This is a genomic window from Streptomyces sp. NPDC033136, assembly GCF_055578235.1.
On record NZ_JBVIPD010000024.1, the window covers coordinates 57,672 to 115,342 of the forward strand.

Annotated in this window: 46 protein-coding genes and 3 pseudogenes (2 of these 49 cut by a window edge); 17 read left to right on the forward strand and 32 right to left on the reverse strand. The window is 70.8% G+C overall.

The window, feature by feature from the left end:
- Nucleotides 1–1,588: the 5' portion of a DUF4192 domain-containing protein gene (locus ACZ5TL_RS32430; RefSeq protein ID WP_468594313.1), read on the reverse strand. It extends 50 nt beyond the left edge of the window; the window shows 1,588 of its 1,638 coding nt (coding positions 1–1,588); it begins with the start codon at nt 1,586–1,588; its stop codon lies off the left edge, out of view.
- A 143-nt stretch (nt 1,589–1,731) separates the two neighbouring features.
- On the opposite strand from ACZ5TL_RS32430, the gene ACZ5TL_RS32435 reads away from it, so the two are divergent.
- Nucleotides 1,732–3,897: a RecQ family ATP-dependent DNA helicase gene (locus ACZ5TL_RS32435; RefSeq protein WP_468594314.1), complete on the forward strand. Its 2,166-nt coding sequence runs from the start codon at nt 1,732–1,734 to the stop codon at nt 3,895–3,897.
- A 331-nt stretch (nt 3,898–4,228) separates the two neighbouring features.
- Complete coding sequence (locus ACZ5TL_RS32440; RefSeq protein WP_468594315.1) at nt 4,229–4,840, forward strand: hypothetical protein; 612 nt, start codon at nt 4,229–4,231, stop codon at nt 4,838–4,840.
- Between the two features lie 277 nt (nt 4,841–5,117).
- On the opposite strand, the gene ACZ5TL_RS32445 is transcribed toward ACZ5TL_RS32440, so the two are convergent.
- The 6 genes and pseudogenes from ACZ5TL_RS32445 to ACZ5TL_RS32470 form a co-directional block, all read right to left on the reverse strand.
- Nucleotides 5,118–5,747 carry a hypothetical protein gene (locus ACZ5TL_RS32445; RefSeq protein ID WP_468594316.1) on the reverse strand — a complete coding sequence of 210 codons (630 nt, stop codon included), beginning with the start codon at nt 5,745–5,747 and terminating at the stop codon, nt 5,118–5,120.
- A gap of 66 nt (nt 5,748–5,813) precedes the next feature.
- Nucleotides 5,814–6,515, reverse strand: a complete 702-nt coding sequence (locus ACZ5TL_RS32450) for a ribonuclease HII (RefSeq protein WP_468594317.1) — start codon at nt 6,513–6,515, stop codon at nt 5,814–5,816.
- A gap of 82 nt (nt 6,516–6,597) precedes the next feature.
- A pseudogene (locus ACZ5TL_RS32455) lies at nt 6,598–6,926 on the reverse strand (TetR-like C-terminal domain-containing protein); the annotation flags it as partial.
- A 300-nt stretch (nt 6,927–7,226) separates the two neighbouring features.
- On the reverse strand, nt 7,227–8,132 hold the full coding sequence (locus ACZ5TL_RS32460) for an ADP-ribosylglycohydrolase family protein (protein ID WP_468594319.1): 906 nt from the start codon (nt 8,130–8,132) through the stop codon (nt 7,227–7,229).
- 12 nt (nt 8,133–8,144) lie between these two features.
- On the reverse strand, nt 8,145–8,804 hold the full coding sequence (locus ACZ5TL_RS32465) for a histidine phosphatase family protein (protein ID WP_468594320.1): 660 nt from the start codon (nt 8,802–8,804) through the stop codon (nt 8,145–8,147).
- Nucleotides 8,805–8,960: 156 nt separating this feature from the next.
- Nucleotides 8,961–9,566, reverse strand: a complete 606-nt coding sequence (locus ACZ5TL_RS32470) for a YdbC family protein (protein ID WP_468594322.1) — start codon at nt 9,564–9,566, stop codon at nt 8,961–8,963.
- A gap of 154 nt (nt 9,567–9,720) precedes the next feature.
- Between ACZ5TL_RS32470 and ACZ5TL_RS32475 the strand changes: the two genes are divergently transcribed.
- Nucleotides 9,721–10,254 carry a TerD family protein gene (locus ACZ5TL_RS32475; RefSeq protein WP_468594391.1) on the forward strand — a complete coding sequence of 178 codons (534 nt, stop codon included), beginning with the start codon at nt 9,721–9,723 and terminating at the stop codon, nt 10,252–10,254.
- Nucleotides 10,255–10,629: 375 nt separating this feature from the next.
- Here the strand turns inward: ACZ5TL_RS32475 and ACZ5TL_RS32480 are convergent, their stop codons facing one another.
- Both ACZ5TL_RS32480 and nrdR read right to left on the reverse strand, forming a co-directional pair.
- Nucleotides 10,630–13,521 carry a vitamin B12-dependent ribonucleotide reductase gene (locus ACZ5TL_RS32480; protein WP_468594323.1) on the reverse strand — a complete coding sequence of 964 codons (2,892 nt, stop codon included), beginning with the start codon at nt 13,519–13,521 and terminating at the stop codon, nt 10,630–10,632.
- A 164-nt stretch (nt 13,522–13,685) separates the two neighbouring features.
- Entirely contained in the window at nt 13,686–14,246 is a 561-nt protein-coding gene (gene nrdR / locus ACZ5TL_RS32485) for a transcriptional regulator NrdR (protein WP_468594324.1), read from the reverse strand.
- 618 nt (nt 14,247–14,864) lie between these two features.
- Between nrdR and lexA the strand changes: the two genes are divergently transcribed.
- Nucleotides 14,865–15,644, forward strand: coding sequence for a transcriptional repressor LexA (gene lexA / locus ACZ5TL_RS32490; RefSeq protein ID WP_046257039.1), 780 nt, complete (start codon nt 14,865–14,867; stop codon nt 15,642–15,644).
- Between the two features lie 153 nt (nt 15,645–15,797).
- On the opposite strand, the gene ACZ5TL_RS32495 is transcribed toward lexA, so the two are convergent.
- The 4 genes from ACZ5TL_RS32495 to ACZ5TL_RS32510 all read right to left on the reverse strand — a co-directional run bounded on the left by ACZ5TL_RS32495 (nt 15,798) and on the right by ACZ5TL_RS32510 (nt 22,857).
- Nucleotides 15,798–17,777 (reverse strand): ATP-dependent DNA helicase, encoded by a 1,980-nt coding sequence (locus ACZ5TL_RS32495; protein WP_468594326.1) that lies wholly within the window; start codon nt 17,775–17,777, stop codon nt 15,798–15,800.
- A 308-nt stretch (nt 17,778–18,085) separates the two neighbouring features.
- Nucleotides 18,086–19,027: a GNAT family N-acetyltransferase gene (locus ACZ5TL_RS32500; protein WP_468594327.1), complete on the reverse strand. Its 942-nt coding sequence runs from the start codon at nt 19,025–19,027 to the stop codon at nt 18,086–18,088.
- A gap of 78 nt (nt 19,028–19,105) precedes the next feature.
- Nucleotides 19,106–21,106, reverse strand: coding sequence for an IucA/IucC family protein (locus ACZ5TL_RS32505; RefSeq protein WP_468594328.1), 2,001 nt, complete (start codon nt 21,104–21,106; stop codon nt 19,106–19,108).
- 176 nt (nt 21,107–21,282) lie between these two features.
- The gene (locus ACZ5TL_RS32510; RefSeq protein ID WP_468594329.1) at nt 21,283–22,857 is read right to left on the reverse strand and encodes an aminotransferase class III-fold pyridoxal phosphate-dependent enzyme; all 1,575 of its coding nucleotides are present in this window, start codon (nt 22,855–22,857) and stop codon (nt 21,283–21,285) included.
- A 330-nt stretch (nt 22,858–23,187) separates the two neighbouring features.
- On the opposite strand from ACZ5TL_RS32510, the gene ACZ5TL_RS32515 reads away from it, so the two are divergent.
- The gene (locus ACZ5TL_RS32515) at nt 23,188–24,423 is read left to right on the forward strand and encodes a trypsin-like serine peptidase (protein WP_468594331.1); all 1,236 of its coding nucleotides are present in this window, start codon (nt 23,188–23,190) and stop codon (nt 24,421–24,423) included.
- 141 nt (nt 24,424–24,564) lie between these two features.
- On the opposite strand, the gene hflX is transcribed toward ACZ5TL_RS32515, so the two are convergent.
- From hflX to miaA, 6 genes are all read right to left on the reverse strand, one after another.
- Nucleotides 24,565–26,058, reverse strand: a complete 1,494-nt coding sequence (hflX, locus tag ACZ5TL_RS32520) for a GTPase HflX (RefSeq protein ID WP_468594332.1) — start codon at nt 26,056–26,058, stop codon at nt 24,565–24,567.
- Nucleotides 26,059–26,215: 157 nt separating this feature from the next.
- Complete coding sequence (locus ACZ5TL_RS32525; protein WP_468594334.1) at nt 26,216–27,805, reverse strand: M1 family metallopeptidase; 1,590 nt, start codon at nt 27,803–27,805, stop codon at nt 26,216–26,218.
- Nucleotides 27,806–27,915: 110 nt separating this feature from the next.
- Nucleotides 27,916–30,099, reverse strand: coding sequence for a RelA/SpoT family protein (locus ACZ5TL_RS32530; protein WP_468594335.1), 2,184 nt, complete (start codon nt 30,097–30,099; stop codon nt 27,916–27,918).
- Between the two features lie 359 nt (nt 30,100–30,458).
- Nucleotides 30,459–31,331, reverse strand: a complete 873-nt coding sequence (gene dapF / locus ACZ5TL_RS32535; protein WP_468594336.1) for a diaminopimelate epimerase — start codon at nt 31,329–31,331, stop codon at nt 30,459–30,461.
- Nucleotides 31,332–31,529: 198 nt separating this feature from the next.
- A complete protein-coding gene (locus tag ACZ5TL_RS32540) occupies nt 31,530–32,042 on the reverse strand; it encodes a hypothetical protein (RefSeq protein ID WP_468594392.1) in 513 nt (170 codons plus the stop codon).
- Between the two features lie 108 nt (nt 32,043–32,150).
- Nucleotides 32,151–33,089 carry a tRNA (adenosine(37)-N6)-dimethylallyltransferase MiaA gene (miaA, locus tag ACZ5TL_RS32545; protein ID WP_468594337.1) on the reverse strand — a complete coding sequence of 313 codons (939 nt, stop codon included), beginning with the start codon at nt 33,087–33,089 and terminating at the stop codon, nt 32,151–32,153.
- Between the two features lie 182 nt (nt 33,090–33,271).
- Between miaA and ACZ5TL_RS32550 the strand changes: the two genes are divergently transcribed.
- Both ACZ5TL_RS32550 and ACZ5TL_RS32555 read left to right on the forward strand, forming a co-directional pair.
- On the forward strand, nt 33,272–33,556 hold the full coding sequence (locus tag ACZ5TL_RS32550) for a hypothetical protein (protein WP_468594338.1): 285 nt from the start codon (nt 33,272–33,274) through the stop codon (nt 33,554–33,556).
- Between the two features lie 26 nt (nt 33,557–33,582).
- Entirely contained in the window at nt 33,583–34,008 is a 426-nt protein-coding gene (locus ACZ5TL_RS32555; protein WP_468594340.1) for an antitoxin, read from the forward strand.
- A gap of 106 nt (nt 34,009–34,114) precedes the next feature.
- Here the strand turns inward: ACZ5TL_RS32555 and ACZ5TL_RS32560 are convergent, their stop codons facing one another.
- The 3 genes and pseudogenes from ACZ5TL_RS32560 to ACZ5TL_RS32570 all read right to left on the reverse strand — a co-directional run.
- Nucleotides 34,115–34,846: a class III extradiol dioxygenase subunit B-like domain-containing protein gene (locus ACZ5TL_RS32560; RefSeq protein WP_468594341.1), complete on the reverse strand. Its 732-nt coding sequence runs from the start codon at nt 34,844–34,846 to the stop codon at nt 34,115–34,117.
- Between the two features lie 198 nt (nt 34,847–35,044).
- Entirely contained in the window at nt 35,045–36,559 is a 1,515-nt protein-coding gene (gene miaB / locus ACZ5TL_RS32565) for a tRNA (N6-isopentenyl adenosine(37)-C2)-methylthiotransferase MiaB (RefSeq protein WP_468594343.1), read from the reverse strand.
- A gap of 64 nt (nt 36,560–36,623) precedes the next feature.
- Nucleotides 36,624–36,839, reverse strand: a pseudogene (locus ACZ5TL_RS32570) (hypothetical protein); the annotation flags it as partial.
- Between the two features lie 486 nt (nt 36,840–37,325).
- Between ACZ5TL_RS32570 and ACZ5TL_RS32575 the strand changes: the two are divergent.
- Nucleotides 37,326–37,811, forward strand: a complete 486-nt coding sequence (locus ACZ5TL_RS32575) for a cation:proton antiporter regulatory subunit (RefSeq protein ID WP_468594344.1) — start codon at nt 37,326–37,328, stop codon at nt 37,809–37,811.
- Nucleotides 37,812–37,815: 4 nt separating this feature from the next.
- A complete protein-coding gene (locus ACZ5TL_RS32580) occupies nt 37,816–39,033 on the forward strand; it encodes a cation:proton antiporter (RefSeq protein WP_468594346.1) in 1,218 nt (405 codons plus the stop codon).
- A 300-nt stretch (nt 39,034–39,333) separates the two neighbouring features.
- Here ACZ5TL_RS32580 and ACZ5TL_RS32585 read toward each other — a convergent pair whose 3' ends face one another.
- A complete protein-coding gene (locus ACZ5TL_RS32585; protein ID WP_468594348.1) occupies nt 39,334–39,741 on the reverse strand; it encodes a pyrophosphohydrolase domain-containing protein in 408 nt (135 codons plus the stop codon).
- Nucleotides 39,742–39,838: 97 nt separating this feature from the next.
- Here ACZ5TL_RS32585 and ACZ5TL_RS32590 point away from each other — a divergent pair, with 97 nt between their 5' ends.
- Nucleotides 39,839–40,840 (forward strand): TAXI family TRAP transporter solute-binding subunit, encoded by a 1,002-nt coding sequence (locus tag ACZ5TL_RS32590; RefSeq protein WP_468594349.1) that lies wholly within the window; start codon nt 39,839–39,841, stop codon nt 40,838–40,840.
- On the opposite strand, the gene ACZ5TL_RS32595 is transcribed toward ACZ5TL_RS32590, so the two are convergent.
- On the reverse strand, nt 40,830–42,236 hold the full coding sequence (locus ACZ5TL_RS32595; protein ID WP_468594351.1) for a sensor histidine kinase: 1,407 nt from the start codon (nt 42,234–42,236) through the stop codon (nt 40,830–40,832). The genes ACZ5TL_RS32590 and ACZ5TL_RS32595 overlap by 11 nt on opposite strands.
- A 9-nt stretch (nt 42,237–42,245) precedes the next feature.
- Complete coding sequence (locus ACZ5TL_RS32600) at nt 42,246–42,932, reverse strand: response regulator transcription factor (protein WP_306930534.1); 687 nt, start codon at nt 42,930–42,932, stop codon at nt 42,246–42,248.
- A gap of 290 nt (nt 42,933–43,222) precedes the next feature.
- Between ACZ5TL_RS32600 and ACZ5TL_RS32605 the strand changes: the two genes are divergently transcribed.
- From ACZ5TL_RS32605 to ACZ5TL_RS32625, 5 genes are all read left to right on the forward strand, one after another.
- On the forward strand, nt 43,223–43,999 hold the full coding sequence (locus tag ACZ5TL_RS32605) for an amino acid ABC transporter ATP-binding protein (RefSeq protein ID WP_468594353.1): 777 nt from the start codon (nt 43,223–43,225) through the stop codon (nt 43,997–43,999).
- A 75-nt stretch (nt 44,000–44,074) separates the two neighbouring features.
- The gene (locus tag ACZ5TL_RS32610) at nt 44,075–44,920 is read left to right on the forward strand and encodes a glutamate ABC transporter substrate-binding protein (protein ID WP_468594354.1); all 846 of its coding nucleotides are present in this window, start codon (nt 44,075–44,077) and stop codon (nt 44,918–44,920) included.
- A gap of 128 nt (nt 44,921–45,048) precedes the next feature.
- Nucleotides 45,049–45,726 carry an amino acid ABC transporter permease gene (locus ACZ5TL_RS32615; protein WP_468594356.1) on the forward strand — a complete coding sequence of 226 codons (678 nt, stop codon included), beginning with the start codon at nt 45,049–45,051 and terminating at the stop codon, nt 45,724–45,726.
- Nucleotides 45,723–46,631 carry an amino acid ABC transporter permease gene (locus ACZ5TL_RS32620; protein WP_468594357.1) on the forward strand — a complete coding sequence of 303 codons (909 nt, stop codon included), beginning with the start codon at nt 45,723–45,725 and terminating at the stop codon, nt 46,629–46,631. The genes ACZ5TL_RS32615 and ACZ5TL_RS32620 overlap by 4 nt, the downstream gene beginning before the upstream one ends.
- Before the next feature lie 282 nt (nt 46,632–46,913).
- On the forward strand, nt 46,914–48,521 hold the full coding sequence (locus tag ACZ5TL_RS32625; RefSeq protein ID WP_468594394.1) for an FAD-dependent monooxygenase: 1,608 nt from the start codon (nt 46,914–46,916) through the stop codon (nt 48,519–48,521).
- A 224-nt stretch (nt 48,522–48,745) separates the two neighbouring features.
- Here the strand turns inward: ACZ5TL_RS32625 and recX are convergent, their stop codons facing one another.
- The 4 genes from recX to ACZ5TL_RS32645 all read right to left on the reverse strand — a co-directional run bounded on the left by recX (nt 48,746) and on the right by ACZ5TL_RS32645 (nt 52,662).
- The gene (recX, locus tag ACZ5TL_RS32630) at nt 48,746–49,555 is read right to left on the reverse strand and encodes a recombination regulator RecX (protein ID WP_468594358.1); all 810 of its coding nucleotides are present in this window, start codon (nt 49,553–49,555) and stop codon (nt 48,746–48,748) included.
- Nucleotides 49,556–49,558: 3 nt separating this feature from the next.
- A complete protein-coding gene (gene recA, locus ACZ5TL_RS32635) occupies nt 49,559–50,683 on the reverse strand; it encodes a recombinase RecA (RefSeq protein ID WP_468594359.1) in 1,125 nt (374 codons plus the stop codon).
- 399 nt (nt 50,684–51,082) lie between these two features.
- Nucleotides 51,083–52,375 (reverse strand): AI-2E family transporter, encoded by a 1,293-nt coding sequence (locus ACZ5TL_RS32640; protein ID WP_468594361.1) that lies wholly within the window; start codon nt 52,373–52,375, stop codon nt 51,083–51,085.
- 92 nt (nt 52,376–52,467) lie between these two features.
- Nucleotides 52,468–52,662, reverse strand: coding sequence for a DUF3046 domain-containing protein (locus ACZ5TL_RS32645; protein WP_468594362.1), 195 nt, complete (start codon nt 52,660–52,662; stop codon nt 52,468–52,470).
- A gap of 80 nt (nt 52,663–52,742) precedes the next feature.
- Here ACZ5TL_RS32645 and ACZ5TL_RS32650 point away from each other — a divergent pair, with 80 nt between their 5' ends.
- Entirely contained in the window at nt 52,743–53,687 is a 945-nt protein-coding gene (locus ACZ5TL_RS32650) for a hypothetical protein (RefSeq protein WP_468594364.1), read from the forward strand.
- On the opposite strand, the gene ACZ5TL_RS32655 is transcribed toward ACZ5TL_RS32650, so the two are convergent.
- From ACZ5TL_RS32655 to ACZ5TL_RS32665, 3 genes and pseudogenes are all read right to left on the reverse strand, one after another.
- Nucleotides 53,688–53,996, reverse strand: coding sequence for an AzlD domain-containing protein (locus ACZ5TL_RS32655; RefSeq protein WP_468594365.1), 309 nt, complete (start codon nt 53,994–53,996; stop codon nt 53,688–53,690). It lies immediately after the preceding gene.
- A complete protein-coding gene (locus ACZ5TL_RS32660) occupies nt 53,993–54,715 on the reverse strand; it encodes an AzlC family ABC transporter permease (protein WP_468594366.1) in 723 nt (240 codons plus the stop codon). Before ACZ5TL_RS32660 ends, ACZ5TL_RS32655 begins: the two co-directional genes overlap by 4 nt.
- Nucleotides 54,716–54,741: 26 nt before the next feature.
- Nucleotides 54,742–55,569 (reverse strand): annotated as a pseudogene (locus tag ACZ5TL_RS32665) (AraC family transcriptional regulator); the annotation flags it as partial.
- A 90-nt stretch (nt 55,570–55,659) separates the two neighbouring features.
- Between ACZ5TL_RS32665 and ACZ5TL_RS32670 the strand changes: the two are divergent.
- Nucleotides 55,660–57,671 carry the 5' end (the start) of an ATP-dependent helicase gene (locus tag ACZ5TL_RS32670; RefSeq protein WP_468594368.1) on the forward strand. It continues 2,908 nt past the right edge of the window, so 2,012 of the gene's 4,920 nt are visible here — the first part of the coding sequence; its start codon is at nt 55,660–55,662; the stop codon falls past the right edge of the window.

Sequence of the window (57,671 nt, forward strand, 5' to 3'; positions counted from 1 at the left end):
AGGGCATCGTCGCCTTTTTCGACGCACGCGCACGCGCGCTGCCGGTCCGCGCAGCCTCCGGACGCGCGGCACCCGCCGCCGTCGCACGGCCGGGGCGCGTGCCGGCTTCCCCGGCCCGGACAGGGCGTGGGATGCCTGCCGGCGTGCGCCGACGGGGACTGCATGCGCCCGGGTCACGGTTGTCCGCGGGGGTACGGCCAGAGGCCGGGTCGGCTGCGGGACGGGGGCGCCGTCGACGCCGTGCGGATCCCTCCACCGGCGCAAGCCTGGGCTCGGCTGTCTCACCTCCCACAGACTCGGCGTGCGCTTCCCCAGCGTCGGACACCCCGCGCCCGCGGCCCTCGCGCTCCGCTCGCAGGCAGCTGCGGATGGACTCCGGGTCGAGGCCTTCATTGCAGGCCTGGTGCAGGAGACGGGCGAAGAGGTAGTCGGGATCCGCGCCCAGGGCCATGGCGAGGGCTTCCCGGGCCTCCAGTTCGTCGCCGGTGGACCACGCGACCCATCCGGCGAGGGTGAGCGGCGCGGCGGCATGTTCGCCATAGGGCCCGACGCAGCGGCGGGCAAGTGACCGCCAGAGACGAAGTGCGCGGCCGGCCTCGTCACCCTCCATCCACTCGGCCGCGCGGTCCCGGGTCGCACGGTCCTGGAGACCGAGGATCAACCGGGCCGCCTCCTCGTGCCCGAGCAGTTCGTCATCGCGGAGATCCGCCAGGAGCGTGCCGGAGACGGGCTGTGCCTCGGCGAAGCGGACCAGGATCGTCCCGGCCAGTGCCAACGTCTCGCCGGCCACGGCCGCACGGTCCACGTCGTCCAGGATCCTCGGGACCAGCGCCATGCTGGCGGTGTCCAGAGCCGCCTCCTGCTCGAGGGCGGCGGCGTTCTCCCAGGGCAGCAGCCGGGACCGCAGCTCCCGCAGGCTGCCACGCACCTGGATTCCGGCGTACGCGGCCGCGGCGGCCAGCACCGAGGTGCCGGGCAAACCCATGGGAGCGCCGTCGGGCGAGCAGCACGCCGCGTTGTCACAGCAGTACGACCAGTAGCGGCCCTCCGAGATGCACAGCGCCTCGACGACCACCACGTCCAGGGCACCGCACTCGACACGCAGCCTCTGGGCCAGAGGCCTCAGCCGCTCCATGACCTGCCGGCCGGTCTGGCCCCTCTCCGGTTCCTGGCACAGGAAGGCGACCATCGACTCGGGCCGGGCCCCTCGGCGCTCGCTGCCTGTCACCAGGCCGTGGGCGAGTTGCCGGGCTGCGGACGGCCAGTCGTCCGCGTTCGCGGGGATACCGAGCCGGGCCCGGCCCCCGAACCGTCCGCGACCGTCCCTGTCGTGGAGGGCGACCAGGACGATGCTGTCCTCGGGGCGGTAGCCGAGCAGATACGGCAAGGCGTCGGCCAGTTCGGCCGGGGTGCGCAGGGTGACCTGGTGCTCGCCGCCGTGGCCGTCGTACGCGGGGTTGGCGACGTGCGCCCCGGCCCCGTCGCTCCCCCGCTTCACATGTCCACTTTGCGCGTGCCCGCCATGCGCTTCATGCCCGGTGATGTCGCCGTTTTCGGAGGATCCAGTCGCTTCGCTGTGATTCGTCATGCGGAGACGATCTCGCGGAATCCAAACCTCCGCTTGCCCCTGTGGATAAGTCCGATCAGGGACACGTCACTCCACGGCCGGCGCGATGCCCGCCGACCCGGTCACCGCTCCCGCTGTCAGTGCCGTCCTGTTGTATGGAACGCATGGAGCACATGAGCAACGCGGATCTCAGGGCGGCGGCCGACGCCGTCCTCGCCCGTCTGGTCGGGGACGTCTCGGGAGGGGCCCGGCTGCGCGAGGACCAGTGGCGGGCGATCGAGGCGCTGGTCGCCGACCGACGCCGTGCCCTGGTCGTCCAGCGCACGGGCTGGGGCAAGTCCGCGGTGTACTTCGTGGCGACCTCGCTGCTGCGGGCACAGGGCGGCGGCCCGACCGTGATCGTGTCCCCGCTGCTCGCGCTGATGCGGAACCAGGTCGAGGCGGCAGCCCGGGCGGGCATTCACGCCCGGACCATCAACTCCTCCAACACCGAGGAGTGGGAGGCCGTTCAAGCCGAGATCGCCGCGGGTGAGGTCGACGTCCTGCTGGTGAGTCCCGAGCGGCTCAACAACCCGGATTTCCGGGATCAGGTGCTGCCCCGTCTCTCGGCCGCGACCGGGCTCCTGGTGGTGGACGAGGCCCACTGCATCTCCGACTGGGGCCACGACTTCCGGCCGGACTACCGACGGCTGCGCACGATGCTCGCCGACCTTCCGCCGGGTGTGCCGGTGCTCGCGACCACCGCCACCGCCAACGCGCGCGTGACGGCCGATGTCGCGGAGCAACTCGGCACCGGCGGCAGCTCCGACGCCCTCGTGCTGCGGGGTGCGCTGCACCGGGACAGCCTGAGCCTGAGCGTGCTGCGGCTGCCGGACGCCGCGCACCGGATGGCCTGGCTCGCCGAGCACCTCGACGACCTGCCCGGTTCCGGGATCATCTACACGCTCACCGTGGCCGCCGCCGAGGAGGTCACCGCCTTCCTCCGGCAGTGCGGGCACACGGTCGCGTCGTACACGGGCAAGACGGAGAACGCCGATCGTCAGCAGGCCGAGGAGGACCTGCTCGGCAACAAGGTCAAGGCGCTGGTCGCCACCTCCGCGCTCGGCATGGGCTTCGACAAGCCCGACCTGGGTTTCGTGGTGCACCTGGGCTCGCCCTCCTCCCCCATCGCCTACTACCAGCAGGTGGGCCGCGCCGGACGCGGCGTGGAGCACGCCGAGGTGCTGCTACTCCCGGGCAAGGAGGACGAGGCCATCTGGAAGTACTTCGCTTCGCTCGCCTTCCCCTCGGAAGACCTGGTGCACCGCACGCTCGACCTCCTCGCGCACGCGGAGAAGCCCCTGTCGCTGCCCGCCCTGGAGCCCCTGGTGGAGCTGCGCCGCTCGCGCCTGGAGACCATGCTCAAGGTTCTCGACGTGGACGGGGCGGTCAAGCGGGTCAAGGGCGGCTGGATCGCGACCGGGCAGCCCTGGACGTACGACGCCGAGCGGTACGCCTGGGTGGCACGCCAGCGCGAGGCCGAGCAGCAGGCCATGCGCGCGTACGCGTCCACGGCGGACTGCCGGATGGAGTTCCTGCAGCGCCAACTGGACGACGAGGCCGCCAAGCCGTGCGGGCGCTGCGACAACTGCGCGGGGCCGCGCTTCATCGCCGACATGTCCGAGAAGGCACTCGATGCCGCACGTGTGGACCTCGGCCGGGCCGGTGTCGAGGTGGAACCCCGGCGGATGTGGCCCACCGGGCTGCCGGCCATCGGGGTGGACCTCAAGGGGCGTATCCCTGCCGGTGAACAGGCCGCACCGGGACGAGCGTTGGGCCGCCTGTCGGACATCGGCTGGGGCAACCGGCTGCGCCCCATGTTCGTGCCCCGAGCCCCTGACGGACCCGTGCCGGACGACGTGGCGAAGGCCGTGGTGGGCGTGCTGGCCGACTGGGCCAAGGGCCCCGGGGGGTGGGCCGCGGGCGCGCCGGACGCCCAGCCGCGCCCGGTCGGCGTCGTCACCGTCGCCTCCCGTACACGACCCCGGCTGATCCACTCCCTGGGAACGCGCATCGCGGAGGTCGGCCGGCTGCCGCTGCTGGGCGCCGTCGAGTACACCGGCGACGCGCACCCAGGCTCCCGGAGCAACAGCGCCCAGCGACTGAAGGCGCTCGACGGCGCCCTGACCGTGCCGTCCGCCCTGGCGTCCGCCCTGGGCGAGGCCCAAGGCCCGGTCCTCCTCGTGGACGATTACACGGAGACCGGATGGACGCTCGCGGTCGCCGCCCGGATGCTCCGTCGCGCCGGCGCTCAGGGGGTGTTGCCACTGGTCCTGGCCGTACAGGGCTGACGACCGGCTGTCGCCCGTGCACCGCCAGGCGCCGGCCACCAGCCCCCTCGCGCACACCTCTGGACGCCACACACCCCCGTGGCGTACGAACGTGTCGTGCTCGAACGCCCCATGGGTGGCCCGGTGACGCACAGGGTGGGGATATTAGCCGCGCATCATCTGATAACGGTCGGCTGCCCCAATTGCTCGTTGCCGCATTCAAGTTCGACAGGAAGAATTGAGGTCCGCTCCCGCACGGCCCGTCCGCCGCTCCGGCAGGGCTTCGCTGCGGTGCGCGCTCCCAGGAACCCGACCCCGCCCGCAGTGTGGGCGCGTAGCCGAAGGGAGGACCGTGACCTTCGGATTCGCTCCGGCCTCGGCAGCGGCGTCGACATCCGCCGCTTCCGCCAACCGCTTGCTCGAACCCGCGGAATGGGCCGCCGCCGGGATCCCCCTGCTGCGTAACCCCCGCGAGGTCGTCAGCGGACTGCACGCCCGGCACCATCCGCAGCCGGCAACCGCCGTCGTCGCCGTGCTCGACCCGGACGAGCGGCTGCGGGCGAGCGCCTCGTTCGTCCGCCGCCCGGCCCCGGCCGACGGGTGGATGTCCCGCAACGTGCTGCTCGCCCAGCTGCGCCGGGTCATCCCGCACGATCTGCGGCGCCGGGCACCGGTGCGCACCGCGGTACTGCTCTACTGCCGTGAGGGCGACGCGCGTTGGACGGAGGAGGACGGCGCGTGGATGTGGGGGCTGCGCGACGCCTGCACCCTGCACGGGCTGCGCTGCGGGGCGTACATCACGCTGACCGGTGACGGCTGGCAGGTCCTCGGTGAGGGCCGCGGCGGACGCCGCCCCCACTCGGGCTCGGCGCCGGAGCCGTTCGCCACGTCCGAGGCGCCGCCCCCCATACCGCGCACCGGCGGCGCCGCCTCCGAGATACTGCGCCGGGCAGCAGCACGCTGAGCCCCCGGGCAGCCCCTTCCGCACGGATCCGGGGCAGAACTCCGTCGCACGGCAGACGACTATTCCCACGACCGACGCCGGAACGAGCACTCCGCCCCAGGCAAAGCCCACGCACCGTCACGTCGCCCAACTCCTCGGGCAGGCCGAACCAATCGCTGTCCCCGGACCGGGAAGAGGTCACGCACAGCCGCCGGCACACCGAACCAACCGCCGTGCCGAACCGCCGAAGCGGCACCTGAAGTCACCTCAGCGCCCGGCCGGACGCTACGGCACCGGCTCAGACGCCCGCGCCCAGCACCGAGTTGATCCGCTGCGGGTCGCCACAGACGATCAGCAGGGCGTCCGCCCGGGCGGGCGCCAGGGACAGAGCACTCACGGCCGCGTCCTCGGGACCGCCGTTGACGGCGACCACGACCACCGGACGCGACGCGGCGCGGGCCGCGACGGTGACGTCCGCGTAGAAGACGTCGTCACCCGCGTCGTGCTGGGCCCAGTAGGACGCTTCACCGAAGGACAGCTCGTGGGCGGCCCACGGGTGCTGCTCACCGGTCGTGATCACCAGCACGTCGCCTGGGGCACGACCGGAGTCCAGCAGCAGGTCCACGGCCTCCTCGGCGGCGTCGAGCGCGCCCTCGACGGAAGCGGGGATCAGCTGGATCTGCGGGGCGGCCGGAACAGTCGCACCGGCGGCGGGGCCCGGCGGAGCGGGCTTGGCGGCCACGTCACGCGGCGTACGCTGCACCGGCGGCGTGGGCCGGACAGGTCCGGGACGACCGGGACGCGACGGAGCCGCGGGACGGGGGCCGGGTACGGGGCGAGGGGTCGGCGCGGTACGGCCGCTGGCCGGTGTGGCGCGGGGACCCTGGGCACTCTCGTGAATCTGAGGCTCCTCGGGAATGAGAGGCATGAGTTGATGTTTATCAAACGCTAGTACGGCCCGCGTCGGCGGGTGGCACATGCGTGCGAACGACAGTCAGAAATCGAAGCCGAGCTGACCCTCGATTTCCGGAACGCTTCCGTCCGCCCAGCTGCGGGCCTTCTTGAGGTGCCGCCACTGGGGCAGCGCATCAAGATACGCCCACGACAACCGGTGGTAGGGGGTGGGGCCCCGTTCCGCCAGTGCGGCCTTGTGCACGGGTGAGGGATACCCGGCGTTGTCCGCAAAACCGAAGTCTGCATGGTCGATACCCAGTTCGGCCATCATTTTGTCGCGCTGGACCTTGGCGATCACCGAGGCCGCGGCGACCGCCACGCACGACTGGTCGCCCTTGATCACCGTACGGACCCGCCAGGGGGCACCGAGATAGTCGTGCTTGCCGTCGAGGATGACCGCGTCGGGCCGGACCGGCAGGGCATCCAGCGCACGCCCCGCTGCGAGCCGTAGTGCGGCCGTCATCCCCAGAGCGTCTATCTCCTCCGGGGAGGCGTGCCCCAGGGCGTACGACGTGGTCCACTTCCGCAGTTCCTCGGAGAGTTCGGTGCGCCGCTTGATGGTGAGCAGCTTGGAGTCGGTGAGGCCCTCGGGCGGCCGGCGCAGTCCGGTGATCGCCGCGCAGACGGTGACGGGGCCGGCCCACGCGCCGCGCCCCACCTCGTCGACCCCTGCAACGATCTTCGCTCCGGTCGTGGCTCGAAGGGAGCGCTCGACGGTGTGAGTAGGCGGTTCGTACGGCATGGCGCACCTAGGTTACGCCGCCCGGAACCGCCCGCGACACCCCGGTCCGCCCCGACGGAGGCCCGGTACTCACGGCCTCCCGTCAGGCGCCGCCCGGCCGTAGCGACGCAACCGTCAACTGGTCGATCAGTTCCCCCATTTCATGATCCTGCCATTCGCAGCCGCACATCTTGGATCGGCACATCGCCATCGCCGGGACGGCATCGAAGACATCGCCGTTAGCAGCATCGGAGCGCACCTCGCCCCGCCCGTACCGCGACCGATGACTTCCCGCACCATCCTGATGACCGGCTCCACGACCCCATCGAAAAGCACGGCGTAGAAGCGCTCCGCCTGCGTCCTGTCGCAGTCGTGAATCAGCGAGCGAAGCACGGAACCCGCGCGGGAGAACATGGCGCTGACTGCTCTCCGTGAACGTGCCGATCGGCGTCCTGTAGCCGCACTCACACCGCTCCACACCAGCACTTCGGTCCGGTTCGCGACCGGTTCCCTTCCGGCGCGGCGTGCGACAGCGCCCCACCAGTGGTGCAGAACCGCGAGCAGTCCCCCCATGGTCACCCCCACTTGCTCCCCGGCCTCCGGCGTCTGCGCGCCCTGACAGCTCGCACAGCCGATGTCACGACAACGCGCGACCGGTTACATAGAGTTCCCGGCGCATACGGAGAGTTCACGGAAGGCGCTGAGAGGCCCGACGCCAGAAGCCTGAAGCCCTCAGGCCGACGCGGGAACCCAGTCCGGGAGTGGCTCCGTCCGCTCCACCCACGCGGTGGGCGGCGTCCCCGCCTTCCCCGAGGCGATCACACCGCCGACGATGGCGCAGGTGGTGTCGACGTCCCCGCCGGCCTGGGCGGTCGTCCAGAACGCCCGCTCGAAGTCACCGAGGCTTCGCGCTGCGGACCAGAGAGCGAAGGGCACGGTGTCATGGGCGGTCGTCCGCCGCCCGCACCCCAGTACCGCCGCGACCGTGGCCGCGTCGCCGTAGTCGAGCATGTCCCGGGCCCGGCGCAGCCCCGCGCTCACCGCGCTCTTCGGCACCAGGTCGATGACCCCGTCGAGGAGGGCTTCGGCGCCGGGCGGCCCGCCGGGGGAGGCGGCGAAGGCGGCAGCCGCGGCGACCGCCATGGCGCCGACAACGGCCTCGCGGTGCTGATGGGTGACGTAGGCGGAGATCTCCGCCTGGTGGGTCGCCTGCTCCGGGTCGTCCGCGTACCAGGCGCCCAGCGGCGCGATCCGCATCGCGGCACCGTTGCCCCAGGATCCCTGCCCGTTGAAGAGCGCGGCGGACAGCTCGCGCCAGTCACCTCCCTCCCTGACGAGCCGCAGCAGGCGGTTGACCGCGGGGCCGTAGCCCCGGTCGAAGTCGTGGTGCTCGGCGAAGGAGCGGACCAGGGCGTCCTGGTCGATGCGGTGGTGGGCGGCGAGGACGGCGACGACGGAACCGGCCATCTCCGTGTCGTCGGTCCACTGCCACGGCCCGGACGGCACCTCACGGCGCTTGAGCAGCGGGTAGTGCACCGGGACGAAGTACTGGGAGCCCAGAGCGTCCCCGACCGACAGTCCGCGCAGGCCGGCCAGGGCGTGGTCCAGGCGCACATCGGGGGAGGAGTCAGCGGTCATCGCCCTGCCACTCTATCCGGAGATCCCGTACGGCTCGGGATCTCGCCAGCGTTCGAACGGCCGGTCAAGCGTGTACTTGCCGTCGTCTCCCAGAACGAGCATCCGCACCTCGCCGTTCCCCGGGTTCGACAGTGACTCGAACTCCGCGACCGTCCAGTGGAACCACCGCATGCAGAACAGCCGCATGGCCAGACCGTGGGTGACGATCAGGACGTTCGGCGGGTGGCCGGGGTCCTCGAAACTGCGGAACAGGCTCTCCAGGAAGCCGCCGACCCGGTCGTAGACATCGGCGCCGGACTCGCCCTGCGCGAAGCGGTAGAAGAAGTGGCCGTAGGCGTCCCTGTAGGTCTTCTGGAGGCGGACCTCGTCCCGGTCCTGCCAGTTGCCCCAGTCCTGCTCGCGCAGCCGGGGCTCCTCGCGCACGCGTATGAGCCCGGGGTCCAGATGGAAGGCACGGAGCGTTTCGTGGGTACGCCGATACGGGGAGACGTAGACACTGACGCGTTCGCCGCCGAACAGCTCGCGCAGCCGTGCCCCCGTCGACTCCGCCTGCCGCCGGCCCCGCTCGGTGAGGGCCAGGGCGTGGTCGGGCTCACGCTCGTATACGGAGTCATCAACATTGCCCGTTGACTCGCCGTGCCGGACAAGGACGATGCGCCGTGGTCGTGCCATGCCAAAACCCTAGATCGGGCGAGAGCGCGTCGAGCACTCAAGCCGCACCCTTACAGCGTAGGTCACACAGATCCTGCACCACCGGCCACACTTATCGCACACACGTCCGATTCGAATCATGCCGTCCGGGACGGCCCGAGCCCCGTCCGTGCGGGCTCATACGGTCCAACTTGGCTCCATGTCCACGACATCCCCGGTGAGCGCCGCCACGTCTGCCTCCGTCTGGGCCCTCAGGGCGAGCCGCTCCACACGTTCGGTGCGGTACTTGCCGTGCTCGGCGGCAGACCGCCACATCGACAGCACCATGTACTCGTTCCCGGGCGCCTCGCCGAACAGCCCGCGCACCATGCCGGGCGAGCCGGCCATCGCCGGGTTCCAGACCTTCTCCTGCATCAGCACGAAGTGCTCGGCCCGCTCCTCGTGAATACGGCAGAGCGCCACCCGCAGCAGGTCGGCGTCCGTGAAGCGCGGTTCGAAGCCGGTCTTCACGTCGAAGCGGTAGTCGAACAACCTGACCTGTGCGTCCTTGAAGGTGCCCGACTGGGTTGACGCGAGCCGGTCGTGGGACCTCGCCATGAAGGAGTCGTAGAAGGCGCGGCTCTCCCAGAAGGCGAAGATGTGCGCCACGTCCTGCCGCCCCCGGCTCCAGCCACCCCCCTGCCCGCGAAACCCCGGCTCCCCCAGAAGCCCCGCCCACTTCCGCTGCCCCCGCTCGAAACCGCGGCGGTCCACCACAGTGCAGCGAATCCACTTGACCAGCACCGCGCCATCGTAAGGCCAGGGAGCGTGGCGTCGGTCACTCTCGGCTGGACCGCTCCCCCACGCGCGCACCCGTACGCGTGGCAGGATGGACAAGCAGTCACAGGCGCCCGGCAGTTGGGGCGAACGGGCGGATCGTACGGGGAAGGGGATTCTGGTGGACGGGCTCAGCAAGGGGCTTCGCAAGGTCGAGATCGCGGTGCGGTGGGACCCCAGTCCGGCGGGGCAGCCGTCCACCGACCTGGACCTAGTCGCCGCGACCTATCTCGCGGACGCTCCGCACGGCGATCCCGCCTATGTGGTGCACTTCGACAGCCGCTCCCCCGACGGCACCATCTATCTCAACCGGGACAGCAAGGACGGCCAGGGCTTCGGCTACGACGAGGTCATGACGCTGGAACTCGACCGGCTCGACGGCCGCTACGCGCGCGTGGTGGTCGGTGTCGTCATCCAGCAGCGCCCGGCGGAGCGCACGTTCGTCAGTGTGGTCAACCCCGGTCTGCGGATCCGCGAGGGATACACCGTCCTGGCCGAGGACGACTTCGGCGGTGTCCTGGGTGCCACAGCCAGCACGGTCGCCGAGTTCGTCCGGGACGGCTCCGGCCCGTGGGAATTCCGCCCCGGACTCCGTGGCTTCGAGGGTGACCCCGTGGACTTCACCAGGACGATGGGGGCGGCGCACCGGCCGTGAGCCCGGTGTGCCCGGACGGCCGGGACTGTGCGGCCTTGCTGCGACCCGGCCTGCCCACCTGAGGGAAGGCGCGCCCGCGCACCCCCGCCGAATGCCCCTTGGCCTGGGCGCGCCACCGCACCGCACCGGCTTTCGCCGGAGCCTGCGCGACCACCTGCGCGACACGGCCGGGGCTACGCGAACGCCTTCCAGACCCGGCACCGCCTGGGCCCTTGGTACGAGGTGACGCACGGCTTGGACACCAGCGACCGGGCCACCGTCCGTTCGGGGGCGGACGGGGTGCTGGACAGACTCACCGACAACCCGGCGTGTGACGACGAGAGGGGCACCGGCCGGAAGGCGGTGCCCCTCTGTCATTCGCTCAGACCCTCGGCGTCAGCTGCAGCCGCTGGTCGAGCCGCAGCCCTCGCAGATGTAGCAGGAACCGGCGCGCTGCATCTTCGTACCGCAGGAGAAGCACAGCGGGGCGTCGGCCTGGATACCCAGCTGCATCTCCACCAGTTCAGCGCTGGTGTGGGCCTGCTGCGGGGCGGGCTTGACCGCCTCTTCGTGCTTCGGCGCGGAGACGGCCTTCAGCTCCTGGGCGCGCGGCGCCGACTGGGCCAGGCCCTCGACGTCGACCTCGTCATCGTTCGGCTCATACGAACCGGTCTCCAGGTGACGCTGACGCTCCTCGGCGGAGTGGATACCGAGCGCGGAACGCGTCTCGAAGGGCAGGAAGTCCAGCGCCAGGCGGCGGAAGATGTAGTCGACGATCGACTGCGCCATCCGCACGTCCGGGTCGTCCGTCATACCGGCCGGCTCGAAGCGCATGTTCGTGAACTTCGAGACGTACGTCTCCAGCGGCACGCCGTACTGGAGGCCGACGGAGACCGCGATGGAGAAGGCGTCCATCATGCCCGCGAGGGTCGAGCCCTGCTTGGACATCTTCAGGAAGACCTCACCGAGACCGTCGTCCGGGTAGGAGTTGGCGGTCATGTAGCCCTCGGCGCCGCCGACGGTGAAGGACGTGGTGATGCCGGGACGTCCCTTCGGGAGGCGCTTGCGGACCGGGCGGTACTCGACGACCTTCTCGACCGCGGTACGGATCGTCTCCTCGGTCTTCTCGGTGATCTCGGCCTTCTCCTTCTCCTTGGTCTTGGCGGAGAGGGGCTGGCCCACCTTGCAGTTGTCGCGGTAGATCGCGAGTGCCTTGACGCCCAGCTTCCACGCCTCGAAGTAGATCTCCTCGACCTCCTCGACGGTCGCCGTCTCCGGCATGTTGACCGTCTTGGAGATGGCGCCGGAGATCCACGGCTGGATCGCGGCCATCATGCGGACGTGGCCCATCGGGGAGATGGCCCGCTCGCCCATGGCGCAGTCGAACACCTCGTAGTGCTCGGGCTTGAGGCCCGGGGCGTCGATCACGTTGCCGTGCTCGGCGATGTGGGCGACGATCGCCTCGATCTGCTCTTCCAGGTAGCCCATGCGGCGCAGGGCCTGCGGGACGGTGCCGTTGACGATCTGCATCGAGCCGCCGCCGACCAGCTTCTTGAACTTGACCAGCGCGAGGTCGGGCTCGACACCGGTGGTGTCGCAGGACATCGCGAGGCCGATGGTGCCGGTCGGGGCGAGCACGGACGCCTGGGAGTTACGGAAACCGTTCTTCTCACCGAGGCGCAGCACGTCCTGCCACGACTCGCTGGCAGCGGCCCACACCGGCGTGTCCAGGTCGTCCATGCGGACGGCCTTGTCGTTGGCGTCCGAGTGCTGCTTCATGACGCGCTTGTGGGCGTCGGCGTTGCGGGCGTAGCCGTCGTACGGGCCGACGACCGCGGCGAGTTCGGCGGAGCGGCGGTACGCCGTGCCGGTCATCAGGGAGGTGATGGCACCGGCCAGGGAGCGGCCGCCGTCGGAGTCGTAGGCGTGACCGGTGGCCATCAGCAGGGCACCGAGGTTGGCGTAGCCGATGCCGAGCTGGCGGAACGCGCGCGTGTTCTCGCCGATCTTCTGGGTCGGGAAGTCCGCGAAGCAGATCGAGATGTCCATCGCGGTGATGACCAGCTCGACGACCTTCTGGAAACGCTCGGCCTCGAAGGACTGGTTGCCCTTGCCGTCGTCCTTCAGGAACTTCATCAGGTTCAGCGAGGCCAGGTTGCAGGACGTGTTGTCCAGGTGCATGTACTCGCTGCACGGGTTCGACGCGGTGATCCGGCCGGACTCGGGGCAGGTGTGCCAGGTGTTGATGGTGTCGTCGTACTGGATGCCGGGGTCGGCGCAGGCCCAGGCGGCCTCGGCGATCTTGCGGAAGAGCGACTTGGCGTCGACCTCCTCGATGACCTCGCCGGTCATCCGGCCCCGCAGGCCGAACTGGCCGCCCTGCTCGACGGCCGTCATGAACTCGTCGTTCACGCGGACCGAGTTGTTGGCGTTCTGGTACTGGACGGACGCGATGTCGTCGCCGCCCAGGTCCATGTCGAAGCCCGCGTCGCGCAGGACACGGATCTTCTCCTCTTCCTTGACCTTGGTCTCGATGAAGTCCTCGATGTCCGGGTGGTCCACGTCGAGGACGACCATCTTGGCGGCGCGGCGGGTGGCGCCACCGGACTTGATCGTTCCTGCGGAGGCATCTGCACCGCGCATGAAGGAGACCGGACCGGAGGCGTTGCCGCCGGAGGACAGCAGCTCCTTGGAGGAACGGATCCGGGAGAGGTTCAGGCCGGCACCGGAGCCGCCCTTGAAGATCATGCCCTCTTCCTTGTACCAGTCGAGGATCGACTCCATGGAGTCGTCGACGGACAGGATGAAGCAGGCGGAGACCTGCTGGGGCTGCTTGGTGCCGACGTTGAACCAGACAGGGCTGTTGAAGCTGAAGATCTGGTGCAGGAGGGCGTACGCCAGCTCGTGCTCGAAGATCTCGGCGTCGGCGGGCGAGGCGAAGTACTTGTGGTCCTCTCCGGCCTTCCGGTACGTCTTCACGATGCGGTCGATCAGCTGTTTCAGGCCGGTCTCGCGCTGCGGAGTGCCCACGGCACCGCGGAAGTACTTGCTGGTGACGATGTTGACCGCGTTCACCGACCAGAAGTCGGGGAACTCGACGCCGCGCTGCTCGAAGTTGACCGAGCCGTCGCGCCAGTTGGTCATGACGACGTCACGGCGCTCCCAGGCCACCTCGTCGTAGGGGTGGACCCCAGGGGTGGTGTGGACGCGTTCGATACGCAGGCCCTTGCTCGCCTTGGCGCTCTTGGCGCGGGAACTCCGTGCCGGACCGCTCGCCGTCTCTGTCATGCCGCCTCCCTGTACGGGCGAAAACGCCCTGAAGTGCCCCGTTGTTCCCGTGGCACGGTGTTCTGTCTGGTGTTGCGGACACCCACTCACATCGCCCGCAACAGGTCTTCTCATCGCCGCCGCCCGGCCGGGCCCGGAGCTGCCTCCCGGGTCCGGCTCGCCGGTCAGTCGGAGGCGGCTGCGGGCTCGGGGACCTGTGGCGTCCCTCCGGGCCCGCGGCCGTCTCCCTGGCTCCCCGCACCCGTGTCCTCGCGGTCTCCGTCGTCCGCGTCGGGGCGCCCCGTCTCCACTCTGAGCTCCGCGATGGCCGCCTCGAAGTCGTCGAGCGAGTCGAAGGCCCGGTAGACGGACGCGAATCGCAGGTAGGCGACGAGATCGAGCTCCTGCAACGGGCCGAGTATGGCCAGCCCCACGTCGTGGGTGGTGAGCTCGGCGCTTCCGGTGGCCCGCACCGCTTCCTCGACCCGCTGGCCGAGCTGGGCGAGCGCGTCCTCGGTGACGGGCCGTCCCTGACACGCCTTGCGCACACCATTGATGACCTTGGTGCGGCTGAAGGGTTCGGTGACTCCGGACCGCTTGACCACCATGAGCGAGCACGTCTCCACGGTCGTGAAACGACGGGAGCAGTCAGGGCACTGGCGGCGCCTGCGGATCGACGTGCCGTCGTCGGTCGTACGGCTGTCGACGACACGGCTGTCGGGGTGCCTGCAGAAGGGGCAGTGCATGATTCCCAACCCTCCTCACAGCAGACTCAATAGCCTCGTCGGACCTCTTGCGCCCCACGAAGCAGCCCCAAGCATAGGCGATGGCCATGGGGCCGAAGACCCGGGGGACCACAACTTCTGGGCTGCTCCCGCAATCCAACCACTAGATGTGGGGATTGGCTCATACATCCAGGCTGTGCGCGCGTGTCGCGCGCGTAGGCGCAGATGGCGGGCAGCAGGCCGACTCACGCCGCCCCGTACACCCTCATCGACACGCCGTTCACGGCTTCGCCGCGACACGGCCGCACCCGGTCACGCGGAGCCGTATCACTGCGGCACATGCGGAGATACCGTGGGCGCCGCGAGGAGGGGAGGTGGGACTCCCGCACAGATGAGGGCTGGTCCCGGGGCAGGAGAATGCCGGATGGCAGACTGGGGCAGCAGTCCACGAGGCGATCACCCCGGCGGTGAAGAGTACAGCAACGGGCCCTTTTGCCCGCCAGGTGACGCGGCCGCCAATACACCCGGACACATGATCGCGTCCGCTGATTCGCGATTTTTCACTCGAACGTGTGTTTGGCGCAACCTTTCGAAAGCAACTACCGTTGTCCAGCAGGGAGACCATCGAGAGGGGCCGACGTGACCACCACCGCAGACAGTGCCACCATCACTGCCCAGGACCGCTCCCAGGGCCGCCTGGAGCCGGTGCATGCGATGAACGAAGCCACGAACCCTGAGGGGCACAAGCGCTCCCTGCCGGGGCGACCTCCGGGCATCCGGGCGGACAGCTCCGGACTCACGGACCGCCAGCGCCGCGTGATCGAGGTCATCAGGGACTCGGTGCAGCGGCGCGGCTACCCGCCGTCGATGCGGGAGATCGGCCAGGCCGTCGGCCTCTCCAGCACGTCCTCCGTGGCACACCAGCTGATGGCACTGGAGCGCAAGGGCTTCCTCCGTCGCGATCCGCACCGCCCCCGCGCGTACGAGGTGCGAGGCTCGGACCAGGCGGCCTCGGCGCAGCCCACCGACACGGCGGGCAAGCCGGCCGCGTCGTACGTCCCGCTGGTCGGCCGCATCGCCGCCGGTGGCCCGATCCTCGCCGAAGAGTCCGTCGAGGACGTCTTTCCCCTCCCCCGCCAGCTCGTCGGCGACGGTGAGCTGTTCGTCCTGAAGGTCGTCGGTGACTCGATGATCGAGGCCGCGATCTGCGACGGCGACTGGGTCACCGTCCGACGCCAGCCTGTCGCCGAGAACGGTGACATCGTGGCCGCCATGCTCGACGGCGAAGCCACCGTCAAGCGCTTCAAGCGCGAGGACGGCCATGTGTGGCTGCTGCCGCACAACGCGGCCTATGAGCCGATCCCCGGCGACGACGCGACCATCCTCGGCAAGGTCGTGGCCGTACTGCGTCGCGTGTGACACCGCGCACCGCGACGGGCGGGCCCATTCGCCTCGCCCTCTGACCGGGCCCCGGAACCTCTGCGCCGGTTCCGGGGTCCTGCGCTGTCCGGGGCCGGGAGCCGGCCAACACTCCGGGCCGGGCTGAGGCCGCGCCTCAGCCCGCCCCCGCGCCTATACGTCGTCCGCCGCCTGCTTCGCCGCCGCGTCGATCGCCGCCAGCGACTTCCGCACCTGGTTGCGGTCCGTCGTGAACCAGAAGTCGGGCAGTGACGCCTTCAGGTAGCTCCCGTACCGGGCCGTCGCCAGGCGCTGGTCCAGCACAGCGACCACACCGCGATCGCCCGACGCCCGTACGAGACGGCCGGCGCCCTGGGCCATGAGGAGCGCGGCGTGGGTGGCGGCGACCGCCATGAAGCCGTTGCCGCCGGCGTCCTCCACGGCCTTCTGGCGGGCGCTCATCAGGGGGTCGTCGGGGCGCGGGAAGGGAATCTTGTCCATGACGACCAGTTGACAACTGGGACCGGGGACGTCCACGCCCTGCCAGAGCGACAGAGTGCCGAAGAGGCAGGTCTTCGGGTCGGCCGCGAAGTTCTTGATGAGCTCGCCGAGCGTCTCCTCACCCTGGAGGAGGATCGGGAACTCGGGGATCCGGGAACGCAGCTCCTCAGCGGCCAGCTGAGCCCCGCGCATCGATGAGAACAGGCCCAGGGTGCGGCCGCCCGCCGCCTGGATCAGCTCCGTGAGCTCGTCGAGCATGTCCGCGCGATCGCCGTCCCGTGCGGGGCGCGCCAGGTGTTTGGCGACGTACAGGATGCCCTGCTTGCGGTAGTCGAAGGGCGAGCCGACGTCGATGCCCTTCCATTTCGGGAGGTCATCGCCCTCGGTGCCCTCCGGGGCGAGACCCAGGGAGGCGCCGACGCCGTTGAAGTCGCCGCCCAGCTTCAGCGTCGCGGACGTCAGGACCACGGAGCGGTCCGCGAAGAGCTTCTCCCGCAGCAGCCCCGACACGGACATCGGGGCAACGCGCAGGGAGGCGCCGAAACGGTCGTGACGCTCGTACCAGACCACGTCCCATTCGGAGCCGTTCGTGATCCGCTCCGCCACGTCGTGCACATTCTCGACGGAGGCCAAGGCCTGTTTACGGACGGCGTCCTCGTCCTGGACGGACTTGTCGCGGGTCGTGCCGATCGCGGAGATGACCGTGCGGCAGGCGTCGCGCAGCGCCATGAGCGCGTACCCGAGGTCCTCGGGAATCTCTTCCAGACGGCCCGGCAGCGCCAGCTCCATCAGCCGTTCAAAACCCTCGGCGGCGGTCTGCAACTGGTCCGCGGCCTTCTCGTTGACGAGTTTCGCGGCACGGCGCACCGCGCGGTTGACCTGACCGGGGGTGAGCTCGCCGGTGGCGACGCCCGTGACGCGGGAGACGAGTTCGTGCGCCTCATCGACGATCAGCACCTCGTGCTGCGGGAGGACCGGGGCGCCCTCGATGGCGTCGATGGCGAGCAGCGCGTGGTTGGTGACGACGACCTCGGCGAGCTTGGCCCGCTCGCGGGCCATCTCGGCGAAGCACTCGGCACCGTACGCGCACTTCGAGGCACCCAGGCACTCCCTCGACGACACCGACACCTGCGCCCAGGCCCGGTCCGAGATGCCGGGCGTGAGGTCATCCCGGTCGCCCGTCTCGGTCTCGTCGGCCCAGTCCCGTACTCGCAGCAGGTCCTGGCCGAGCTTGCTGGTGGGCGCGGCCGCCTCGAACTGGTCGAAGAGGCCCTCCTCCTCGTCCTGCGGGACGCCCTCGTGCAGGCGGTGCAGGCACAGGTAGTTCGACCGGCCCTTGAGCATCGCGAACTCCGGGCGGCGGCGCAGCAGGGGGTGCAGCGACTCGACCGTTCTCGGCAGGTCGCGCTCGACCAGCTGGCGCTGCAGGGCCAGGGTGGCGGTCGCGACGACCACCCGCTCTCCCTGCGCGAGCGCGGGCACCAGGTAGCCCAGCGATTTTCCGGTGCCGGTGCCGGCCTGCACCAGCAGGTGGGAGCCGTCGTCGATCGCTTCCTCGACGGCTTCGGCCATGGCCACCTGACCTGGGCGCTCCGTACCGCCGACGGCAGTGACGGCAGCATGCAGGAGTTCGGGGAGTGAGGGCTTCGTCATAGCGCGACCACCCTACGGCCCGACACTGACAAACGGGTGATCAAGGCCGGGGCGAGAACGGCTTCGGGGGACAGGATCAAGACCTTGCGCTCCTCGGCGGGACGGGCGTGCAGGCGACAGACGGGCAGACGGCAGACGGCAGACGGCTGACGGCTGACGGCTGACGGCGGGGAGACATCGGACGGCATCGGCTGTCCGCTACCGCCGCGTCGGGACGGGACACGGCGAGAGTCCGAAATCCTTTTCGGATCGTGGGAACTGCGCCGGATCCGGCCGCGTTCAATGAGTGATGATGCGGTGACACAGCGCTACAGCAGATGCCGGAGCGCCCGGTCCCGGACCATGAGGGCGGCCCGCTTGACGGGCAGGTCGACCTCGGCGGAGAACCGAAAGCCGGCGGTCAGGAAAGCGGCGATGGAGGGGGTGTTGCGAATGTCGGGTTCCGCGATGACGCGTGCGCAGGAGGGCCGCTGTGCGAGAACGAGGTCGGCCACGGCTCGGAGCAGCAGACCCCCGAGACCCCGCCCGCGGTCGGGGACCGCACCGACCAGGAGATGCAGCCCCGTGTCGTGAGGCCTCGCCGGGTAGTGGCGGGCCAAGCGGTCCAGGTCGGCCCGGTAAATCTCCCAGTAGCTCATCGGCGTTCCGTCGAGCACACCGATGCACGGCACGCTGCGTCCGTCGTCGGCGAGCTGGTCCCGCAAGTGACCCTCGGTCACGCTCTGCGGACCGGACAGCTCCCAGAACGCCGCGGCGGCAGGGTCGTTCATCCAGCGGCTGATGAGTGCAAGGTCGCGTTCGACACGCACGGGGACGAGGTGGAACACGCCGGCGGGTGTGTCGACCGGCCCCCAGTCAGCGACCCGGTCGAGAAGGTCGTCGCGGGGCAAACCGGAGCCGGCGTCGGCCGCGTCGAGGGAGGTAGAGCCCGGTGCCTGGTCCTGGTCACGCCGCCCTGATCCGCAGGGGCCGGTCACCGCTTCCGCGACGAGGGCGAGGAACCCGTCCGGGAGCCGCAAGTCCATGGTGTCTTCGCTGTGCCCACCCACACCGGAATCCGCATCGACAAGCGCACCGGAATCCGCACTGGGAGAGGCACCAGGGTCGGCGTCGGCTCCGATGCCGGGGTGGGTATCGGAACCGGAGCTGAGACCGGAATCCATCTCGGCGTCGGCCCTGGTAGTGACAGCGATGCCGGTGTCGGTATCGGCCTTTTCGGCGGAATCGGCAGTCGGATCGGCGGGAAGCACCAAACGCTCCTCTCAGAAGGGGGGTGGGCATGTCCTCAGGGATGAAGGAGGTCGGTTGCTGTCACGACAGTCAGGAGATCAGCAGTGCAAGGGGTTGGCGATGGTGACGTAGACGGACTGGGTGTCGACCGGACCGATGAGCTCGTCCAGGCCGTGCAGCCGGGTCAGCAGGTTGGCCTTGCAGCGCAGGACGGGTGAGTCGAGCAGTCTGGCGGGCAGCGAGGTGCGCAGGCGCGCCGGACCGGAGGCAAGGTTTCCGAGGAAGCGGCGGAAGGCGGCGAGCAGCAACCGCTCGTCGGCCAGTCGCTGGGAGCCGAACGCGCCGATGAGGCCGAGCACGTTGTTGACCATCAGGTAGTAGGTGAGGCGCTCGTCGGTGACCCTGTCGCAGACGAACGTGTCGCTCTGCTCTCCGATGCCGGGCAGCCGGGCGTCGAGGTCCGCGCGCCGGGACTCGCGGAAGTAGTAGCCCTGGTTGTCCCGGTAGCGGCCGCCTGCGGGCCAGCCCTCGGTATCCAGCAGAAGCAGGGTGTTCTGCTGGTGCGCTTCCAGGGCGACGCCGGCCTCACCGTCCAGCCACAGGACGGGGCGCACCACATGTTCGAGGTAGCGCAGAAACCACTCGGCGGCGACGGCTCCGCGAGGTCGGCCGGTCCGGCGGGCGAGGCCGGTGACGACCTCGGCAAGCCGCGACCGCAGAACCAAGTCGCGTACTTCCGGTGAACCTGGGACGGTTGCTGGCGAAGCGGGTGAGCACGGGCGTGGCGATACGAGACCGGCGACGCAGGAGACATCGGTCGCGGGGCTGAACGGGTTGTGGCGGATCACCACATCCAGTCCGGGCAATGGGGCGCCGTCAGCACCGTCGACAGCGAGCCAGGCCGGGTCGCGCACGATGTCGAAGCCCGGGTGGACTGCCCACCACTGCCGCGCGAGCCCGCTGCGCAGCAGACGGTGGACCTCGACACCTCGGTGGAGTTCCTTGCGGAGGTTCTCGCGGCGGGAGTTGGTGATGCGCAGGCCCAACGACAGCTTGAGCATCGCCGGCGCACCGGCCCGGTAGACAGTGCGGACGGAGGAGGTGGGTTGCCAGGGAAGGCCGTGGGTGCCGAGGTCACGAAGCAGTCCTCTGTCCATCAGGGCAGCGGACTCGGGACGGTGCCGCATCTCGCTTGCCTGCCAGGGGTGCAGGGGCAGCAGGGCGTATCCGTCCGGGAGCGACAGTCCGGCCCCTGCCAGACGGGCGATGAGCCGGGCGGCTGGGACAGGGCGGCCTCGTTCGGTCCAGGAGGAGTCGGTGGCGAGGGCGGAGGGGGCGACAGCCATCCAGTGCAGAGGGAAGAAGCCCCGCAGTTCGGGCGAGTACAACCGGGTTTCGAGCTCGGAGAGACCCTGGCGGCTCTTCGGGGTTGGGTGCAGGGGGTGTCCAAGGACAAGTGCCTGTTCCGCGGACAGGAAGAGATCAGAGCCGTCTGCCGGGTGTCCCCGACGGTCGCTGACGAAGACAGCGACACGGCGGACTGAGTCGGCGACACCCGCGACGAGCTCGACGCCATCGCTGACACCGGCGCGGGCGGTGCAGGCGAGGGTGCCTGTGAGACCGGAGTCGTGGGCGCGGCCGACATCGGAAGCGTCCGTGGACGCTTCCCGGGCCAGCAGCGCGGCAATCGTGACGGCGTCGGCCGGCGGGGCGTGCTCGGGTGCACCGGACAGACGAGGAAGGCCGAAGCGGTGCCAGCCGGTCGGCGACCAGTAGTGAACCGAGGCGACGAGGGCGGTGCCGCTCGCGGGGAGGGGGATGTGGAGGACACCGTCGGTGGGGGCGGTCTGGCCGGTCTCGCGGACCCAGCAGCGCAGCAGGTTCTCCACGGCGGCCGCCTGGGCGACGGTGTGCGGGTCGGGGTGCTCCAGGGGGTCGGTGCCATGGTCGCCGGCAAGCCGCTCGGCGGACGGCGCCTCAGGCTTCTGACGAGGGAACGCCGAGTTCACTGATGCCCCCGAGGCCTCTGGCGTCCCGGCGTCGGCTGGACCTTGACCCGGCGTCGTGGCGTGGTCATCGGGCTCAGTGATGGCGATCAAGGCAGTTACCTCAGGGGTCGTTCGGGGTCTTGCGGTCGGGCTGGCCGGGGAGCAGGCGAGTTCCACTCGGCCGGGTTGTCAGAGGCCGCAGGCCCTCGGCCCAAGGCACCTGCGGCGTGAAGCCCCGCGGTGTGAAGCCTCGCCGGTATGAAGCCTCGCGGTACGAGTACTCACGCTCACGGCGACTGCGAAGCCGCTGCCGCGCCCTCCTGGTACCGAGCCACCGCCCCGACCGCGTCGGCCAGTCGGTCCAGTACGGCGGCCGCCTGCTCGTCGGTGATCGTCAGCGGCGGCAGCAGCCGTACGACGCTCGTGTGGCGGCCGCCGAGTCCGACGATGAGGCCACGCCGGAGGCACTCCCGCTGGACTGCGGCCGCCAGTTCGGAGGCGACGGAAAGTGGCCGGTGCCCGCTGTCCGCTGAGCCCGGCACCCCTGGGACCTCCAGCACCCCCGAGGTACCTGGCACCCCCGACACAGCAGACACCTCCGGTACCCCCAACACCCGCGCGCCGCCGCCCGAGGCCCCCTGGATTCCCGGGGGCCTCGGGGTCCCCCGGGTCCCCGAGGCCCCCGGGAATCCTGGAACCAACCGGGCCCCCACAGCCTCCGGATCCACCAGCTCCACCCCGATCATCAACCCTCTCCCTCGCACATCCCCCACACACGCGAACTCCGGCACCAGCCGACGCAGTTGCTTGAGCATGCGGTCGCCGAGGGTCGCCGCGCGCTCGGCGAGGCAGTTCTCGCGGACATGGGCGAGGGTCGCGGTGCCGGCGGCCATGGCGAGCTGGTTGCCGGGGAAGGTGGAGGCCGGGGCATCGGATTCGCAGACGTCGAGGTCGTCGCGGTAGACCACGACAGCCAGCGGCAGGCTGCCTCCGATGGCGTGGGAGAGGACCATGAGGTCGGGGGTCACTCCGCTGTGCTCCACCGCCCAGAAGGCGCCTGTCCGCCCGACGCCCGTCTGGCTCTCGTCGGTGATCAGGGGAACGGATCGGCCTGCGGTGAACTGCCGGAGGCGCCGCAGCCAGGCATCCGGTGCGAGGATCACGCCACCCTCGCCCTGCACGGGCTCGACGATCACCCCGGCGGGAAGGGGCCCGCCCGGCCCAGCACCCTCGAGGAGGGCTTCGGCCCAGCCGACGGCGAGGCCGGCCCCGCGCTCGTCCTCAAGGCCGAAGGGGCAGCGGTAGTGGGGCAGACGGGCCGCGGCCCGCGTGCCGGCGGGCGCCTCAATCGGCGCTGCGGCCGTCTCCTCCCCTGCGCCGGCGAAGGTCACGAGGCCGGTCCGCCCGGTTGCCGCGCGGGCCAGCGCGTAGGCGGTCTCGACGGCGTCACTGCCGGCGGGGCCGCAGAACCGCACACGGGCCCGGCCGGCGAGACCGGGCGGCAGGGTGCGGTACAGCTCGGTGAGGAAGGCGTCCTTGACCGGTGTCGCGAGGTCGAGGACGTTCAGAGGCGCGCCGGAGTCGAGGACTCTGCGGATGGCTTCGAGGACAACCGGGTGGTTGTGTCCGAGAGCGAGCGCGCCGGCACCGGAGAGGCAGTCCAGGTAGCGGCGGCCGTCCGCGCCTTCGATCGTCAGCCCCCGTGCCCGCACCGGCACGATCGGCAGGGCGCGGGCGTAGGTACGGGCCGCGGACTCGCGTGCGGACTGGCGGCGGAGGATCCCCTCGTGCGCGGAGCGCGCGGCCGGGGCCGTGTCATCGACGGCACCACCGGGGAGGGATTTCGCCTGCGTACACCCCACAGTGGCCTCCTCTGACCCACAACCCCCATGAGCGGATTGCGCCACGACTTCGCTGACCTCCCACTGGGCACGGGCACGGAGGACCGCACACGGACAGCAGGCCCCCCACCGCTACCAACCCCGGGCCGCTCACCGGGTTACGGGTTGCCTCAAGATCCTTTCCGTGACGGAACTGTTGCTGTTCCGTCGGATCGCTCCCGCAGCCACCGCATAGTGTGTGGTGCCGTTCCCGGGCGCCATGAGGTCGGCCGAACTCCTTGCGGGTTAGACGGTGTTCAAGGCCGAGGCGCCGGTTCGTACCAGTTCGTCCATATCAGGGGGAGTCAGATCATGCGATCCACACGGCAGTCGTCCATCGCCGGTCAAGGGGGGAGGGCGCGCCGCAGGAACTCCCCCGCGCTGGCCGCCGTTGCTCTCACCTCGGCGCTCGCGCTGACCGCCACCGCCTGCGAGTCGGGCGACGCCGAGGCCGGCGGTGGGGCCACGGCCTCCGCGTCCGCCACCGCCCCCGCCGCCGACGACGGCAAGCTGACGATCCCGGACGAGATCCGGGACCGGCTCCGCGAGCACGGGATCGACGTCGACAAGTGGAAGAACGGCGCCTGGAAGAACTGGGACCGAGACGACTGGCTGCGCGAGGCCAACGAGTACATCAACCCGATCATCGAAGGCCTGTGGGACCCGGATCGCATGCGGGAGGCGGAGGAGCCCGACCAGGGCGTCGACGAGAGCGATATATCCGGGGACCGGGGCGTCACCGATCCCGCGCCCGAGCCGGTCGAGGCGCAGGCCGTGCCGCCGTCGTACCACGCCAACGTCCCCACGGCGGGGAAGGTTTTCTTCGACTCCCCGAAGGGCTCGGCCGTCTGCTCGGCGACGGTGGTGAAGGATCCCGCCCACCCGGGCAAGTCCAACCTGGTGTGGACGGCGGGCCACTGCGTGCACGCGGGCAAGAAGGGCGGCTGGTACCGCAACATCGCGTTCGTGCCGTCGTACAACGACGACGGGAAGCCGGTCGAGGCGCTGGAGAACGCCACCCGTGAGGACGTCGCTCCCTACGGTGTCTGGTGGGGTGACTGGGCACAGACCTCGGACCAGTGGATCGAGCAGGGTGGTTCGACGGGCGGCGACGGCGCGCCGTACGACTTCGCGGTCATCCATGTGACGCCGGAGAAGGGCAGCGGGGGCAAGTCGCTGGAGGAGACGGTCGGTTCGGCGCTGCCGGTCGACTTCCAGGCTCCCGCCATGCCGAAGGTGAAGAGCGTGACGGCGATCGGCTACCCGGCCGCGCCGCCGTACGACGGGCAGAAGCTGTACCGGTGCCAGGACCGGCCCGGGCGGCTCTCGCTCACCGCCTCGGATCCGACGATGTACCGCGTCGGCTGCACCATGACCGGCGGTTCGTCCGGCGGCGGCTGGGTCGCGACGGGCTCGGACGGCAAGCCCGCGCTGGTGTCCAACACCTCGATCGGCCCGGTGACGTCGGGCTGGCTGGCCGGACCCCGGCTGGGTGACGTGGCCAAGGGCGTGTACGACTCGGTCAGCGAGAAGTTCGCAGGCCGGTGACCACCGGCTGAACACCTCGGCGGCGGGGATGCGCCCGGCGCACCACATGAGCAGGACGTACGGCGGTTGCTGACCGGGACATGACGAAGGCCCGCTCCCTTCGGACAGGGGGCGGGCCTTCTCACATCAGGGCCGAGGGCGTCAGAGCGCCGGCGTCGGGACGTACGGCGTGAGCTCCGCCGCCAGTTCCTCGTGCACCCGCAGCTTGAGCAGGGTGCCCTCCGGGGTGTGCTCCTCGGAGATCACCTCGCCTTCGTCGTGAGCGCGGGCGACGAGCTTGCCGTGCGTGTACGGCACGAGCGCCTCGATCTCGACCGACGGGTGCGGCAGCTCGTTGTCGATGAGCGCGAGCAGCTGATCGAGGCCCTGGCCGGTGCGGGCCGAGACGGCCATGGACCGCTTCTCGACGCGCAGCAGCCGCTGCAGGGTCAGCGGGTCGGCCGCGTCCGCCTTGTTGATCACGACGATCTCGGGCACGTCGGTGGCGCCGACATCCCTGATCACCTCGCGTACGGCGGCCAGCTGCTCCTCCGGGTTCGGGTGGGAACCATCCACCACGTGCAGGATCAGGTCGGCCTCGCCGACCTCCTCCATCGTGGAGCGGAAGGCCTCGACGAGGTGGTGCGGCAGATGGCGTACAAACCCGACCGTGTCGGCCAGCGTGTACAGCCGTCCGCTCGGGGTCTCAGCCCGGCGCACGGTCGGATCGAGGGTCGCGAACAGGGCGTTCTCGACCAGCACACCCGCGCCCGTGAGGCGGTTGAGCAGCGAGGACTTGCCGGCGTTGGTGTAGCCCGCGATGGCCACGGACGGCACCTTGTGGCGCTTGCGCTCCTGGCGCTTGATCTCGCGGCCGGTCTTCATGTCCGCGATCTCCCGGCGCATCTTCGCCATCTTCTCGCGGATCCGTCGCCGGTCCGTCTCGATCTTGGTCTCACCGGGACCACGGGTGGCGAGGCCGCCGCCCTTACCGCCGCCCATCTGCCGGGACAGCGACTGACCCCAGCCGCGCAGCCGCGGCAGCATGTACTGCATCTGCGCGAGCGCGACCTGCGCCTTGCCCTCTCGGGACTTGGCGTGCTGGGCGAAGATGTCAAGGATCAGGGCCGTACGGTCGATGACCTTGACCTTGACGACGTCCTCGAGGTGGATCAGCTGGCCCGGGCTGAGCTCACCGTCGCAGATGACGGTGTCCGCGCCCGTCTCAAGGACGATGTCGCGCAGCTCCTCGGCCTTGCCGGAGCCGATGTACGTGGCCGCGTCGGGCTTGTCGCGGCGCTGGGTGACACCGTCGAGCACGAGCGCGCCCGCCGTCTCCGCGAGGGCGGCAAGCTCTGCGAGGGAGTTGTCCGCGTCCTGCACGGTTCCCGAGGTCCAGACGCCGACGAGCACGACCCTCTCCAGGCGGAGCTGGCGGTACTCGACCTCGGTGACGTCCTCGAGTTCGGTGGAGAGGCCCGCCACACGGCGCAGGGCCGCGCGCTCGGAGCGGTCGAGCTGGTCGCCGTCCCGCTCTCCGTCGATCTCGTGGCTCCAGGCGACGTCCTCTTCCATCAGGGCATCGGCCCGAAGACCCTCGGGGTGGCTGTGCGCGGAGCGCGGGGTGTCCTGGGAAAAGGAAGAAGAGGAGGTCATTGGATCCTTACGTAGCTGGGAAACCGTTTTCGGCGGCGGACCGCTGACAGCCGTTCCGTCACTGTCCACAACGCACGGGCGCTCCGGGAGATTCCCGGCGCTCCGTGCCGCGCCGACCTGAAGATGGTCGCACGGCACGTGGCGTCTCGTCATCGTGTTATTGGGCGGCTGCTTCGGCGGGCTCGGCCCGTTCCCCGGCGGGCTCGGCCGGTGCGGCCCGTTCCCCGGCGGGCTCGGCCGATGCGGCGGGCTCGGCCGGTTCCGCCGGCTCCGCGGGCGTCGTCTCCGGCTTCCAGTCCGCGTGCCCCGGCATCGGCGGGGTCGTCCGGCCGTACAGCCAGCCCTGGAAGAAGCCGTCCAGGTCGCGCCCGGAGATCTCGGTGGCGAGCCGGACGAAGTCCTCCGTCGTGGCCGTGCCGTCCTGGTGGCGGCCGACCCACGCGCGCTGCAGTCGCTCGAAGGCCGGGCGGCCGATCTCCTGGCGCAGGGCGTACAGGACGAGTGCGGCGCCGTCGTAGACGTTGGGCCGGAAGATGCCGGTCTTACGGCCGGGCTCGGGGGCCTTGGGGGCGGCGGGCGGTCCGCCGGCGGCGCGCCAGCGGTCGGAGGCGCCGTAAGCGGCCCTCATCCGGTCCCTCATCGGCTTGCCGGCCTGCTCCTCGGCGTACAGCGCCTCGTACCAGGTGGCGTGTCCCTCGTTGAGCCACAGGTCGGACCAGGTGCGGGGACCGACGCTGTTGCCGAACCACTGGTGGGCCAGCTCGTGGATCATGATCGACTCGACGTACCACTGGGGGTAGACGGGCTCGGTGAACAGCTCCCGCTCGAAGAGGGAGAGTGTCTGCGTCTCCAGTTCGAAGCCGGTGGAGGCGTCGGCCATGAGCACACCGTAGGTCTCGAAGGGGTAGCGGCCGACCTTGCTCTCCATCCACTCGATCTGGGCGGGGGTCTTCTCCAGCCAGGGTTCGAGGGCTTTGCGGTGCCGCGTCGGTACGACGTCCCGGACGGGCAGACCGTGCGGGCCGGTGCGGCGCAGTACGGTGGAACGGCCGATGGAGACCTGGGCGAGCTCGGTGGCCATGGGGTGTTGAGTGCGGTACGTCCACGTGGTCGAGCCGCCCGACCTGTGCACACCGGCGGAAAGGCCGTTGGCGACGGCCGTGTGCCCGTCGGGGGCGATCACGCGGATGGTGAACATGGCCTTGTCGGAGGGGTGGTCGTTGCACGGGAAGACCAGGTGTGCGGCGTCGGCCTGGTTGGCCATGGCGAGGCCGTCCGCGGTGCGCACCCAGCCGCCCTCACGGCCCTCGGCGGGCATGGGGTCGCTGGTGTGCCGGACGGTGATCCGCATCCAGTTGCCGTCCGACACGGAGTCCTCGGGCGTGATCACCAGGTCCTCGCCGGCGGTGCGGAACTCCGCGGGGTCTCCGTCGACCTCGACCGAGCGGACCGTGCCGTGGGCGAAGTCCAGGTTGATCCGGTCCAGGTCGTCGGTGGTCCAGGCGTCGATGGTGGTGACGGCGCCCAGCGGCTCGCTGTTCTTGCCGAAATAGGTGAAGGAGAGGTCGTACGACGCGACGTCGTAACCGGGGTTGCCCAGGTACGGGAAGAGGCGGTCGCCGACGCCGAGCGGAACGGCGGGGGCGCTCGCGGCGACGAGGCTGACGGAGACGGCCGAGGCGAGCAGGGCGGCGCAGGCCCGTCGCCGACGGGAACGCGATGCTCGGGTGTGGGGGGTGTGGGGCATGCCCCACGGCTATCAGCGTGCGCGGGCACGACGGGGACGACGCGCGTCCGCCCCACCCGAACCGGGGACCGGCGCCTGCGCCGGGTGCCGTTCCTTCTCAGCCGGCCGGCTCAGCCGCCCTGCGTCTGCGGCTGTGCCCGGCTCACGTCGTACACCCCGGCCACGTTCCGCATCGCTCGCATCAGGGCGGGCAGGTGGGCCGCGTCCGGGAGTTGCACGGTGTACGTGTGGCGGACCTGCTGCTGGGTCGGGGGCTCGACGGTCGCGGAGACGATCTCGGCACCTTCGACGGCCATGGCCTCGGTGAGGTCCGCGAGCAGATGCGGACGGACGAACGATTCAGCTACCAGCGTGACCCGGCACTCGGTGGCATCGCCCCAGCGCACGCCGACCTCTGCACGCCCCCCCTCTTTCATACGCGCCACCGCCGCGCACTCGACGCGGTGCACGGTCACTGCTCCCCCGCGTACGGCGAAGCCGGTGATCCCGTCGGGCGGTACGGGTGTACAGCAGCGGGCGAGCCGGACGGTCGCGCCGGGCAGGTCGGCTGCGACGTCGGCGGTGGCAGTCGCGGTGCGGGCGGCGCCCTGCCCGGGAGCCCCGTCCGCGTCGGGCACGTCGGCGGCCGGCCGAAGAGCCCCCCGGTCGTCCGCGCTGTGTGCCTCGCTCGCCTGTGCCTCGGCCTGCGCAGGGTGGGCGGCCAGCCACCGCTGGATGGCGATCCGGGCCGCGGGCGTATGCGCGTGCTCCAGCCACTCCCGGGAGGGCTCGGAGGCCGGATCCTGGCCCATGAGGAGCTGCACGGTGTCGCCGTCCTTCAGGACGGTGCTCAGCGTCGCGAGGCGGCCGTTGACCCGGGCGCCGATGCACGCGTGCGCGTCCTCCCCGTACTGCGCGTACGCGGCGTCCACGCAGGTCGCCCCCTCGGGCAGGCCGAGCGTGCCGCCGTCGGGCCGGAAGACGGTGATCTCGCGGTCCTGGGCGAGGTCCTCACGAAGAGTGGACCAGAAGTGGTCCGGGTCGGGTGCCGCCTCCTGCCAGTCGAGGAGCCGGGAGAGCCAGCCGGGGCGGGTGGGGTCGACGCGCTCGCCGTCGGCCGGGTCGTCGGGGGCCGGGGCGTACGGGTTGCCGAGGGCGACGACTCCCGCCTCCGCGACCTTGTGCATCTGGTGGGTGCGGATGAGGACTTCGACGACCTGGCCGTCGTCGCGCGCGACGGCCGTGTGCAGGGACTGGTAAAGGTTGAACTTCGGTACGGCGATGAAGTCCTTGAACTCCGAGACCACCGGCGTCATGCAGGTGTGGAGTTCGCCCAGGACGCCGTAGCAGTCGGCGTCCTCACTGACCAGCACCAGCACGCGGCCGAAGTCGGAGCCGCGGAGCCGGCCACGTTTGCGGGAGACCCGGTGCACGGAGACGAAGTGGCGCGGCCGGATGAGGACTTCGGCCGTGGTGTCCGCCTCGCGCAGCACCGTGCGTACCTCGTCGGCGACCTCGGCGAGGGGGTCGTCCGCGCGGCCGGCGTTGCGGACGATCAGCTCCCTGGTGTGCGCGTACTCCTCGGGGTGCAGGATTGCGAAGACCAGATCCTCGAGTTCGGTCTTGAGCGCCTGGACGCCGAGTCGTTCGGCGAGCGGGATGAGTACGTCACGTGTCACCTTGGCGATGCGCTCCTGTTTCTCGGGGCGCATGACGCCGAGGGTGCGCATGTTGTGCAGCCGGTCGGCGAGTTTGATCGACATGACGCGGACGTCGTTGCCGGTGGCGACGAGCATCTTGCGGAAGGTCTCGGGCTCGGCCGCTGCGCCGTAGTCGACCTTTTCCAGTTTGGTGACGCCGTCGACGAGGTAGCGGACCTCCTCGCCGAACTGGTCGCGGACCTGGTCCAGCGTCACGTCCGTGTCCTCGACGGTGTCGTGGAGGAGGGAAGCGGTCAACGTGGTGGTCTCGGCGCCGAGTTCGGCGAGGATCAGGGTCACGGCGAGCGGGTGCGTGATGTACGGCTCGCCGCTCTTGCGCATCTGGCCGCGGTGCGAGGACTCGGCCAGGACGTAGGCGCGGCGCAGGGGTTCGAGGTCCGCGTCGGGGTGGTGGGCGCGGTGGGCCTCGACGACGTGGCTGATGGCGTCGGGCAGCCGACCGCGTGCGGCGGGGCCGAGCAGAGCGGCTCTGCCGAGGCGGCGCAGGTCGATCCGGGGGCGGGCCTTTCTGCGCGGGGCTGTCGGCGTCAGCGGACCCGACACCGCGCCCGTCATCGGGCCTGGGGTCACGGAATTCGTGGCCTCCGCACTCATGGGCACCTCCGGCTGCGTCAACCGGCGGACGGGGTGCCCCAGGGCGGACACGGCTCAGGGGGCGGCTTCGGTCCCCCGTCCGGGCCGGTGCTTGATGCTACCGAGCCCACCATGCCAGGCTGACCGCCTCTCGCCGAGCGTGAAACTGATCACCCATTCGAGGGACGAATGTGAGGTTTGCACCCCCATACGTCGTGAGCATGACGGTTCTTTTCCCGCCAAGTGGCCGGTTCCTTACGGTGGTTTCGGGTCGAGCGGCCGACGGCACGCGGCCTTTGAGGACCGGCCGACAGCGCGTGGCCTTCAGGGCCGTCTGCGCTTGTTCACGCGTGCGTGGCGGCGTCCAGCCTGTCCGCTGTTCACGCGCGCGTGGCGGTGTCCAGCCAGGCCGCGTCGATCTCCCCCTCGGCCACGATCACCGCCGGGCCGGTCATCTCGATCTCGCCGTCGGGCCGCTCGGTGATCACCAGGGTGCCGCCGGGGACGTCCACGGTGTAGGTCGCCGGGGTACCGGTGACCGCCGGGTCGGCACCGTCGCGGCGGGCGGTGGCCACGGCGACCGCGCACGCGCCCGTGCCGCACGAGCGGGTCTCGCCGGCGCCGCGCTCGTGCACGCGCAGCGCGACGTGCTGCGGGCCGCGGTCGACCACGAATTCGACGTTCACGCCGTCCGGGTAGGCGGCGGCCGGGCTGAAGGGCGGCGGGGAGAACAGGTCACCGGCGTGCGCGAGGTCGTCCACGAAGGCGACGGCGTGCGGGTTGCCCATGTTGACGTTCCGCGCGGGCCATCTGCGTTCGCCGACGCTCACGGTGACGTCGCCCTCGGGGAGCAGCGCCTTGCCCATGCCGACGGTGACGTCACCGTCCTTGGCGATGTGGACGGTTTTGACGCCTCCGCGCGTGGCGACCGTGATGTCCCCTTCGGTGACGTGTCCGGCGCGCTGGAGGTAGCGCGCGAAGACGCGCACGCCGTTGCCGCACATCTCGGCGATCGAGCCGTCGCCGTTGCGGTAGTCCATGAACCACTCGGCCTCGGCCGCCATGTCCTCGGCCTCGGGATGCGCCGCGGATCGCACCACGTGCAGCAGTCCGTCACCGCCGATGCCCGCGCGACGGTCACACAGGGTGGCGACGACGGCCGGGGGGAGGTCGACGGCGTTCTCGGGGTCCGGGACGATCACGAAGTCGTTCTCGGTGCCGTGGCCCTTGAGGAAGGGGATCCGCGTGCTCATGCCCTCGATCGTACGGGGCGCGGCGCGAGCGGGGCCGGGTACGGGTGCCGGGGTAGTCGGCCGTGAGGCCGTGCGCGGCATGGTGAGGCCTGACTCGCCACGCGGCGGAGCGACACGTTCGTCCTGCGGCGCGGCTGCGCTGCGCGTCGGGCTCGGGCGCGTATCGACGGCCCCGTGCCCCTGAACGAGGCGTGAGCCCTAGCGGAGTCTTGCCACGCGCCAGACCGCCAGCACTACCACCGCGGCCACCATCACCGCGTATGCCACGACGACCCGCCAGTCGGCTCTGCGGCCCGACCCCCTGGCCGGGAGGCCCGGCAAGGTGTAGCCGACCCGGCGGGCGGCCATCATGCCCCAGCCTGCCGCGCACGAGCAGATCAGCAGGCCGAGCATGGCGATGACGGCCCCGCTGTCGCCGAAGTCGAAGGCGAGCGGGAACGCGAACATCAGGGAGCCGACTGCCGCCAGACCCACGATGGGTGCGAGCTGCCATATGCGCAGGCGGCGCTGCGGGCGCAATTCGACCTCGACCTCGCCCGCGAACATCTCGTCGGGCTCCGGGCCGTCGTCCGTCACACCCGGTGTCTCGTCGGGCCCGTCGGAGCTGAGACGGTCCGTCTCCTGCTCCGGTCCGTCCCCGAGCCCCGGCTCATCCCGCTCGGCGGTGATGTGATCGGTGCTTTGTGCGGTGTCGCGAGGGCCGGCCTCCATCGCCACGCGCCCTCCCAACTAGGACTCAACTCGGTCGATCGAAGCTCGATGATGGCACGCCATCGAAGGACCGGATGACGGCCTGGGCGTCCCGATGCCAGGACGTGATCAGGCTGTAACCGGTCGTTCGACCAAAGACAGCGCGAGCTGCGGAAGTTCTGTGAGATCGGCCGCGGCCCCACTCAACCAGTGCACCCGGGGATCGCGCCTGAACCATGAATCCTGGCGGCGCGCGAAGCGCTTGGTGGCACGGACGGTCTCGGTCCGCGCGTCCTCGAGGGTGCACTCCCGGGCGAGCGCCGCGAGCACCTGCTGGTAGCCGAGCGCGCGCGAGGCCGTACGCCCTTCGCGCAACCCCTGCGCCTCCAGTGCGCGCACCTCGTCGACAAGGCCGGCGTCCCACATCCGGTCGACCCGGCGTGCGATGCGATCGTCCAGCTCGGGGCGGGCCACGTCGACACCGATCTGCAGAGTGTCGTACACCGAGTCATGGCCGGGGAGGTTGGCGGTGAAGGGACGGCCGGTGATCTCGATCACCTCCAGGGCGCGGACGACCCGGCGGCCGTTGCTCGGCAGGATCGCGCGAGCGGCCTCGGGGTCGGCGGCGCCCAGCCGGGCGTGCAGCGCGCCGGAGCCGCGCAGCGTGAGCTCCTCTTCCAGGCGGGCGCGGACCTCGGGGTCCGTGCCGGGGAACTCCAGGTTGTCGACGGCCCCGCGCACGTACAGTCCGGAGCCGCCGACCAGGATCGGCCAGCGGCCCTCAGTGAGCAGTGCGTCGATACGCTCGCGGGCCAGGCGCTGGTACTCGGCGACGGACGCCGTGGCGGTCACGTCCCAGATGTCCAGCAGGTGGTGCGGGACACCGTCGCGCTCTTCGGGCGTCAGCTTGGCGGTTCCGATGTCCATCCCTCGGTAGAGCTGCATGGAGTCGGCATTGACGACCTCGCCGCCGAGACGCTGGGCCAGGAAGACACCCAGATCGGACTTTCCGGCCGCGGTGGGACCGACGACGGCGATGACGCGGGGGGCGGGGGGTGCGCTGCTCACGGCCCCAGTCTCGCAAACCTCGAGCCCCGGTCTCGAACGAGTTACGTGACGCCACGGCCGCGGGGTCGTTGCCCGTTGCGAGGTTCCTGCCGCTGAATCGCAGAGGCGGTGGCCCGGGCCGCGCAAACCGACGCCCCGGGCGACGCGGGATTTCGCCCGCACGAGTAACGTATGGAGTGGATATGGGCGTTTTTGCACGACTTCTCCGGCGGTCGAAGGCCACAGCGGAGGCGCCTGCCGCCGACGCTCAGGCCGACACGGCGAAGGCCGGGTCCGAGGCGGAGGAGACGGCCGGGGCCGCGGAGACGAAGGGCACGGACGGGGCGACGGAAGCGGACAGGCCGGCTGACGAGGTCACCGCCGAGGCCACCGTGGAGGTCACCGGCACCGAGGGCGTCGACATCCCCAAGCAGCAGTCCACCGAGAAGGTGGCCGACAACGAGGCCGGTGAGGGCGCCCGTACGTGACCGCCCCGCGCGAGGGAAGGTGAACCATGGGTCTCCTGGACAACGTGAGGGCCAAGCTGGGCCCGGCCAAGGGCAAGGTCTCGGACCTCGCGCAGCGGCACGAGGACAAGATCCACCACGGCCTCGACAAGGCCGCGAGGGTCGTCGACAAGAGAACCAAGGGCAAGTACAGCGACAAGATCCAGTCGGGCACGGGCAAGGCCAAGGGCGCCATGGTCCGATTCGCGCACCAGGGCGACAGCGGACCGGCCGCGGGTGGCACGACACCGGGCGCTGGTGGCACGGCACCGGGCGCGGGGACCACGCCGCCGGAGACGGGCACCACGACACCGCCGCCGGGCGCGGGCACACCGCCGCACGCGACCGCGCCGAACGATGCGAGCCGCACCGTGCCGCCGCGGGATCCGGGCGCCACCACGCCGCCGGACGACGCGCCACCGCCCACTTCCTGACACGCACCGGCGCACTGAGCTGACTGAACTGAAGGGCACATCGGCGGACGGCCGCGGAGCACTCCGGCTCCCCGCCGTCCGCCGTTCCCGTGTCCTGCCGCCCGCTCTACGACCAGCTGGCGACGATGTATCCCACGCCGTACGGGGCATCCTCGTACCGCAGTGCACCGCCGAGGCCGGCGCCCTCGGCCGCGCCCGCCAGGACCTGCCAGGGGGCCCGGCCGGAAGCCTTCAACTCGTGCGCCAGCACGGTGTCGAGCGAGGTGAGAGCGGCCATGTCCGCCGCGCCGAGCGCACGCGCGGCCTCCGCGTCGAAGGGCGCCGCCCGTTCGTCCAGATAGCCCGGCGCCTTGAGCGTCCGGCACGCGCTGGCGTCACCCATCACCAGCAGCGCCACTCGGTCGGCCCCCGCGGCGACGTCCCTGCCCGTCTCGGCACACCGCTGGGGCGCGAGCCGCTCCCCCACGCCGAGTCCCTCGACCGGGGCACCGGACCACCCGGTCCGCTCCAGCAGCCAGGCGGCCACGGTGAGCGAGTACGGCAACCGGCGGTCAGTGTCCCCGTAGCCGTCCCCGTTGCGGTACCCGGCCGGTCCCAGCCGTACGTCGAGATCGACGCCGAAGCCCCGGAACGAACCCCGCGTGCCCTCCGGGTACGTCTCCGGCCCGGTGCCCTCCGCCGGACCGACGACCACGAGCCGGTCGGGCCGGGCGGCGGCGAGCACGCCCAGCGCGTCCGTGCAGGCGGCCCGCGCGGTGTCCAGCTCCGGAGCGGCCCCCGCGGCGACCTCGGGAACCAGCAGGGGCGGGCAGGGACAGACAGCGGCGGCGACAAGCATGATCGGCAGGGTAACTCCGGACCGTACGGACGGCGGGAGGCGGGCGTCCCCACGGGCAGTCATCCCGGACTGTCTCGGGCAGCCGTCCCGCACGGACTCGGACGGTCATCCCGCGTGGACGTGGACGGACAGGCGAGTGCGGATCCGTCCCGAGGACCGGCCGTCCCCGGCACCGGCTCCCCGCCGTCACCTCACGGATCAGTCGCAGCCGCACCCGCTCGCCGCGACCGGCAGCGGCTCCGGGGCGCCGATCTTCGGCAGTCCCAGCATCACACCGACGGGCTTGGCCTGCTCAGCCGCGGTCCGCTTCTCCCAGGCGTCGCCCGCGCGCGTACGGCGCACAGCCAGCGCCGGGCCCTCGGCGAGGAGGTGGTGCGGGGCGGCGTAGGTGATCTCTACCGTGACCACGTCGCCGGGGCGGACCTCCTGGTCCGGCTTGGTGAAGTGGACGAGGCGGTTGTCGGGGGCGCGGCCGGACAGGCGGTGGGTGGTGTCGTCCTTGCGGCCCTCGCCCTCGGCGACCATCAGCTCCAGCGTGCGGCCGACCTGCTTCTTGTTCTCCTCCCAGGAGATCTCCTCCTGGAGGGCGACCAGACGCTCGTAGCGCTCCTGGACGACCTTCTTGGGGATCTGGCCGTCCATCTCGGCGGCCGGGGTGCCGGGGCGCTTGGAGTACTGGAAGGTGAAGGCCTGGGCGAAACGGGCCTCGCGCACCACGTGCAGCGTCTGCTCGAAGTCCTCCTCGGTCTCGCCGGGGAAGCCCACGATGATGTCGGTGCTGATCGCCGCGTGCGGGATGGCGGCACGGACCTTCTCGATGATCCCCAGGAAGCGCTCCTGGCGGTAGGAGCGGCGCATCGCTTTCAGAACGGGGTCGGAGCCGGACTGCAGCGGCATGTGCAGCTGCGGCATCACGCTCGGCGTCTCGGCCATGGCGGCGATGACGTCGTCGGTGAAGTCGCGCGGGTGCGGGGAGGTGAAGCGGACGCGCTCCAGGCCGTCGATCTTCCCGCAGGCGCGCAGCAGCTTGCTGAAGGCCTCGCGGTCGCCGATGTCGGATCCGTAGGCGTTGACGTTCTGTCCGAGGAGCGTGACCTCGGAGACGCCCTCGGCGACCAGGGCCTCGATCTCGGCGAGGATGTCGCCGGGGCGGCGGTCCTTCTCCTTGCCGCGCAGGGCCGGGACAATGCAGAAGGTGCAGGTGTTGTTGCAGCCGACGGAGATGGAGACCCACGCCGCGTACGCGCTCTCGCGGCGCGTCGGCAGCGTCGAGGGGAACTCCTCCAGGGACTCGGCGATCTCGACCTGCGCCTCCTCCTGCACGCGGGCGCGCTCCAGAAGGACCGGCAGCTTGCCGATGTTGTGCGTACCGAAGACGACGTCCACCCAGGGCGCCTTCTTCACGATGGTGTCGCGGTCCTTCTGCGCGAGACAGCCGCCGACCGCGATCTGCATGCCCGGGCGGGCGGCCTTCTTCGGCGCGAGGTGGCCGAGGTTTCCGTACAGCTTGTTGTCGGCGTTCTCCCGCACGGCGCAGGTGTTGAAGACGACGACGTCGGCCCCGTCGGCGCTCTCGGAGGCGCGGACGTAGCCCGCGTCCTCCAGCAGTCCGGCCAATCGCTCGGAGTCGTGGACGTTCATCTGGCACCCGTAGGTGCGTACCTCATACGTGCGCGTGCCGCCCACTGACTGGCTCCGGTCGATGCTGCTCATGGGGACAAGGGTAGGCGGTCGGCGAACGTGGCTCGGCCGCCTGTGGACAACCCGGGCCGAGGGCTCACGGCTCGATCGGGCCGGCCCGGATCGCGTACCGGGTCGGCTCCGGGCGGTCGCGCATGCCGAGCCTCCACAGGAGGTTGGCGCGGTGGCGTTGGGCGGGCTTGGCGCCGATGAAGTTGGGCGGGCTTGGCGCCCATGAAGAGGAGTTCGCCGATCTCCCTGGAGCTGCACCCCTCGGCGACCGGCTTGAGGTCGCCTCCTCGCGTTCGGTGACGGCCAGGTCGAGGGGCTGTCTCCCGGGCCCGTGCGCCGGCCTCGGCGACGGTGCCGAGGCCGGCCCGGTTCCCCGCCGAGGATGAGGCGGACTCCACGGCGTACGAGGGTGTGGCCATCTGCGAACAGGGCGAGCGTCTCGCCCGCCAGGATGGGGGTGGACACGGTGTCCGGGCCGAGCAGCAACGCGGTGGCCACGACCCGACCGGCGGCGTTGAATGAGAAGATTCGCCAGAACGAGGACACGTTCCTGGGTCAGGTCCGCCCCTTCCGGCCCTCGCGCAGGACACAGCCCCTTCCACCCTGTCCGGCGACCGGCCGTGGCGTATCTCCGTTGTCCGTCACGACACTCATGTCGTCACCGTTCGGCAGGATGGCAGCATGCGGAGTTGACCGATCCGATGATCGAAACCGTTCACCAGACCGACAAGACCAAACCGACAAGAGCAATACGCCATGACGAACACGACGGCCAAGGGGAAGCAACGTGTCAGCTCCGCGCCTGAGGGCAACACCGCTGCCGGGTATCGGGGTCCAGTACGACCTGGAGACCCGGGAACACCGCCATCTGTCGGTGGTGGCGCACCGCGACGGCACGCGCACGGTGAATGTGTACCGGGCCGACGACCCGGACTCCTGTGCGCAGTCCCTGCGGCTGACCAGCTCGGAGGCGGGGTCGCTGATCGACGCGCTGAAGCCGTCCCACCACAGCCCCAGCCTGCTGTACACCACGGACCTGGGGCTGGTCGCCGAGCGGGTCGAGGTGGCCGCGACCTCGCGCTGGAACGGGCGGGTGCTGGGCGACACGCGGATGCGGACGGACACGGGTGCCTCGGTGGTGGCGGTGTTGCGGCGGGCCGAGGCCATTCCGTCGCCGGCGCCGGACTTCCGGCTGGCGGGCGGTGACACGCTGATCGTCGTCGGGACGCGTGAGGGCGTCGACGCGGCCGCGACGATACTCGAGCGGGAGTGAGCCGGTGCACTCCGCGGTCCTGCTGATCGAGTTCGGTTCCATCATCCTCGGCCTCGGCCTGCTCGGCCGGTTCGCCGGCCGGTTCCGGCTGTCGCCGATACCGCTGTACCTCCTGGCCGGTCTGGCGTTCGGCGAGGGCGGTCTGCTGCCGCTGGGCGCGAGCGAGGAGTTCGTCGCCACGGGCGCCGAGATCGGCGTCATCCTGCTCCTGCTGATGCTGGGCCTGGAATACACGGCGAGCGATCTGGTCTCCAACCTCAAGACGCACTACCCGTCCGGTCTGGTCGACTGCGCGCTCAACGCGCTGCCGGGAGCCGCGGTGGCGTTGCTCCTCGGCTGGGGGCCGGTGGCCGCCGTGGTCCTGGCCGGTGTCACCTGGATCTCGTCGTCGGGCGTGATCGCGAAGGTGCTGGGCGACCTGGGCCGGGTAGGCAACCGTGAGACCCCGGTGATCCTCAGTGTGCTCGTGCTGGAGGACCTGGCGATGGCGATGTACCTGCCGATCGTCACGGCGCTGGTGGCGGGGGCCGGGCTGCTCGCAGGCAGTCTGACCCTGGCGATCGCGCTGGGCGCGGCGGGGCTCGTGCTGTTCCTGGCCCTGCGCTACGGCAGGGTCATCTCCCGGTTCGTCTCCAGTGACGACCCGGAGAAGCTGCTGCTGGTCGTGCTGGGCCTGACGATCCTGGTCGCGGGTATCGCGCAGCAGTTGCAGGTCTCCGCGGCGGTGGGGGCCTTCCTGGTGGGCATCGCGCTGTCCGGGGAGGTGGCGGAGGGCGCGCACACACTGCTGAGCCCCCTGCGCGACCTGTTCGCGGCGGTCTTCTTCGTCTTCTTCGGGCTGCACACCGACCCGTCGAGCATCCCGCCCGTGCTGCTGCCCGCCCTCGGGCTGGCCGTCGTCACCGCCCTGACGAAGATCGCCACCGGCTACTGGGCGGCGCGGCGGGCCGGGATCTCCGTCAAGGGCCGCTGGCGGGCGGGTGGTGCGCTGGTCGCCCGCGGCGAGTTCTCGATCGTCATCGCGGGCCTCGCCGTCGCGGCCGGCGTCGAACCGTCCCTCGGCCCTCTGGCCACCGCCTACGTCCTGATCCTGGTCGTCCTGGGCCCGCTCACCGCGCGCTACACCGAGCCGGTGGCGACCTGGTGGACCCGGCGTCGCGAGCCCCTCCGCCCGGAGCCCGCGCCCCGGCCCACGGAAGCCGAGGCCCCGGTCGCCGACTGAGCAGCGGGCGAGGGGAGCCGGACGTCGGTCACCCGCTGAGCAGCGGGCGACGATAGCCGGGGCTTCGGTCACCGACCGGCGCAACCGACGCGGAAACGAGGCCCCGGCCGCCGACCGAAGCAGCCAGGGACGGACGCCGGGGCTCCGTTCGCCGCCCCCGAAGCAGACCCACGGTGGAAACCGAGGCCCCGGCTGCCGGCGAGCGGCCGGTGGCGAAACTCAATGCCCCGGCCGCCGGCCGAACAGCCGACGGCGGGGCCCCAGTCACCGACCGAGGCCGCGGTGCCGGGCGGGCCCGGGTCAGTCGCCCCGGCCCGGCACCCACCCCTGCCTGCGCAGCACCCCCGGCACATCCGGCGCCTCGTAGTGCTCGCCCTTGAGGACCTTGCCGTCCTCGCGTCGGGCGACGGTGCCGTCCGGGCCGAGCTTGGTCATGTTGGAGCGGTGGATCTCGGCCAGGACCGCGTCGAGGTCGATGCCGTGGACCAGGGCCGTGCCGTAGGCGACGTAGACCACGTCGGCCAGTTCGTGGGCGAGCCGGTCGAGTGGGCCCCGCACCGACACCTCGGCGACCTCGGCGGCCTCCTCCGCGAGGAGTTCGCCCCGGTGGGCGGCGAGTTGCGGCGGGACCTGCGTCGGTGTGCTGCGGGCGTCCAGGCCGAAGGCAAGGTGGAATTCACGGACCAGGTCAGCGGGCGACGAGCTCATGGGGGCGACTGTAACGGCCGCCACTGACACTCCTGTCCGCCCCGGCGATGCCCCTTCCCCTGGTCAGAGGGGCACGGTGGCTGGCAGGATCTCGCGCATGTCCCAGAAGATCCCCCGTATCGGCAGGCAGCGGACCCTGACGGGCGGCACCGCCGCCCTCGTGGTCCTCGGCCTGCTGCTGTGGTGGCTGCGCCCCTGGGCCGATGAGCCGCCGAGCGGGACGATCACGTTCAGCACGGGCACGCGCGCGGGGGTCTACCACGAGTACGGCGAACTCCTGCGGGCCGAGCTCCGCAGGGACATGCCCGATCTGAAAGTGCGGTTGCTGACCAGTGCCGGTTCGCAGGAGAACCTCGCTGAGGTGGCGACCGGCAAGTCCGACTTCGCGATCGCCGCGGCCGACGCGGTCGCCACGTACAAGCTCGACAACAGCGCGGGCGCCGACCGGCTGCGCGGCGTCGCACGCCTGTACGACGACTACGTCCAGCTCGTCGTGCCGCCGGACTCGGACATCCGCTCCGTCGCGGACCTGCGGGGCAAGCGGGTGGCCATAGGGCTGCCGAACTCCGGCGTGCGGCTGATAGCGAACGGCGTGCTGAAGGCGGCCGGCATCGACCCGGAGAAGGACATCGAGCCGTCGTCGGACGGCATCGACACCGGGCCCAAGCGGCTCGGGCACGGCCTCGACGCGTTCTTCTGGTCCGGCGGACTGCCCACGGACGGACTGAGCCGGCTGGCGAAGATGTCGGCGCCGGCCTTCCGGTTCGTGCCGATCGACGCCACGCTCGTGGCCAAGCTGCATGACCAGGGCGGTGCCACGCGCTACTACCGCGCCACGAAGATGCCGGAGTCGGCCTACCCCACCATCCAGCGCGGTGACCCGGTGCCGACCCTGGCCGTGTCGAACCTGCTGATCACGCGCAGCGACATGGATCCGCGGCTCACCAGGTGGCTGACCCGTACGGTGCTCGACAGCCGGGACGGCATCGGCGCGACCGTGCACTCCGCCCAGCTGGTCGACGTCCGCACGGCGATCTACACCGACCCGCTCCAGCTGCACGTCGGCGCCCAGCGGTACTACCAGTCGGTCAAGCCGTAGGACCCGACCTGGGCAAGCGCACCGTCACCCGCAGCCCGTGCGGCTCGTGATGGTCGTACACGATCGAACCGCCGCCCGCCGCGAGCAGCGCCCGTGAGATGGACAGTCCGAGGCCCGATCCCTTGATGTTCTGGTGACGGCCGCTGCGCCAGAAACGGTCGCCGACGCGGGCCAGCTCCTCGTCGGTGAGACCGGGGCCGCGGTCGGTGACGACGACGGTGGAGGTGTCGCCGTGGAAGGCGACGGTGACCTCGACCGTCTGGCCCTCGGGCGTGAACTTCACCGCGTTGTCGATGACCGCGTCCAGCGCGCTGGAGAGTGCGACCGGGTCGGCCCACGCGGTCGTCGGCGGGCAGTCGCCCACGAGGCATACGCCCTTGGCCTCGGCGGTCGGGGCCCAGGCCGCGAGGCGTTCGGCGGCGAGTTCGCCGATGTCGGTGATCCGCAGATCCGCCTCGGTGTGCTCGGCCAGCGCCAGGTCGAGCAGATCGTCCAGGACCCGCGCGAGGCGCTTGCCCTCGGCCTGGACCGAGGCGATCTCCTTGTTGCCCTCGGGCAGTTCGAAGGAGAGCAGCTCGATGCGCAGCAGCAGCGCCGCGAGGGGGTTGCGCAGCTGGTGCGAGGCATCGGCGACGAAGGCGCGCTGCTGCTCCAGCACGTCCTCGACGTTGTCCGCCATCTCGTTGAACGACCGGGCCAGGCGACGGAGTTCCGGCGGCCCGCCGGCCGCGGCGACCCGGGACTTGAGCCGCCCGGTGGCGATGTCGTGGGTGGTGGCGTCCAGGACCCGTACGGGCTTGAGCACCCAGCCGGTCAGCCGCAGGGCGGCACCGACGGCCAGCAGCATCGCGGCGGACTCACCCGCGCCTATGACCAGCCAGCCGTGCAGCGTGCGCGAGCGCATCTGCCCGGTGGGCGAGTCGGTGACGACGACCGCGACGACATCGCCGTCCCGGATGACCGGCGAGGCGACCACGAGGTTGCGGCGCTGCCAGGGCCACACCTGCTTAGGGTCGTGGCTGCGGCGGCTCAGCAGGGCCTCGTCGAAGGCGTCCCTGACCTCGCCCTCCGACGGCAGGGACCACTTGGCCGGTGCGTGGGCCATGGCGCTGCCGCCGCGGTAGAAGACGCCGGACCGGATGCCGTAGACCTCGTAGTAGCTGCGCAGTTCGCTGCTGAGGGTGGCCAGGCGCTCGTTCTCGAACGCGCTGGTGGTCTCGTCGGGCGAGTCGGTGACGAACTGGGCGAGGGCCGCGAAGCGTGCCGTGTCGTCGATCCGGTCGACGACGACCTTCTGCTGCTGCGCGCCGGCGAGGCTGACGGCGAGCGGGATGCCGAGCGCGAGGAGCACGGCCGCCATCAGGACGATGAGCAGCGGGAGCAGACGAGTGCGCACCCGGCCCCGCTATCCGGCAGGCGCGACGAGCCGGTAGCCGACCCCGCGTACGGTCTCGATGAGGGCGGGCATGCGCAGCTTGGCGCGCAGCGACGCGACGTGCACCTCGAGCGTGCGCCCGGTCCCCTCCCAGCTGGTCCGCCACACCTCGCTGATGATCTGCTCCCGGCGGAAGACCACCCCGGGCCGCTGGGCGAGCAGGGCCAGCAGGTCGAACTCCTTGCGGGTCAGCTGGATCACCGAGCCGTCCACACTGACCCGGCGCGTGGGCAGCTCGATGTGCACGGGCCCGAGCCGCAGTTCGGTCTCGATGCCGCTGGAGGTGTCCTCGTGGGAGGTGCGCCGGCTCACGGCGTGGATGCGGGCGAGCAGCTCCCCCGTGTCGTAGGGCTTCACCACGTAGTCGTCGGCGCCGAGGTTGAGGCCGTGGATGCGGGAGCGCACGTCGGAACGCGCCGTGACCATGATCACCGGGGTGCTGGTGCGTTTGCGGATCTTGCCGCAGACCTCGTATCCGTCCTGGTCGGGCAGGCCGAGGTCGAGGAGGACAACCCCGAAGCAGTCGCTCTCGGGAACGAGCGCCTGGAGGGCCTCCTCACCGCTGCGCGCATGCGTGACGTCGAACCCGTGCCGCGCCAGAACCGCCGACAGGGCGGCGGCGACGTGGTTGTCGTCCTCGACGAGCAGCAGTCTCACCCGGGCCCCCTTCGGTCCACTGGCCGTACGCTCTAGGTGTGTACAAAAAGGCGTGCACGCGCGCGCGTGCACCTTGTGCAGTCACGCTGATGGATGAGGACGGCGTCAAGAGGGTTCCGGTTGCGGAGCGCTTCCGTTACCCGGCTGGTATGAGCGCTGCTCACAAGTACTACGACACGTGTCCGATTGCTACCGGATCGTGATGCTCAGATTCCCCTCAGATGTAATGACGCAGGTCGTAGAGGGTCACTACTGTCCTCCGAAACCGAGGAGGACGGAGCCTGAGAGCGATGACCGAAGTATCGGTGGCCAAGGAAGATGTGGCCGCGACCGGAGAACTGGTCGTCCTGAAGAGCGTCAACAAGCACTTCGGCGCGTTGCACGTACTCCAGGACATCGACCTGACGATCGCCCGCGGCGAAGTCGTCGTGGTCATCGGGCCCTCCGGGTCCGGCAAGTCCACCCTGTGCCGCACCATCAACCGCCTGGAGACCATCGACTCCGGCACGATCGAGATCGACGGCAAGCCGCTGCCCGCCGAGGGCAGGGCGCTGGCCCGACTGCGGGCCGACGTCGGGATGGTCTTCCAGTCCTTCAACCTCTTCGCGCACAAGACCGTGCTCGAGAACGTGATGCTCGGCCAGATCAAGGTCCGCAAGAAGGACAAGAAGGCGGCCGAGGACCGGGCCCGTGCCCTGCTTGACCGGGTCGGCGTGGCCGCGCAGGCCGAGAAGTACCCGGCACAGCTCTCCGGAGGCCAGCAGCAGCGCGTCGCCATCGCACGGGCGCTGGCCATGGAGCCGAAGGTCATGCTCTTCGACGAGCCGACCTCCGCGCTCGACCCCGAGATGATCAACGAGGTGCTGGAGGTCATGCAGCAGCTCGCCCGCGACGGCATGACCATGATCGTCGTCACCCATGAGATGGGTTTCGCACGATCAGCCGCAAACCGCGTGGTGTTCATGGCAGACGGCCGAATCGTCGAGGAGGCTGCGCCCGACCAGTTCTTCAGCAATCCGCGCAGCGACCGTGCCAAGGACTTCCTGTCGAAGATCCTGCACCACTGAGGCGCGTGTCGCCCCTGCGACGACCCGCGTCACCCGAAACGACGGTTTTCTCTTCACGGCAAAGGAATGTTCACCATGAAGCTTCGCAAGGTCTCCGCAGCGGCCGCCACCGCTCTCGTGCTCGCCCTGACCGCCACCGCCTGCGGTGGCGACGACGGCGGTGACTCCAACGGCTCCGGATCCGGAGGCGGCGACAAGATCAAGATCGGCATCAAGTACGACCAGCCCGGTCTGGGCCTGAAGGAGCCCGACGGTTCCTTCTCCGGCTTCGACGTGGACGTGGCGACGTACGTGGCCAAGGAACTGGGCTACGAGCCCAACCAGATCGAGTGGGTCGAGACCAAGAGCGCCGACCGTGAGAACGCGCTGGCCCGCGGCGACGTGAAGATGATCGCGGCCACGTACTCGATCACCGACGAGCGCAAGGAGAAGGTCGACTTCGCCGGTCCGTATCTGCTGGCCCACCAGGACCTGCTGGTGAAGCAGGACTCGGACATCACCGAAGCTACGGACCTGAACGACAAGAAGCTGTGCTCGGTCGTCGGATCGACTTCGGCGCAGAACGTCAAGAACGACTTCGCACCGAAGGCCCAGCTGAGTGAGCGCGGCGGTTACTCGGAGTGCCTCTCCGCTCTGCAGAGCGGCGCCGTGGACGCGCTGACCACCGATGACTCGATCCTCGCCGGATACGCCGCGCAGGACCAGTACAAAGGCCAGTTCAAGCTCGCCGGCCTGAAGCTGAGCAACGAGAACTACGGCGTCGGTGTCAAGAAGGGCGACACCGAGACTTTGAACAAGATCAACGACGCCCTCGAGAAGATGGTCAGCGACGGTTCGTGGGAGAAGGCCGTCAAGGAGAACTTCGGACCGGCGAACTACAAGAACGAGCCCGCCCCGAAGATCGGCCAGATCGTCCAGTAACGCGGGACTCCGCCGACGCAGGATCCTCGCAGCCGATGCGGGGATCCGCAGGCGCGCCGCCGTCACTTCTTTGACGACGGCGCGCCACGTCCGCCACCTACGCCACACACCCGGAAGCGCGGGAGATCGTGTTCGACTTTCTTTCAGACTATGACGACCCGTCCCTGCTGGGCGCTTTCTGGGTCACAGTTCAGCTCACCGTCTTCTCGGCCATCGGTTCCCTGGTTTGGGGAACCCTCCTGGCGGCCATGCGGGTCAGCCCGGTGCCGCTGATGCGCGGTTTCGGCACTGCCTACGTGAACATCGTCCGAAACATTCCTCTGACCGTCATCATCGTCTTCACGTCGCTCGGCCTCGCCGACATCTTCGGTGTCACGATGGGCGCGCCCGATGACTTCGAGCTCAAGTACTTCCGACTGGCTGTACTCGGTCTCGTCGCCTACACCGCCGCCTTCGTCTGCGAGGCGATCCGCTCCGGCATCAACACCGTGCCCGTCGGGCAGGCTGAGGCGGCACGGGCCATCGGGCTCAGCTTCAGCCAGGTCCTAAGGCTCGTCGTACTGCCGCAGGCGTTCCGCTCCGTCATCGGACCGCTGGCCAATGTGCTCATCGCGCTGACCAAGAACACAACCGTGGCGGCCACAATCGGCGTGGCGGAGGCGGCCCTCCTGATGAAGGAAATGATCGAGAACGAGGCACAGACGCTGCTCATCGGCGCGGTCTTCGCCTTCGGTTTCGTGGTATTGACCCTGCCCACTGGCCTCTTCCTCGGTTGGCTGAGCAAGCGACTGGCGGTAAAGCGATGACGTCCGTTCTCTACGATGCCCCGGGCCCGAAGGCCAAGCTGCGCAACGTACTCTTCTCGGTGCTTTTCTTCGTCCTGCTCGCCCTCCTGCTGTGGTGGATCTGGCAGACGATGGACGACAAGGGCCAGCTCGAGTGGTCCCTCTGGAAACCGTTCACCACCTCCGAAGCCTGGACGACCTACCTGCTCCCGGGCCTGGCAGACACCCTGAAGGCCGCGGCCCTCGCCATGGTCATCGCCCTCCCGCTGGGCGCAGTCCTCGGCATCGCCCGCATGTCCGATCACCGCTGGGTGCGCGTCCCGGTCGGCGCGGTGGTCGAGTTCTTCCGGGCCATCCCGGTGCTGCTGCTGATGCTGTTCGCCAACGAGTTCTACGTCCGCTCCACCGGCATCCCCAGCGGCGAGCGGCCCCTCTACGCGGTCGTCACCGGCCTGGTGCTCTACAACGCCTCGGTCCTCGCCGAGATCGTACGCGCCGGCATCCTGTCCCTGCCCAAGGGACAGTCGGAGGCCGCCATGGCGATCGGCCTGCGCAAGAGTCAGACGATGTCGAGCATCCTGCTCCCGCAGGCCGTCACCGCCATGCTGCCCGCAATCGTCAGCCAGCTGGTCGTCATCGTGAAGGACACCGCGCTGGGCGGCGTGATGCTCGGGTTCACCGAACTGCTCAACACGCGCAGCACACTCGCGGCCAACTACGCGAACGTCATCCCCAGCTTCATCGTCGTGGCGGTCATCTTCATCATCCTGAACTTCATCCTCACGTCCTTCGCCTCCTGGCTGGAGGGCAGGCTGCGCCGCAGCAAGCGCGGCACGGGTGCTGTTCTCGGTGCCGACAAGGTCGACGACGTGAACGCGGCCGAGGTGGGCGGCACCTACGGCACCGGTGCCGGCGGCTCGATCTGACGGCCCGAACAACCGCTACGACTGTGGCCCGCCGGGGTTCCGGCGGGCCACAGTCGTGTCGAGCCCTGAGCCATTCGGCCCCGGCCGACCCTGACACCCCCTCAAGTGACGAGCGTGTCGTCCGGCTACCCTTGGTGCGGCGGCATGATCGCCACCAGCCGCCGGTCACTTGACGCAAGCACCGGCAATGGGTTGCATACGTTCTGTGATCGTGCACCCTGCTCCGACTTCCTGTTCACCTACGTCTCTCAGGACATCACCGCGGGCAGGGGGCGCCGCGCCGTGGACCCGGTGATCATCGTCGGAGCGGGACCCGTCGGGCTCACGCTCGCCCTGGCGCTGGCGCGGCAGGAGGTGCCCTGCGTCGTTCTCGACGAGGGCCCGGGCAAGGACGAACCCCGTGCGGCGCGCACCGTCGTCCTGCGCGAGGACACCGCCGCCCTCGTGGAACGGCTCTCGGGCGTGCCCCTGGCCCGGGCCGGTGCCCACTGGGCCGGATGGCGGTCGATGCGGCGCAAGCAGGTGATGCGCGAGATCGTTTTCGACGGCACCGAGCCCGCTCCCCTGCACATCGCCCAGCACGTCCTGACCGACGCCCTGCGCGCCGCCCTCGCCGGGGAACGGCTCGTCAAGGTTGCGGTGGAGAGCCGGCTCGACGGCATCGAGCAGGAGTCCTCGGGTGTCACGGCCCACACGCGCGGCCCCAAGGGCACCTGGTGGCGAGGCAGTTACCTCGTCGGCTGCGACGGCCCACGCTCGACCGTGCGCAAGCTCCAGGACATCCGCTTCCCGGGCCGTACGGCGGTGGAACGTCACGCCGTCGCCGCACTGCGTACGGAACTGCCCTGGCACGACGAAGCGTTGCTGCACCGCATGCCGCCCTGGCGCATGTCGGGCCCCTCGGCCGGCGAGGTCACCGCGCGACCGCTGCCGGACGGCGTCTGGCGCCTGGACTGGCTCCTGCCGCCCGGCAAGGACCTGGTCACTCCCGAACTGCTGCTGGCCCGCATCCGGGAGACCCTGGCCGGCTGGGCGGGTGGCTCCACCCCGCCCTATGAGCTGCTGGACACCGGCGTCCACACGGTCCACCACCGTCTGGCCCGCCGCTGGCGCGCCGAGCGCGTGTTCCTCGCCGGGGACGCGGCCCACCTCCTGGGCGCGCTGGGCACGCACGGTCTGGACGAGGGCCTCAGGGACGCCGACAACCTCGCCTGGAAACTGGCCCTGGCCTGGCACCACGGGCCGCACGAGGCGCTCCTCGACAGTTACCAGACCGAACGCAGGGCGATCGTCGCCGCCCGGCTCCGCGCCGCCGACCAGGCGCTGCCGCTGCTGCGCGGCGGCGGAGGCCTGCGTTCCTACGTCCCCGGCTCGTCCCGGGGCCATGACTCGCTCCTCACGGACGGTCACTTGGGGCAGGGCCAGCTGGGCGCTCCGGGGGCGTACGCCGATTCGCCGCTCGCACCCCAGCACCTCGAAGGGCAGACCCCGGTCGACACACCGCCCGGCGCGCCGGTCACCGATGTCCGGGTCACCGCGGAGGACGGGACGTTCGTACGGCTGCGGGACCGGCTCGGCCGGGGCACGCTGCTCGTGGTGCTGATCGCGCCGGGCACGGGCGTATGGGAGCGGAAGCACTGGGCCAGGGCCGGCATCATGCCCCAGCTCGCGGCGGCCGTCACGGCGTTGCCGCACCCCGCCGAACTGTTGGTCGCCGAGAGCTATCCGGGCGCTGCCGCGCACACGGTGCTCCTGGTGCGCCCCGACGGGCACCTCGTCACCGCGCTGAGCGGAGTGCGCCCGGCCGACCTGTACGCGGCGGCGGAGGCGACGGTGGGCGGACCGGTGAAAGCGCAGGCCGAGGCGGGTGCTTCGGCCGGCTCACACTGACGTCGACACCCAGGTGACGTGCTCACTGTCACGGTGCGTCCGCAGGGTGACAGTGAGGTGACCGGCCTGGACGGTCACTGGACGGTCATGGGATCGAACCGCGCGACGCGAGTCCCGACACCAGCTGGGGCTGCACCGGGCCACGGATCTGGTCGGGGGTTCCAGGCCTGGCGGGGAGCGGGGCTTCCCGTCCGGCCGAGCTGACGGCGGATCGGACTTCCGCCTCAGAACCCCTCGTCCGGCAGAGACTCCGTGTCCTCTCCTTCCTCCTCCAACGCCTGCCGCACCACGCGCAGGGCCATCCCCTCGGGGTAGCCCTTGCGGGCGAGCATGCCCGCGAGACGGCGGAGGCGTTTGTCGCGGTCGAGGCCGCGAGTGGAACGGAGCTTGCGCGCGACGAGTTCACGGGCGGTCGCCTCCTCCTGATCGGAGTCGAGCTGGGAGACGGCCTCGTCGATCAGCGTGGAGTCGACGCCCTTGGTCCGCAGCTCCCGGGCCAGGGCACGACGGGCCAGGCCTCTGCCGTGGTGGCGGGACTCGACCCATGCCTCCGCGAAGGCACTGTCGTTGATGAGTCCGACCTCTTCGAACCGCGACAGCACCTCTTCCGCGGCGTCGTCCGGGATCTGCCGCTTGCGCAGGGCGTCGGCCAGCTGCTTGCGGGTCCGCGGGGTCCCGGTGAGCAGGCGCAGGCAGATCGCCCGAGCCTGCTCGACCGGGTCCCCTGGAGGCGCCTCCTGCTCGGCCCTCGACGAGGAGAGGGCACCTCCGTCCTCGGCGTCAGCCGCCTCCCCGAAACCGCGTCGGCGGCGTCCACGCCGACCGCTCGGGCCGCCGCCACGCGCCCCGGCCCGGGGTGAGCCGCCCTCGTGTGGCTGGTCGCCCCCGAACGGCACCTCTCCCTCCCCGAACGGCTCCCCCCTGTGCTCGTCCGCCCCGTCCACGGCCGAGCCCGTTTCGCTTCCGGTGCCCCTCCCCCGTGGGGCACCGGAAGCGGCGTACTCGTACTCCGCCCAGTCGGTTCGTCGTGTCACGGGTCAGCTCTTGGCTGCGGCGGCCTTGGACTTGGCGGTCTTGGCCGGTGCCGGGGCGGGGACGGCCGGTGCCGCGTCGGCCGGTGCGGAGGCAGCGGCGTCCGTGCCCGCCTCGGCGGCCGGCTTCTCGGGACGCACACCGACGCCCAGCTTCTCCTTGATCTTCTTCTCGATCTCGTTGGCCAGGTCGGGGTTGTCCTTCAGGAAGTTGCGCGCGTTCTCCTTGCCCTGGCCAAGCTGGTCGCCCTCGTACGTGTACCAGGCGCCGGCCTTGCGGACGAAGCCGTGTTCCACGCCCATGTCGATCAGGCCGCCCTCGCGGCTGATGCCCTGGCCGTAGAGGATGTCGAACTCGGCCTGCTTGAAGGGCGGCGCGACCTTGTTCTTGACGACCTTGCAGCGGGTGCGGTTGCCGACCGCGTCCGTGCCGTCCTTCAGGGTCTCGATGCGGCGGATGTCGATGCGCACCGAGGCGTAGAACTTCAGCGCCCGGCCACCGGTCGTGGTCTCCGGGGAGCCGAACATCACGCCGATCTTCTCGCGGAGCTGGTTGATGAAGATCGCGGTGGTCTTGGACTGGTTGAGCGCACTGGTGATCTTCCGCAGGGCCTGGCTCATCAGGCGGGCCTGCAGACCCACGTGGCTGTCGCCCATCTCGCCCTCGATCTCCGCCCGCGGGACGAGCGCGGCGACGGAGTCGATGACGATGAGGTCGAGGGCGCCGGAGCGGACCAGCATGTCCACGATCTCCAGGGCCTGCTCGCCGTTGTCCGGCTGGGAGAGGATGAGGTTGTCGATGTCGACGCCGAGCTTCTTCGCGTACTCGGGGTCGAGGGCGTGCTCCGCGTCGACGAAGGCGACCTGGCCTCCGGCCTTCTGCGCGTTCGCCACCGCGTGCAGGGTCAGGGTGGTCTTACCGGAGGACTCCGGTCCGTAGATCTCCACGACGCGGCCGCGCGGCAGGCCGCCCACACCGAGCGCCACGTCCAGGGCGGTGGAGCCGGTCGGGATGACCTCGATGGGCTCGTTGGTCCGGTCGCCCATGCGCATGACCGCGCCCTTGCCGAATTGTCGTTCAATCTGCGCGAGCGCGGCATCCAGAGCCTTCTCGCGGTCGGTTCCTGCCATGGGTTCCACCCGATTTGCTTGAGTCGATCGCTTCACGTCAAAGACGCTAACGCCTGCCACTGACAATGCGCCCCGACGCACGTCCGGCCTGTGGATAACTCGGGCACCTCTCCATCCAAACTATGTCGAAACGCCCGCCGTTGAGCCTCGCCGGCACCTCAATCAGAATGGATGTTCGATTTTCGTGTCAAGCGCACCACGCGGCACTTCCGGATCATCCCCTCCCCGGACTGTCATGCCGGACGGCAGGACGACGGAGCCGCACCGCCCGGGACGACAGGGGATCTGGACGGTCGAACCGCGGCGGTCCGGATGCCGTGGGCCGCCCGGCGGGGCACGTCCCCGGGTCTTCGGCGGGTGTCCCTCAAGCCCCGCACAGCCAGAACCGGCGGGCGCCCCTCAGGGGGAGCCCTCCCCGGAGCCCACGCCCCCGGGCCGCTCCGCCCCCGGCCGCTGTTCCGCCCACAGCCCCCTCGCGCGCGTGAGCAGGCCCGGCCCCTCGCCCCGCCGCCAGTAGGGCCCCTCGCCCCGCCGCCGGTGGCCGTGCACGCGAGGATCGTCCGTGACGTCGTAGCGCTTCACGTACGCCCCCAGGAAGGCCTGCAGCGTGGCGATGGCGGGGATGGCGATCAGCGCGCCCACGGCGCCGAGAAGTGCGGCGCCGGCGATGACCGAGCCGAAGGCGACAGCGGGGTGGATGTCGACGGTCTTGGAGGTCAGCTTGGGCTGCAGCACGTAGTTCTCGAACTGCTGGTAGATCACGACGAAGATCAGCACCCACAGCGCGTACCAGGGATCCACCGTGAACGCGATCAGCATGGGCAGTGCACCCGCGAGATACGTGCCGATGGTGGGGATGAACTGCGACACCAGGCCCACCCACACGGCGAGCACGGGCGCGTAGGGCACGTCCAGGAACTGCAGCAGCACGAAGTGGGCTATGCCGGAGATCAGCGCCATCAGGCCGCGCGAGTAGATGTAGCCGCCGGTCTTGTTCACGGCGATCTCCCACGCGCGCAGCACCTCCGCCTGGCGCGCGGGCGGCAGGAGGGAGCAGATCGTGCGCCGCAGCCGCGGGCCGTCCGCGGCGAAGTAGAACGAGAACAGCGCGATCGTCAGCAACTGGAAGATGCCGCCGATGACCTGGGCGGACACGTCCAGGACGCCCGTGGCGCTGTTCTGGACGTAGGTGCGCAGCCAGTCGGAACGGAGCAGACCCTCCTGTATGTCGACGCGCTTCAGGTCCGTCTTGAAGTGGGCGTTGACCCAGCTGATGACGGAGTCGAGGTAGGCCGGGAATTCCTCGACCATCTTGATGATCTGGCCCGCGAGCATGGATCCGAGCAATGTGACGAAGCCCGCCGTCACGATCACCACACCGATGAAGACGACGAACGCGGCGAACCCCCTGCGCATGCCGCGCGAGGCCATCCAGCTCACCGCGGGTTCTATGGCCAGCGCCAGGAAGAACGCGATGAGGACGTTGATCAGCAGGCCGGTGAGCTGGTGGAAGGCCCAGCTGCCCAGCTGGAACGCCGCGACGAGGGCGAGCGCGAGCACCATGGCGCGCGGCAGCCAGCGCGGCATGCGGCCGTTCGGCCCGGCCCCGTCGGCCAAGGGCCGCACGGGCGGCGTCGTACCGGGCGCGGAGGACTGCCGGGCTGCCTGCCCGGTCTCGTCAGTGGATGCCACGGACCAAGTCTCGCCCACCCCGCCGACAGCCGTCCGCCCGGCTGGGGTCTTCGTGACCGGTCAGCGATCCCGGGGGCCGGCCGGCCGCGGTGTCAGCGCCTCTCCCGGGGCACGCCCATCACCGAGCAGACCACCTGCCAGACGTCCTTGGCGTCCCACCCGGAGTCGAGCGCCTCGTTCACCGTGCGCCCGCCGAGCTCCGACATCACGTGGTCGCGCGCGAAGGTGTCGGCGTAGCCCGGACCGAAGTGCTCCGCCATCCGCTGCCAGAAGACCGTCAACCGCATGCCACCAGTATCCCGCCCCTGCGGGTGGCCCTGAGCCGGGACCGCTTGTCGGCGCCGCGTTCCGCCCTACGGTCTGACCCATGGCCGAAACAGGAGCTTCCACACTCCCCCCGACGCCCCCGCCGCCCAGCCCCGTCACGCGCGCGGAGCGCTTCGTCTGGCTCACCGCGCGCGTGCTCGAGCAGCGCCTCTTCGCCCACCACTTCCGGGGCGGCGCCGCCGACCCGGTGGAGACCGCCCTGGACGCCTACCGCAACGAGGACGGTGGGTACGGCCACGCGCTCGAGCCCGATCTGCGCGGCCCGGTCAGCCAGCCGCTGCACACCGCCCACGCCCTGAGCGTCCTGGACGCGGTCGGACGCTGTGCCGGCCAGCGCGTGGAACGCATGTGCCGCTACCTGACGTCCGCCTCGACGGCGGACGGCGCTCTCCCGGCGATCCACCCGAGCCAGCGCGGCTACCCCACGGCACCCTTCGTGCCGGTGGTGGACGACCCGCCCAGTGAGCTCCTGGCCACCGGGCCGGTGGTCGGACTCCTGCACCGCAACGAGGTGTGGCACGCGTGGCTCTTCAGAGCCACGGACTTCTGCTGGCAGGCGGTCGAGTCCCTGGAGAAGTCGCACCCCTACGAGATCGAGGCCGCCCTGGCCTTCCTGGACTCCGCCCCCGATCGCCCGCGCGCGAAGGCCGCCGCCGACCGCCTGGGCCGCCTGGTCCGCGAACACCGCCTGGCGGCCCTGGACCCCGACGACCTGGACGCGTACCCGGTCTCCCCCGGCTATGCCCCGGGCGAGCACCACTTCCCGTACGACTACGCGAGGACTCCGCGCTCCCTCGCGCGCGCGTGGTTCACGGACGAGGAGATGGCCCGCTCCCTGGACCATCTCGCGGCGCAGCAGCGGGAGGACGGCGGCTGGCCCGTCCGGTGGCGGCACTGGGCGCCGGCTCCGGCCCTGGAGGCCCGCCCGGTCGTGACGATCCAGGCCCTGCGCACACTCAGTGCGTACGGCCGCGGCATCGACTGATCAGGCCCCCATGGCCCGCACCCCCGCGGTCACCACCACCGCCGCGGCCACGACGAGCAGGAACGGCGCACGCAGCAGCAGCGCCACGGCGGCAGCCCCCAGCCCCGCGGCCCGGGCGTCCAGGACCAGCGTCTGCCCGTCGGCGAAGGTCTGCTGGGCCGTGAGGGCGGCGAGCAGCGCGACGGGCAGCAGCGCGGCAAGCCGCTTGACGACGGGCCGCTCCAGGGCCCCCGCGGGCACCAGCAGCCCGGCCAGCTTGACGGCGTAGCACCCGAGTACGGTCACACCGATCGCGATCCAGACGTTCATCGCTCATCCCCCTGTCCCCTGCGGCGGCCGTCCGCCCACAGCACGACCGGCGCCGCCAGCGCGGCCAGCAGCACCGGCACCCCGGCGGGCAGCACGGGCAGCAGCCCGAGTCCCAGCAGCACGGCGAGCCCGGCGACGGCCCGCTCGGTGCCGGTCCTCAGCATCGGCGCGAGCAGCGCCAGGAACACCGCGGGGCCCGCGGCGTCCAGTCCCCACGCGTCGGTGTCCCCGAGGGCCTCGGCGCCCAGGGCACCGAGCAGCGTGGTGAGGTTCCACAGGACGTACAGGCTCAGTCCGGTCACCAGGAACCCGAGCCGCGCGGCACGCCGCGTGGGCTGTGCGAGCGCCACGGCGGCGGTCTCGTCGATCACCCACTGGGCGGCGAACGGCCGTACCGCACGCGGGAGGGCCAGCACCTGCGACAGCCGCAACCCGTAGAAGGCGTTACGCACGCCCAGGAAGAAGGCTCCGGCGGCGGCCGTGAACGGACCGCCCCCGGCGGCGAGGGCCCCCACCAGGGCGAACTGGGACGCCCCGGTGAACACCAGAAGACTGAGCGCACACGTCTGCAACAGCGTGAGCCCGCTGCCCGCCGACGTGACTCCGAAGGCGAACCCGGAAAGCCCGACGGCCACCCCCACGCCCAGGGAGTCCCGCACGACGGCCCGGTCCGCTTTCCCGCCTGTTCCTGCATCTTTGAGAGCTGTCGGATCTGCCACGCACCGAAACCTAAGGCGGGCCGCTACCGCAGATCTTGTACGTTCTTGCGCTCCCGCTGGTACGCCCCCGGAGGCACGCCCACCATCCGGCTGAAGTGCCGGTTGAGGTGCGGCTGGTCGGTGAACCCGACGGCCACGGCAACCTCCGAGGGAGCCGTCCCCGCGTCCAGCAGGTGCCGTGCCCGGCGCACCCGCGCATCAGTGAGCCACGCGTGCGGAGGCATCCCGTAGGTGCCCCGGAAGGCCCGCAGCAAGGCGAACGGACTGGTCCCGAGATCGGCCGCCAGCCGCTCCAGGCTCGGCGGCCGCGCCATCCGCTCCTCCAGCACCCCACGCGCGCGTGCCGCGACCCGGGCCCCGGCCGTGCGCACCTCACGCCGCGGCATGGGGCCACCGTTCAACCGCAGCAGCCGGGTCACGGCGACCCGCAGCAGCGTGTCGGCGGCCAGCGCATTGCCCTCGTCTGCGGCCCGCAGCACCTGGTGCACCAGCCGGACGGCGTACGGATCAGCGACGACCGGGCTGACGAACCCCGGCGTCCCCCGAAGAGCGGTGGTCTCCGCGGCTATCTCGGCGACCACGTCCACCGACGGATACACGGCCCCGTAGCGCCACCCCTCGGGCACGCCGGCCCGGCCGGTGTGCGGCGTGTCCGGATTCACCAGCGCGAGAGCTCCGGCCCCCGCGTACTGATCACCCCCACCGTGGTGGAAGACCTCCACCCCGTCGGCGATGGCGGCGATCACGAAGTTCTCGTGCGTGTGCCGCACGAACGTCTTCCGCACATACCGGGCCCGCAGCAGATCCACCCCGGGCAGCTCGTCGTACTGCCAGTGCCGCGCTCGCTCGCTCATACGACCATTGTCCGGCCCCGGCCGACCGCGAAACGGCAGGTGAGGACACGGCGGCCGCCCGTTGTCAGTGCCCAGGTGCACGATGGACGCATGCCCAGCACAGCACCCGGACCCCTGGACGGCTTCTCCCCCGCGACCCGCGCCTGGTTCTCGGGCGCCTTCTCGGCGCCCACCACGGCCCAGACCGGCGCGTGGCAGGCCATCCACGAGGGCTCGGACGTGCTGGTCGTGGCCCCCACCGGCTCCGGCAAGACCCTCGCCGCCTTCCTGGCCGCCCTGGACCAGCTGGCGTCGACCCCGCACCCGGCCGACCCCAAGAAGCGCTGCCGCGTCCTGTACGTCTCGCCCCTCAAGGCCCTGGCGGTGGACGTCGAGCGCAACCTCCGCAGTCCGCTGACCGGCATCCGCCAGGAATCCGTACGCCTGGGCCTGCCCGAGCCCGAGGTCAAGGTGGGCATCCGCTCGGGCGACACCCCCGCCGCCGAGCGCCGCGCCCTGTCCACCCGCCCGCCGGACATCCTGATCACGACCCCGGAGTCGCTGTTCCTGATGCTGACGTCGGCGACGCGCGACGCGCTGACCGGCGTCGAGACGGTGATCCTCGACGAGGTGCACGCCGTCGCCGGTACCAAGCGCGGCGCCCACCTGGCACTCTCCCTGGAGCGGCTGGACGGCCTCCTCCCGAAGCCCGCCCGCCGCATCGGCCTCTCCGCGACGGTCCGCCCTGTCGACGAGGTGGCCCGCTTCCTCTCGCCCCGCCGCAAGGTGGAGATCGTGCAGCCGGAGTCGGGCAAGGAGTTCGACCTGTCCGTGGTCGTCCCCGTCGAGGACCTGGGCGAGCTGGGCGGCTCCCCGGTGGCGGACGGCCAGGAGGGTGCCGACCGCCCGTCGATCTGGCCGCATGTCGAGGAGCGGATCACCGACCTGGTCCAGTCCCACCGCTCGACGATCGTCTTCGCGAACTCCCGGCGCCTCGCGGAGCGCCTGTGCAACCGCCTGAACGAGATCGCGTACGAGCGGGCCACGGGCGAGCCCCTCGACGAGCACCACTCCCCGGCGGAGCTCATGGGCGGCTCGGGTGCCGCCCAGGGCGCACCCCAGGTCATCGCCCGGGCCCACCACGGCTCGGTTTCCAAGGAACAGCGTGCCCTGGTCGAGGAGGACCTCAAGGCGGGCCGCCTCCCCGCGGTGGTGGCCACCTCCAGCCTCGAGCTGGGCATCGACATGGGCGCGGTCGACCTCGTGGTCCAGGTCGAGTCACCCCCTTCGGTGGCCTCCGGCCTCCAGCGCGTGGGCCGGGCGGGCCACCAGGTGGGCGCGGTCTCCACCGGCGTGGTCTTCCCGAAGTACCGCGGTGACCTGGTCCAGGCGGCGGTGGTCACCGAGCGCATGCGCACGGGCGCCATCGAGTCCCTCAGGGTCCCCGCCAACCCCCTGGACGTCCTGGCCCAGCAGCTCGTCGCCATGACGGCCATGGACACGTGGCAGTTCGACGACCTCCTCTCCGCCGTCCGCCGGGCCGCCCCCTTCGCCGCGCTCCCCGAGTCGGCCTTCACCGCGGTCCTCGACATGCTGGCCGGCCGCTACCCCTCCGACGCCTTCGCCGAGCTGCGTCCGCGCGTGGTGTGGGACCGCGTCACCGGCGAGATCACCGGCCGCCCCGGCGCACAGCGCCTCGCCGTCACCTCGGGGGGCACGATTCCCGACCGCGGCCTCTTCGGCGTCTTCCTCGCGGGCGCCGACCCGAAGAAGGGCGGCGGCCGGGTCGGCGAGCTGGACGAGGAGATGGTCTACGAGTCCCGCGTCGGCGACGTCTTCACGCTCGGCACGAGTTCCTGGCGCATCGAGGACATCACCCGCGACCGTGTTCTGGTCTCCCCGGCCCCGGGCGTTCCGGGCCGGCTGCCCTTCTGGAAGGGCGACCAGCTTGGCCGCCCGCTCGAACTGGGCCGGGCGGTGGGCGCGTTCCTGCGCGAGGTCGGCTCACTGTCCACGGACGACGCCCGGCTCCGCCTCCTCGCCGCGGGGCTCGACGCCTGGGCGGCGGACAACGTGCTCTCGTACCTGGACGAGCAACGCGAGGCCTGCGGCCACGTCCCGGA

Coding starts and splice junctions, on each gene's coding strand:
- ACZ5TL_RS32655 (WP_468594365.1), bottom strand. CDS start 53,996: ATGAACGTCTGGATCGCGATCGGTGTGACCGTACTCGGGTGCTACGCC.
- ACZ5TL_RS32465 (WP_468594320.1), bottom strand. CDS start 8,804: ATGGCACGACCACGGCGCATCGTCCTTGTCCGGCACGGCGAGTCAACG.
- ACZ5TL_RS32525 (WP_468594334.1), bottom strand. CDS start 27,805: ATGCCCCACACCCCCCACACCCGAGCATCGCGTTCCCGTCGGCGACGG.
- miaB (WP_468594343.1), bottom strand. CDS start 36,559: ATGAGCAGCATCGACCGGAGCCAGTCAGTGGGCGGCACGCGCACGTAT.
- ACZ5TL_RS32445 (WP_468594316.1), bottom strand. CDS start 5,747: ATGCCTCTCATTCCCGAGGAGCCTCAGATTCACGAGAGTGCCCAGGGT.
- ACZ5TL_RS32550 (WP_468594338.1), top strand. CDS start 33,272: ATGGGCGTTTTTGCACGACTTCTCCGGCGGTCGAAGGCCACAGCGGAG.
- ACZ5TL_RS32540 (WP_468594392.1), bottom strand. CDS start 32,042: ATGGAGGCCGGCCCTCGCGACACCGCACAAAGCACCGATCACATCACC.
- ACZ5TL_RS32450 (WP_468594317.1), bottom strand. CDS start 6,515: ATGCCGTACGAACCGCCTACTCACACCGTCGAGCGCTCCCTTCGAGCC.
- ACZ5TL_RS32645 (WP_468594362.1), bottom strand. CDS start 52,662: ATGCGGTTGACGGTCTTCTGGCAGCGGATGGCGGAGCACTTCGGTCCG.
- ACZ5TL_RS32650 (WP_468594364.1), top strand. CDS start 52,743: ATGGCCGAAACAGGAGCTTCCACACTCCCCCCGACGCCCCCGCCGCCC.
- hflX (WP_468594332.1), bottom strand. CDS start 26,058: ATGACCTCCTCTTCTTCCTTTTCCCAGGACACCCCGCGCTCCGCGCAC.
- dapF (WP_468594336.1), bottom strand. CDS start 31,331: ATGAGCACGCGGATCCCCTTCCTCAAGGGCCACGGCACCGAGAACGAC.
- ACZ5TL_RS32620 (WP_468594357.1), top strand. CDS start 45,723: ATGACGTCCGTTCTCTACGATGCCCCGGGCCCGAAGGCCAAGCTGCGC.
- ACZ5TL_RS32480 (WP_468594323.1), bottom strand. CDS start 13,521: ATGACAGAGACGGCGAGCGGTCCGGCACGGAGTTCCCGCGCCAAGAGC.
- nrdR (WP_468594324.1), bottom strand. CDS start 14,246: ATGCACTGCCCCTTCTGCAGGCACCCCGACAGCCGTGTCGTCGACAGC.
- ACZ5TL_RS32460 (WP_468594319.1), bottom strand. CDS start 8,132: ATGACCGCTGACTCCTCCCCCGATGTGCGCCTGGACCACGCCCTGGCC.
- ACZ5TL_RS32605 (WP_468594353.1), top strand. CDS start 43,223: ATGACCGAAGTATCGGTGGCCAAGGAAGATGTGGCCGCGACCGGAGAA.
- ACZ5TL_RS32515 (WP_468594331.1), top strand. CDS start 23,188: ATGCGATCCACACGGCAGTCGTCCATCGCCGGTCAAGGGGGGAGGGCG.
- ACZ5TL_RS32590 (WP_468594349.1), top strand. CDS start 39,839: ATGTCCCAGAAGATCCCCCGTATCGGCAGGCAGCGGACCCTGACGGGC.
- ACZ5TL_RS32555 (WP_468594340.1), top strand. CDS start 33,583: ATGGGTCTCCTGGACAACGTGAGGGCCAAGCTGGGCCCGGCCAAGGGC.
- recA (WP_468594359.1), bottom strand. CDS start 50,683: ATGGCAGGAACCGACCGCGAGAAGGCTCTGGATGCCGCGCTCGCGCAG.
- ACZ5TL_RS32585 (WP_468594348.1), bottom strand. CDS start 39,741: ATGAGCTCGTCGCCCGCTGACCTGGTCCGTGAATTCCACCTTGCCTTC.
- ACZ5TL_RS32530 (WP_468594335.1), bottom strand. CDS start 30,099: ATGAGTGCGGAGGCCACGAATTCCGTGACCCCAGGCCCGATGACGGGC.
- ACZ5TL_RS32495 (WP_468594326.1), bottom strand. CDS start 17,777: ATGACGAAGCCCTCACTCCCCGAACTCCTGCATGCTGCCGTCACTGCC.
- ACZ5TL_RS32435 (WP_468594314.1), top strand. CDS start 1,732: ATGGAGCACATGAGCAACGCGGATCTCAGGGCGGCGGCCGACGCCGTC.
- ACZ5TL_RS32560 (WP_468594341.1), bottom strand. CDS start 34,846: ATGCTTGTCGCCGCCGCTGTCTGTCCCTGCCCGCCCCTGCTGGTTCCC.
- ACZ5TL_RS32610 (WP_468594354.1), top strand. CDS start 44,075: ATGAAGCTTCGCAAGGTCTCCGCAGCGGCCGCCACCGCTCTCGTGCTC.